Origin of the sequence: Sphingopyxis sp. UBA6723, from assembly GCF_002454115.1 — a bacterium.
Lineage (GTDB): Bacteria > Pseudomonadota > Alphaproteobacteria > Sphingomonadales > Sphingomonadaceae > Sphingopyxis.
In genome coordinates, this window is sequence record NZ_DKIH01000011.1 from 108,339 (window position 1) to 165,655 (window position 57,317).

Sequence of the window (57,317 nt, forward strand, 5' to 3'; positions counted from 1 at the left end):
AGCGCGCCTTATACGCCATGCGCGCCGACCCTTCGATCCAGTAACCCAGATAGACATAGGGCAGCCCGGCGCGCGCCGCGCGCTGGACATGATCGGCGATGATATAGGTGCCGAGCCCCTCGCGCAGCGGATGCGCGGCGTCGAAGAAGCTGTAGATCATCGACAATCCGTCGCCCTGCCGGTCGGTCAGGCAACAGCCGACCAAGCGCCCCTTGCTGCCGTCGGTCGTCGGCTCGCGATATTCGATCATGTAGCTGTCGACCGGGGTCTGTTCGACCATGTCGGCAAAATCCTGCTCGTCCATGTCGGCCATGCCGCCATTGGGATGGCGCGCGCCGAGGTAGGAGCGCAGCAGCGCATATTGTTCCTCGGTCGCCCACGGCTTGCACGCGGTGGCGACCAGATCGCTGTTGCGGCGGATGGTGCGTTTTTGTGAGCTGCTCGGGACAAATTCGCTGGCGCAGACACGCACCGACACGCAGGCCGAACAATCGGCGCAACTTGGGCGGTACGCCACCGACTGGCTACGCCGGAAGCCAATGCGGCCGAGCGCATCGTTCAGCTCGTTCGCTGTATTGCCGCTCAGCTCGGTGAACACCTTGCGCTCGGTCTTGCCCGCCAGATAGGGGCAAGGCGCCGGACTGGTGACGAAAAAGCGCGGAAAACGAAACGGTGCGGACACGCGGTTTGGACCTCCAGATTGGCGATGCGGAATCCCCCCGACGCGGGTCCGACGCTCACCACCCACCAACTATGCCGCGCGTCGTCAATGGTGCAAAGTCCGTTTACCATTTTTAATCGTGCCGTTCTGACTCAGGTCGAAAATTATCTGAATCGCGCGGTAAGGATTGTGCCGATCTGAATCACAATGCAGCTGAGCTTTCCGATCGTCATCCCGGCGAAGGCCGGGATCTCGCCGGTGCGTAATCCCTTGCGGGTGAGATCCCGGCCTGCGCCGGGATGACGGACGAAAGGGTGGCGGAAAACGGTGCTCAGCTATACCCGCGCAGTTCGTCGCCGGTCAGCGTCGCGACATGCAGCACGTTGGTCGATCCCGGCGTGCCGAACGGCACCCCCGCCATCATCACCAGTTTCGACCCGGCCTTGCCGATCCCGTGGCGCAGCGCCATGCGCTTGCCCTTGGCGATCATCTCTTCAAAGCTGCCGATGTCCTTGGTCGATACGGCATGGGCACCCCACAACAGGCCCATGCGCCGCGCGGCTTCCTTTTTCGGGGTCAGCACCAGCAACGGCGCCCCCGCCCGCTCCCGCGCGACGCGGCGTGCGGTCGAGCCCGAAAAGGTGAAGCAGATGATCGCATCGGCGTCGATCGTGCGCGTGATGTCGCCCGCTGCCTCGGCCAGCGCGTCGGCCGTGGTCGCGTCGGGTGTCGTTTCGGTAAAGTGCAGGCGGCGGAAATAATCAGGATCACTTTCGACCGATCGGGCGATCGAATCCATCATGGTCACCGCTTCCACCGGCCACGCGCCCGCTGCGGTCTCGGCCGACAGCATGATCGCGTCCGCCCCGTCGTACACCGCCGTGGCGACGTCGGACACTTCGGCGCGCGTCGGCGAGGGCGACACGATCATCGATTCGAGCATCTGGGTGGCGACGACGACGGGCTTGCCCATCCGCCGCGCGGTCGCGACGATCCGCTTTTGCAGCGGCGGCACCGCCTCGGGCGGCAATTCGACGCCCAGATCGCCGCGCGCGACCATCGCGGCGTCGGCAAGCTCCAGGATTTCTTCGATCCGCTGCACGCCCGACGGCTTCTCGAATTTCACCAGCAGCGCCGCCTTGCCGCCGATCAGCGTCCGCGCCTCGGCAACATCCTCGGGCCGCTGCACGAACGACAGCGCGATCCAGTCGACATGCTGTTCGAGCGCGAAGGTCAGGTCCTTGCGGTCTTTTTCGGTCAGCGCCGCCAGCGGCACGACGACATCGGGGACATTCACGCCCTTGCGATCCGAAATCTTGCCGCCGACCTCGACCACCGTGTCGATCCGGGTCGGCGACACCGCCTGGACGCGCAGCACCAGCTTCCCATCGTCGATCAGCAGCCTGGTGCCCGTTTCCAGCGCCGCGAACAATTCGGGGTGCGGCAGATGAACGCGCGTCAAATCGCCCGCTGCCTTGTCGGCATCGAGTGCAAAAGGCGCGCCCTTGACCAGTTCGACCGGCCCCGCGGCAAAGGTGCCGACGCGCAGTTTCGGGCCCTGCAAATCGACCAGGATCGTCGTCGGGCGCCCGGTTTCCTTTTCCAGCGCGCGGATCGCGGCGATCACCTTGGCATGGGTCGCATGGTCGCCATGGCTCATGTTCACACGAAACGCATCGGCACCGGCGCGGTGCAGCGCCGCGATCATCTCGGGATTGGCGCTGGCAGGACCAAGCGTCGCCAGGATGCGCACCTTGCGCTGGCGGGGGGTAAAACTCTGGACCACAAATGCTCCGGACCGATAAAAAGCTGGGGCCGCTTGCGTAGGCGCGTTGCCCCCGGCAAGGCAAGCCGCGTATAGCTATTCATGCCATCCGCAGAAGGAAATCCGCCATGTCCTGCAGCGACGATCAGGTCACGCCGAACGACGCCCTAGACGCACTCGACGACGCGGTTGCCGCCGCGGCGTTCCGCCGCCTCGTCCGCCTGCTCCAGCATCGCAGCGACGCCGCGAACATCGACCTGATGGGGCTCGCCGGTTTCTGCCGCAACTGCCTGGGCGACTGGATCGCCGAGGCGGGCGGCATGGACAAGGAAGCGGGCCGCGCGATCGTCCACGGGATGCCGACCGCCGAATGGAAAGCGCTGCATCACACCGCCGCAACCCCCGCACAGCTCGCACGGATGGAAGCGAGCATGGCGAAGAACCCGCATAGCTGAGCTTGCGGCGCTGGGGCTTTCGCGACATGGTCCCGCTACAAGGTGGACAGCCAACAGGGAGATAAACGGGATGCGCATGACATGGGCCGCAGCGACAATCGCGGCAGGACTGATCGCGAGCACGCCGCTCGCCGCTCAGCCATCCGCCACCACCTATATCCACGCCGGGCGCCTGCTCGACCAGCCGGGCCGCGAACCGCGCGGCCAATCGACGATCATCGTCCGCGACGGGAAGATCGCGGAAGTCCGCGACGGCTTTGCGACGCCCGAGGGCGGCGCGCGCGTCGTCGACCTGAAGAACGCCTTTGTCCTCCCCGGCCTGATCGACATGCACGTCCATATCTCGAGCGACGACAATCTGCTGCGCAGCCGCCTCGAAAGCTCGGGCCGCGATGTCGAGGATATATTCGTGATCGCGCAGGACAATGCGCGCAAGACGCTCGAGGCGGGCTTTACGACGGTACGCGATCTGGGGGGCGACGGGCGGACCACGACGACGTTGCGCGACGCGATCAACAATGGCGTGATCGTCGGCCCCACCGTCATTCCCGCCGGGACAATGATTTCGGTGACCGGCGGTCATGGCGGGGTCAACGGGCTCAACCGCACCTTGACCCACGCGGTCGCGGCCGAGCGGACCAATATCTGCGACGGCCCCGACGGCTGTGCCAGCGCCGTTCGCGCGCAGATCTCGATCGGGGCGGAGGTGATCAAATTCGCCGCAACCGGCGGCGTGCGCTCGAATGTCGCGGGCGGGCTGGGCAAGCAGATGTCGGATGCCGAGATGAAATCGGTCGTCGACACCGCACACAGCTTTGGCCGCAAGGTCACCGCCCATGCGCATGGCAAGGAAGGGATCGACGCCGCGCTGCGCGCCGGGGTCGATTCGATCGAACATGGCAGCTTCATCGACGATGAGACGGTCAAGCTGTTCAAGGCATCAAACGCGGCGTTGGTGCCGACCGCCGTCGCACCGATCGCCGCGCTGGCGCAGGCACGGCGCGGCGATGCCCCCGGGCCGCAACTCGCCAAGGCCGAGGAAGCCGCCGCCGCCCACGCCAACAGCATCGCGCGCGCGGTAAAGGGCAATGTCCGCATCCTGTTCGGCACCGACTCCGGCGTCGCGCCGCACGGCGACAACGCCAAGGAATTCGCGCTGATGGTCAAGGCGGGGATGACCCCGGCGCAGGCGATCAAGGCTGCGACCATCGACAATGCCGCCGAACTCGACCGGCCGATCGGGGCGATCCTGCCGGGGCGCGAGGCCGACATCATCGCCGTCGGCGGCGATCCCCTGGCCGACGTCACGGTGCTGGAAAAGGTCGATTTCGTGATGCGGCGCGGCGTCGTCCACAAACTGGACGGCAAGCGCCAGGCCTTCCCGCCCGAGTGACGCGGCCTCCCAAGAAAGCATGGCCAAAAATCCTCCGGGGCTTTAGGGACGCGCCAACCGCGATTCTCGCGCCGCATCATCCCAGTCACCGGAGCATAAAATGAGCGAAGCCACCGTATCCGACGAACAACTGCGCCTTTTCATCGAGCGCATCGAACGGATGGAAGAAGAGAAAAAAGGCGTCGCCGACGACATTCGCGACACCTATAACGAAGCGAAATCGCAGGGTTACGATCCAAAGATCATGCGCCAGATTGTTCGTCTGCGCAAATTGCCGGTCAACGACCGCAAGGAAATGGAAGCGATCCTCGACGTGTACAAATCGGCGCTCGGCATCGACTGAGCCTCAGCCATTATCAGCAAAGGAGAGTGACGATGTTCAGCACGACCACCAACACTGTCGAAGGCCGGCCCGCCCGCGAATATCTGGGCATCGTCACCGGCGAAGTGATCGTCGGCGCGAACCTGTTTCGCGACCTGTTTGCCAGCATCACCGACATCGTCGGCGGTCGCTCGGGCAAATATGAAGACGTCCTCTCCCGCGCCCGCAAGGAAGCGATCAGCGAAATGGAAGCCGAAGCCGCCCGCCTTGGCGCAAATGCGGTGGTCGGCGTCGACCTCGATTATGAAGTGCTCGGCCAGAACGGATCGATGCTGATGGTCAGCGCGTCGGGGACCGCCGTCGTCCTCTGACGCGGTTGTCTCTTGTCGGCCGCCACGGTAGGGCGGCGCCAGCTTATACATTGACCGATGGAGGGTGGCTTGGCCGGCCATAGTAAATTCAAGAACATCATGCACCGCAAGGGTGCGCAGGACAAAAAACGCAGCACGCTGTTTTCGAAGCTTGCGCGCGAAGTCACCGTCGCGGCGAAGATGGGCCTGCCCGATCCCGACGCGAACGCGCGCCTGCGCGCCGCGGTCAACGCCGCCAAGGCGCAGTCGATGCCCAAGGACAATATCCAGCGCGCGATCGACAAGGCGACCGGCGGCGACGGCGATAATTACGAAGAAATCCGCTACGAAGGCTATGGCCCCGGCGGCGTGTCCTTGATCGTCGAGGCGCTGACCGACAACCGCAACCGCACCGCCACCAACGTCCGCACCGCCTTTGCCAAGAACGGCGGCAACCTCGGCACGTCGGGCAGCGTCGCGCATGGCTTCGATCGCCTGGGCCTGATCAGCTATCCCGCCAAGGCGGGCGACGCCGATACGGTGTTCGAGGCCGCGCTCGACGCAGGCGCCAGCGACGTCGAATCGTCCGAGGACGGCCACGACATCTGGACCGAAATCGACGGCCTGCACGAAGTCGCCAAGGCGCTTGAAGCCAAGCTGGGCGAAGCCGAAGGCGTGAAGCTCGCATGGCGGCCAACGCTGAAAAGCGAAATCACCGACGAAGCGACCGCGCAGACTTTGTTCAAGCTGATCGACACGCTCGACGACGACGATGATGTCCAGACCGTGTGGGGCAATTACGAAATCCCCGACGCGGTGATGGAAAAGCTTGGATAAAGCTCAAAAGCCGTTCGCATCGAGCGAAGTCGAGATGCCCATCGGTCGCGCTTGCCTTCGGGGTGTCTCGACTTCGCTCGACACGAACGGAGCCACATGATCATCCTCGGCCTCGACCCTTCGCTCAGCTGCACCGGCTGGGGCATCATCCGCGTCGAGGGTAGCCGGATCAGCCACATCGCCAACGGCCAGATCAAGACCGACGCCAAAGCCTCCCTGCCCGACCGCCTCGCGCATCTCGACACCGTGCTCGCCGCGGTGATCGCCGACCATGCGCCGCAATGCGCCGCGGTCGAGGAAGTGTTCGTCAACGACAATCCGCAATCGACGCTGAAGCTCGCCCACGCCCGCGGCGTCGTCCTCCTCGGCTGCGCGCGCGCTGGACTGACGGTGGGCGAATATGCCCCGCGGCTCGTCAAGAAAGCGATCGTCGGCACCGGAACCGCGGCGAAGGAGCAGGTGCAGGCGATGCTGCGCGTGCTGCTGCCAGGAGCCAAAGTCGCGGGTCCGGATGCGGCCGACGCGCTGGCCGTCGCGATCTGCCATGCAAACCATCGGCCGCGATACTAACCCTTCGTCACCCCGGACTTGATCCGGGGTCCATGCGGCGAGGCGGCGAGGGATGCCGGATCAAGTCCGGCATGACGACGAAGGGAAACTGTTCCCTTTTCATTCCCCTCGCGCTACGCACTCAACATGATCGCAAAACTCACCGGACGGCTGGACTCCAGCGGCGCAGGCCATGCGGTGATCGACGTCGGCGGCGTCGGTTATCTGGTCGAGGCATCGGCACGCACCCTCGACGCGCTCGGTCCCACCGGCAGCACCGTCACCATCCACACCGAAATGCTCGTCGGCGAAGATTTCCTGCGCCTGCTCGGCTTTGCCAAGGCCGAGGAACGCGACTGGTTCCGCCTGCTTACCAGCGTCCAGGGCGTCGGCGCCAAGGTCGCGCTCGCGATCCTCTCGGCGCTCGAAATCGCCGACCTGCAACGCGCGCTCGCCAGCGGCGACAGCGCGATGATCGCGCGCGCCAATGGCGTCGGCCCGAAGCTCGCACAGCGGATCACGCATGAATTGAAAGACAAGGCCGGGGCGCTGGGCGGCATAGCGGGCAGCGGCACGTCCTACATATCCACCACCCCCGGCCCCCTCGCCGACGCCGTCACCGCCCTCACCGGCCTCGGCTTCAAACCCGGCGAAGCGAGCGTGGCGGTTGCTGCGGCAAGCGAGGAACTCGGTGCAGGTGCAAATCTCGACGCGCTGGTCCGCGTGGCGCTCAAGAAAGCGGCGAAGTGACTGACCTCACCACCCCCATCCGCACCCCCGAGGACGCCGACGCCGCGCTGCGCCCGAAAACGCTCGCCGAATTCGTCGGGCAGGCCGCCGCACGCGAAAATCTGCGCATCTTTATCGAGGCCGCCAAATCGCGCTCCGACGCGCTCGACCATGTGCTGTTCTATGGCCCGCCCGGCCTCGGCAAGACGACGCTGGCGCAGATCGTCGCGCGCGAACTCGGCGTCGGTTTCCGTTCGACCAGCGGGCCGGTGATCGCCAAGGCGGGCGACCTCGCGGCGCTGCTGACCAACCTCGAGGACGGCGACGTGCTGTTCATCGACGAAATCCACCGCCTGTCGCCCGCGGTCGAGGAAATCCTCTATCCCGCGATGGAGGACCGCGCGCTCGACATCATGATCGGCGAAGGCCCGTCGGCGCGGTCGGTGCGGATCGACCTGCCGAAGTTCACCCTCGTCGGCGCGACGACGCGGCAGGGGTTGCTGACGACGCCGCTGCGCGACCGTTTCGGCATCCCGGTGCGGCTCAATTTCTATACCCATGGCGAACTGGAGCAGGTCATCACCCGCGCCGCGCGCCTGCTGGCGCTGCCGATCGCATCCGACGGCGCGCTGGAGATCGCCAAACGCTCGCGCGGCACCCCGCGCATCGCCGGGCGGCTGCTGCGCCGGGTGCGCGATTTCGCGACCGTGGCGGGCCATGCCATTGTCGATGCCAAGGCCGCCGACGCCGCGCTCAACCGGCTCGAGGTCGACGCGCTCGGGCTCGACGCGATGGACCGGCGCTACCTGACGATGATCGCCGATATCTATCGCGGCGGCCCCGTCGGGGTCGAGACGATGGCGGCGGGCCTGTCCGAACCGCGCGACACGATCGAGGATGTGATCGAACCCTATCTGCTCCAGGTCGGCCTGATCGCGCGCACCGCACGCGGGCGGATGCTGAACGCCAGCGCGTGGAAGCATCTGGGGCTTAATCCACCCGCGGGATCGCAGGACGGTTTGTTCGACAACGGCAAGTGACCGTGCCCCTGCGCAGGCAGGGGCCCATCACCTGCCATTGCGGATTACTCAGCCGTTTTTGTAAGGGCGCTACATCCGGAGATGGGCCCCTGCCTTCGCAGGGGCGCGAGCCTCAGAAGAATGTAGCGGAAATCCGCCATCAACTCCCACCAAGCGGCCCCCATCTGCGACGAACCGTTGATCAGGGGTTTGCGACGAGTCGAAGGCCCGCTATCGATCAACCCCATGGTAAACGCCCCGCCCCCCTTCATCCCCGGCGCCTTCGTCGGGGCGGCGCATCACTACCGGGCGCGCGTCTATTTCGAGGACACCGACCTCAGCGGCATCGTTTATCACGCCAACTACCTGCGCTATATGGAGCGCGCGCGGTCGGACATGCTGCGGATCGCGGGCATCGACCAGCGCGCCGCGATGGACGCGGGCGACGGCAGCTGGGCGGTCACCGACCTGACGATCAAATATCGCCGCCCCGCCAAGCTCGACGACGACCTGCTGGTGGTCAGCACCGTCGAAGCGGTGCGCGGCGCCAGCGTGATCATCGCGCAGCGCATCCTTCGCGGAATTGACACGTTAACCGGCGAGACACTCACCGACGGGCACGTCACCGCCGCCTTTCTGTCGCCCGAGGGCCGGCCGCGCCGCCAGCCCGCGGGCTGGGCCGACCGCTTTACCGCCATCATGAATGGAGAGAATTTCCCTTGCTAGACAATATCTCGCTGGCCGCCGACGCGGCGACCCTGTCCCCGGTCGCGCTGTTCCTGCAGGCCGATATCATCGTGAAAGCGGTGATGATCGGGCTGCTGCTGGCGTCGATCTATGTCTGGGCGGTCATCTTCACCCATGGGCGTAGCGTCAGCAAATTGATGCGGGCATCCGAAAACTTCGAACGCGATTTCTGGCGCGCCGACAATATCGACAAATTCTTCGACAAGAACAGCGGCGAGGAATTGCCGAGCGCCAAGGTGCTGGCTGCGGGGATCAGCGAATGGCGCCGGTCGACCAAGAGCAAGATCATCGACCGCGACGGCACGCGCGAACGCCTCGGCATCGCGATGAACTCGGCGGTCGCGGGCGAGGTTGACCGGCTCGCCGAAAAGATCGGCACGCTGGCCACCATCGGCTCGGTCGCGCCCTTCGTCGGGCTGTTCGGTACCGTGTGGGGTATCATGCGCAGCTTCACCGCGATTGCGGCGAGCAACAACAGCAGTCTGGCGGTCGTCGCTCCGGGCATCGCCGAAGCCTTGTTCGCGACCGCGATCGGTCTGTTCGCCGCGATCCCCGCGGTGATCGCCTACAACGCCTTTTCACAGCGCCTGAACCGGCTCGAATCGCGTCTCGGCCGCTTTGCCGACGGGCTGCACGCGACCTTCAGCCGCGAGCTTGAGGTTGACGCCTGATGGGCATGACCGGCCCTTCCGGCGGCATCGGCGGGCGACGCGGCCGCGGCCATCGCCGCGCCCCGATCGCCGATATCAACGTCACCCCGCTCGTCGATGTCATGCTCGTGCTGCTGATCATCTTCATGATCACCGCGCCGCTGCTCGCCTCCGCCGTGCCGATCGATCTGCCCGAAAGCCGCGCCAAACCGATCGAGACCGAGGAGCAGGAACCGGTGCAGCTGTCGATCAACGCCGACGACACGCTCTATATTGGCGAGGAGGTGGTGCCAGAGGCCGAGCTTCCGGCGCGGCTCGACGCCATCGCGCGTGAGCGGGAGGGCGAGGAGAAGCCGCGCCAGATCATGCTGCGCGCCGACAAGGGGCTCGATTATGGCCGCGTCATGCGCGTCATGGGCGAACTCAACCGCGCCGGGCTGACGCGGATTTCGTTGGTCACCACGGGCGCCGAGGGCGCCGCCGATAGCGCGCCGACCACCGCAGCCGCGGTCACCGACGGTTCAGAAACGGAGCAATAGGGTCATATCATGGCCGCAACACGGGCAGTGAGGGGGAAGGAAGGACGCGGCTTTGCCATCGCGGTGGCGGCGCATGTCCTGATTATCGGCCTCCTCTCCGTTCAGTGGACTGCGGGCGAACGCCGTTTCGACAATCCCCCGATGGAGGTCGACCTGATCGCCGAAACCGCGGTGCAATCGACCGCCCCGGTAATCAGCAAAAACCCGCCGGCCGCACGGCTCGGCGAAGAGGATATGACCGACATCGCGGCGCCCGAACCGACGCCCGCGCCGCCGCTGCCCGAACCGATCGTCCGCCCGACGCCTGCGCCGACCCCGAAGCAGGTTGCACGGCCGAAGGCGCAGCCGAAACAGACCCCGCCCGCGGCGGCCAAGGCGCAGCCCAAGGCCGCGCCCAAAGCGCCCCCGGCCAAAAACCGCCCCGCCCGTCCCACCGGGCGCCTCGACGGCATCGCCGAGGGGCTGTCGAAGTCGCAGCCGAAGGCACCCGCCAGTAAGGGTGCGCCCGCTGCGGCGACGGCCGCAGAAGTCCGGCGTTCGATCGATGTCAGCATCAAATCGGCGGTCGCGCCGCGCTGGAACCGCTGCCAGGTCAGCGGCTTCGATGCCGATCAGCTGAAGACGGTGGTCAAGTTCCGACTGACCGAGGCCGGGGCGCTGGCGGGTTTCACCAGCATCACGACGACCGGCGAGAACGACAGCAACAAGAATCTGGTCCAGCGCCATCAGGAATGCGCCAAACGCGCCGTCGAACTCGCCGCACCCTTCGATCTGCCCGAAGAAAACTACAGCTTCTGGCAGAATTACACGCTCGATTTCATCAAGAGGTAAGCACCATGTCCCTCCGCCCGATTGGCCTCTCGCTCGCCCTGCTTCTGACCACCGCCCCGGTGTTCGCGCAGACCGCCCCCGTTCCGCCCACCGTCGTCCCGACCGAACCGCGTGAGACGATCGAAGGCACGCTGTCGAACGAGCGCACCGTCATCGCCATCCCGTCGCTCGCAACCTCGTCGGTGCAGACCGTCGCGGGCCTGCGGACCGACAGCCTGGGCCGCCAGATCGCCGAAGTTATCGCCGCCGACCTCGAACGCAGCGGCCTCTATGAACCCGTCGGTCCCGGCGGCGTCCGCGCGATCACCCGCGCCGAGGTACAGGCGCCGCGCTTTGCCGACTGGCAGGCGCGCAATGCCGAAAATGTCGTGCATGGCTTTGTCGACGCCAGCGGTACCGGCGGGCTCGTTGTCGGCTGCTACCTCTACGACACCGCACTGGGCAGCGAGCTGGTCCGCAAAGGGTTCGAAATCCAGCCGGGCGACTGGCGCCGCGCCGCGCACAAATGCGCCGACGCTATCTATTCGCGCCTGTCGGGCGAGGCGCCCTTCTTTGACAGCCGCGTTGCTTATATCGCCGAGAGCGGCCCCAAAGGGAACCGCATCAAACGCCTCGCGATCATGGACAGCGACGGCGGCAACCACCGCTTCATCACCAACGGCCAGTCGCTGGCCATTTCGCCGCGATTCTCGCCCGATTACAAAAAGATCGTGTACGTCAGCTATTTGAACAACCGCGTCCGCGTATTCATTTACGACATCGCGGCGGGCTCGCAAAAGCTCGTCACCGAAAGCGGCAACGCAACCTTTGCCCCGCGTTGGTCGCCCGACGGCACCCAGATCCTCTATTCGATGGCGGTCGGCGGCAACACCGACATCTATCGCATCTCGGCAAACGGCGGCACCCCGGTGCGGTTGACCAGCACCCCGGGCATCGACGTTGGCGGCAGCTTTTCGCCCGACGGGCGCAAGATCGTCTTCGAAAGCGATCGGTCGGGCAGCCAGCAGATCTATACGATGAACATCGACGGGTCGAACCAGCAACGGATCAGCTTTGGTGGCGGGCGCGCCGCGACCCCCGAATGGTCGCCGCGCGGCGACCTGATCGCCTTTACCCGCATGGGCGGCGGCGAGTTCCGCATCGGGGTGATGACCCCGACGGGCGGCAGCGTACGGATGCTGACCAACAGCTGGCAGGACGAGGCGCCAACCTGGTCGCCGAACGGCCGCGTCATCCAGTTTTTCCGCACCACCCCGGGGCGCGAGGGCAAGTCGAGCCTGTGGCAGGTCGATCTGACCGGCGTGAACCTGCGCCGCCTGCCGACCCCGCAGGATGGATCGGACCCCAGCTGGGGTCCGGTACTGCCGTGACCAACAGGAACCAAAATGCCTTGCTGGGGTTCCATCATCGGGTTCTGAACAGGCCAATTTTGGCCGCTAAACCGAAAAATCCAACAACAACAAGAGGACAGACGACATGACGATACGCAAAAGTACCGCGATGATTGCGGCGATCACCATGCTTGCTGTTGGCGCGTGTTCGAAAAAGGCGCCCGAAACGCTGCCTCCCGTCCCCGAAGGCACGGGCACCGACACCGGCGCTGGAACCGGCACCGGCGTGATTCCGGGATCGCAGGAAGATTTCCTCGCCAGCGTCGGCCTCGAAGGCGACCGCATCTTCTTCGACTTCGACCAATATAATGTCGACAGCGCCGACATGGCGACGCTTCAGGGCCAGGCACAATGGTTGCAGCGCAACCCCGCGGTTCGCGTCACGCTCGAAGGTCATGCCGACGAACGCGGCACCCGCGACTACAATATCGCGCTGGGCGAACGCCGCGCCAATGCCGCGAAAAACTATCTCGCCTCGCTCGGCGTCGATCCGTCGCGGATCAGCGTCATCAGCTATGGCAAGGAGCGCCCGGCCGAAATCGGATCGACCGAGGAAGCCTATGCCAAGAACCGCCGCGCGGTGACGGTCGTCATCGGCCGCTGATCAACGGCCACAGGGGCACCGTCGCGAACGCGGCGGTGCAGGCAAAGACACCGAAGGGGACCGACCGCTGACCGAGCGGTCGGTCCCCTTTTCGTTGGACCACGAGCGCCCACACGATCCCGCCCAGGCTGGCGAGCAGCAGCGTCAGCGGCAGCGCCTGCCAGCCAATCCAGCACCCGATCGCGGCAACCAGCTTGGGATCGCCGCCGCCCATGCCGTCCCCACCGCGCGCACGCCGATAGGCCCAAGCGATCAGGGCAAGCGCGGCCCCACCGGCGAGCGCGCCGATCCAGCGGTCGAGCAGCGGCGCGCCGAGCAACGGACCCGCGAGCAACAACCCGACGATGGCCAGCAAAGCGCTCAGCCGATCAGGCAGCCAGAAATGCCGCGCGTCGAGCAGCGCAAGCGGCAGCAACATCCAGCCGAATAATGCCCACATCCAGCCGACCGTCCCCGGCATGATCACCAGCGCCATTCCGCCGATCAGCATCGACCCCAACTCGACCCGCCAGTGAAACGGATCAATCGCTGCGCGGCACCTTCGACAACATCCACGCGCCACCATCGCCGACACCAGCGGCACAAGATCGACCGCGCCAAGTACCCGCCCACAGCCATCGCACTGCGACCGCCCGAACACCGAACGCCCCGCGGGCCAGCGCAGCACCAAAGTCGCGATAAAGCTGCCGACAACCAGTCCGATCAGTGCGGCAAAAGCGACGCCCATGCCAAAGGGCAAGGCATCGAGGACCGTCACGTCAGAAGCGGCCCGTGGTCGCCAGCACGAAACCGCCCGAACCGGCCTTGAACCCCAGCATCGCCAGCGCCGCCGCCATCGCCGGATCGCGGTCGACATTGATCGCGAACTGCGCGCGGTAAGCGCCGCTGCCGTCGAACGAAAGGGTCAGCCGTTCCATCCCCGACTGGCTCGCCAACGCCGCTTGGGCGCGGCCGTTCGCACAGGTCAGCGGTCCCGACAGCCCTCGCGACAGGTCGAGCCCCGCGATTGGGGCGCTGACCGCCAGCTGGATCCGACCGCTCGCCCGGGTGCATTTTCCGGCGCCGTCGAAGCGCAGCGTCGCACCCTCAAAGCGGATCGTATCGACCGGGATCATCCCCAGCCCGCCCGACATCGACGTCGTGCCATTGACGTCGGACACCCCGCGCGGGTTGCTGCCGTGCAGCCGCCCCGCCAGCGCGCCGAGCCGCTCGTCGGTGCGCGAAAAGGCAAGTTCGGTATTGCCGCCGAGCAGCGCCAGCGGCGACAGGCTGGCGCGCACCGTGCCCAGCGGCAGCGCGCCTAGCCGCGCCTCGACCAGCTCGCCCGACCACACCGACCCGCGCACTTCGCGCGCCGTCACCCCGGCATCGGTCGCGCCCGACCACGCCAGCGCCAGCCGCATCGGGAAGGTCGCGACGATCAGGATCAGCGCCAGCACCAGCGCCGCGAAACCCCAGCGTTGCCGCACGCTCATTGGCCGCCCTTTCTGAGTTCGGCGGTCAGCCCGACGGTACCGTCGGCGGCGGGGGTGATCGTCAATTGGTCGATGACAAAGCCCTGCCCCTCGAGCGACGCCAGCCAATCGGTGAGCACCGGCGCGCGCGCGGTGGCGATCGCGATTGTCGCCTGCCCCTGCCCGCGCGCCTCATTGCGGTCGAGCGTCAGCCCGATTTCGCTCGCCGACTGCGCCAGATATTGGTCAATGGCGACCGCATCGACCGCGGTCGCAACCGATTTCGCGGGCCGCGACGCCAGCAGCTGCACCTTCGCCGCCACCCGTCCCTCGCGCTCAATCGCCGCGCGATGCTGGTTTTCGAGATCGACAATTGCCGCATAGGCCGGACGGCCAAGCCCCCACAGGATGACGCCCAGCGCCAGAACCCCGGCGATGCCGACCAGCCAGCGTTCGCGCTGTGACAGCCCGAGCCACCAGTTTTTCAATCGCTCGGTCATGGCACCGCCCGGATCGTGATGTTCGCCATCTGCTGGCCGTCGCTACCCGCCATCGGCTGGGCGGTGACCCGGTAACCGCGGGCCTGGAGCGCGAGCAGCACCGCGTTGATGTCCTCGACCCGCGGCGCAGCCAGCGTGGTTGTCAGCGTGCCGTCGGTGCGATGCGACAGCGTCTTGAGCGCGACGCCGGGTGTGTCGCCCATCGCGTCGTACAGCGCCGAGGCCGGAACCGAAAATGCCAGCGGACCGCCGCCCGCCGCCGCGAGCCGGCGATCGAGTTCGGCCTCTGCCGCGGTGGCGTCGGGCGCGGTGACCCCCGCCTTTTTCGCCATCGCGACGACCGCATCATCGGCGCGGCTGGTGTCGGACGACAGATGCACGGCATGGATGATCGGGATCAGCAGGCTGACGATGAGCAGCGCGATCGCCAGCCGCTTGGCCAGCCGGAGCCGCGCCGGGTCGAGCGACCAGCTGCGCTTCGGCTTCCAACCACCGCTGAGCAAATCGAGCGGCGGCGAAGCCAGCGTCATCAGCAACGCCTCGCGCATCCGGTCGGGATCAAGCGGCGCAATTGGGTGACCGCCCGCGATCAGCGGGTCGAGTTCGGGATCGGACACATAGGCGTGATCCGCCGCCCGCACGATCTGCTCGCCGCCAACCTCGGCGGACCACAGGCTGTCAGGTTCGGGCGGCGGCACCGCGGCAGCCGCCGGGATGATCGCCGCGGGCGAAAGGTCGCGCGCCTTGAGCCAATCGGTCCACGCGGTCATCGCCGCGTGCGTCGTCACCGCCACCGGCACCGCCTGCCCCGCCTCAATCGGCTGACCCGCGACGATATGCAGCAAAGCGCCGTCGCCCAGACTGTCCTTTAACGTATCAACCCGTGCCGCCGATGCCGCCTGCGCCGGGGCCGCATCGGGATAATGCCGCCAGCGCAAAGGCACGTCGGCGGCGGGCGCCAGCGCGATCAGCCGGTCGTCTGGACTATCATCCTGCGGCTTTTCCCACGCGTCGACCCAGCCATCGTCCTGCCCGCTGTCCACAATGATACCATCGTCGACACGCAGCCAAGCAGGCGGAGGCGCATTCTCGTCACCCAGCGTCGCCACCGGCGGCAACCACAGAACCAAAGTGCGGCTCATATCAGTCGCTTTCGCCCCAGCTTCGTCGGACGATCACCGGGGGCGCCTGTCCAGCGGACGGCGCGCCGCCGTTGGCGTCGATGAGCGAAACTGCCGTCAAAAACCCGTCCCCCATCGTCACATTCGTCGTCAGCGTCAGCCAGCGGCTGGTCACCCCAGCCTGTTCGGCCACCTCGGTCGGCGGGTCGAACTGCGCGAGCGGGCCTGACTCCCAGAATCGCACGCTGCTGCCATAGCCGCCCGCGGGGCGCGCCACCAGCGCTGCACGGGAGTCGGCGAGCGTCATTTCACCGGGCAGCAGCATCGCCACCAGCGGCGCCTGTTCTGGCGCCAGCGTGTTGACGTTCAGCCGCACCGGGTCGGTCACGGGCAACACGCAGATCCAGGGTTTGAGCCGCGCGTAAATTTTGGGGCTAACGCCGCGGACGGCGCGCAATTCGCTGATATCGGCCATCTTGCGGTTCGCGGCCAGATAGGCGCCGGGCAGCGACCGATAGACATTGTCCTCGGCGCCGAGCGGGCCGTCGTTGCTGTCGCTGTCGATCCAGTCGGCGGTGGCGCCAGCAATTGCCTGCGCTTGCGCGGCGTCGATCCCGAGCAACACCATCAACTCGCCGAACTGGCGCATCGACCCCGATCGCTGGCTGAATCGTCCCGGTACTGTCTCAGCAACCAGGCTGTTGAGGTTGAAGCAATTGTTCGCGTCGGACAGCCGCGCGCTGCCGCTCCCGTTCGGCAACGGCAAGACGAACTCGCGCCCCAGCCACCCGCCCGCGAGCGTCAACTTCGCGGGGTCGCGCCCGACCAGATCGGCGACGCGGCGCAGCGCGATCTGCTCGGCGGCAAAGCTATAAGCCCGGCCTTGGTCGACCGTCGCCGCGCTGCCGGCGATCCGCGTCGCCAGCGTCAGCCGGTCGAGCGCGGTCGCCGCGATCACCGCCATCACTGCGACAAGCAGCAATACGGTGAGCAGCGCAGCACCGCGCTCATTGAGCGGACGGCGGATCATGGCGCCGGGTTCTCGGCCACCGTGGGCGGGGGCGGCAGCGTCGGCGCGGTCAGGAACAACATCGTCAGCGCCTCCCGCCCGCTGCGCGACACCCGCACCTCGACCGCGCGCGGAAGGCGGTCGCCGGGTTCGGAGCTCCAGCTGTCGCCCCAATTGCCGGTGTCGTCGCGATAGCGCACCGCGACCGTGGCGACATCGCGCAAGAGCCGGTCGCCTTCGCTCAGCGCGGTGCCGTCGAGCATCGGTTGCGTCGCGCGCCGCCATTCGCGGCCGACGAGGGCATAAGCGACCCGTTCGACTGCGGGACGCGGCGACCCGTCGAGCGCCGCTGCGCCGCCATGGACGAAGGCAAAGCCCGTCGATGACCCGACGAAGGCAGGCACCGCCTCGCCCGCCGGCCCTCGCGTCGATCGCTGGACCGCCTGCGCCAGATCATTCGCCATCACCGCGCGCAGGCGGTTGATCCCGCCCATCGCCTTTAGCCGCGTCTGGACCGCATCCTGCGTATCAACGCTGCTGCGCAGCAACCCGACACCGATCGCCGCGATTGCCGCGAACAGCGACAGCGCGACGAGCATTTCGATCAGGGTGAAACCGCTTTGGCCCCCGAAATCTCGGGTCTCCCCTTTTTCCGTTTGTGCTGAGCTTGTCGAAGGGCTGTTCTTTCTTTTCGACGTCGCAAAGAAAGAACAGCCCTTCGACAAGCTCAGGGCGAATGGGATCGGGGGGTGAGTACCAAACCTCATCGGCTTGGCCGGATAATCGTCAGCGCGGCCTGCCCGCGTCCGCTTTCGGGGCGGACGATCAGGTCGATGCGCAGCAGGCTGTCGTCGGCGGTCCGCGCCACCCGCTGTTCGACGCGCCAGTTGCGCCCGGCGTTGGCGACGCCGATCGCGCTGTTGCCGATCGTTGGGGGTGCCGGATCGGTCCACAGTTCCACCGCGCGGTTCTGCGCAACGATGCCAGCGATCGTGCTTTCGTCAAGGTCGCCCGCGGTGCGCACCGCAAAGGCGTCGAGGCGGACGAGCGTCAGCGCGGCGATGCTGATGACGCTGAGTGCGACGAGCATTTCGAGCAGGGTGAAGCCGCTTTGCGTTTCTTTGGCACGCTCATTCGCCACGGCTGACCTCCCCGGTCGCTGACACACGCACGATCTCGCGCGCATCACCGCCGCTCAGCACAATGACCTGGGGGGTCGGGCTGGTGCCGACGCGGTCGAACAGGATGCGCGCCGCGCCCTGTCCGTCGCCCGCGGCAAAACGGACGTCGTCTGGCCAGTTGCGCTGTGCAAAAGCGCGGCCGGGCAGCGGCTGCCATTCGCCCGCGATCCGCCGCTCGAATCCGTAACCCGAGGGAGCGAAGTTGACCGCAACGCTGCGCCCTTCGATCACCGCAATGTCGCGTGCGCCGGCCAACCGGGCGGCGAGCCGGTCGGCTTCGCTGCGCACGCTGCGATCTTCGCCGGGGATCGTCAGCACGACGGCGGTCGCGGCCAGCGCCATGATAGCCAGCACCACCATCAGTTCGACGAGTGTGAAACCATTGGCCTCGCGACGCGCGCGCGCCTTAGCCTTCGCTGCGAATATCCGCATTGTCGTCGGTCCCGCCGGGGGCACCGTCGGCACCGAGCGACCAGACGTCGAACGCCTTCCCGTTCGGCCCGGGCGCCTGATAATTATAGGGACGTCCCCACGGATCCGCGGGCAGCTTCTTAATATAGCCGCCGCGGCGGTACCGCTCGGGCTGCGCGAGCGACGGCGGCGGCGTGCTGAGCGCGTTCAGCCCGTCGGTCGACGCCGGATAGGTCAAATTGTCGAGACGATATTGTTCGAGCGCTGTCTCCAGCGTCGCGATATCGGCCTTGGCCTTGGTCACCATTGCGCGGTCCTGGCTGGGCAGGACGTTGATCATCACCACGGTGGCGAGCAGTCCGATGATGAAGATGACGACCATCAGCTCCGTCAGGGTAAAGCCGCGCTCGTCGCGTTTGCGGCGGCGGTGGACCGGCGCGCGACCCTCCCCCGAGAAGGAGGTGTCGAGCATCAGGCGAATGAAAAGCTGCATCAGCGACATTTATTATATTCCGGCAAGATTCTGCAACTGAAGGATCGGCAGCAGAATGGCGAGGATGATCAGGGCAACGCATGACCCCATAAGGACTATTATGACAGGTTCGAGTAACGCCATCGAAGCCGCCGTGAAGCGGTCGAATTCGCGCTCCAGATAATCGGCGGCGCGTTCGAGCATGACTTCCAGCCTTCCGGCGCTTTCGCCGCTGGCGGTCATGTAAACGAGCAGCGGCGGGAACACCCCGGCATCGCGGAGTGCGGCGGACAGGCTGCCCCCGGCGCGGACCTGATCAACGATCGCTGCGGTGGCGCTGGCGAGCGCGGCGTTGCGGATCGTCGGCAGGGTCAGGCGCAGGCCGTCGACGAGCGGCAGGCGGCTCGACACCATCGTCGCCAAGGTGCGCGCAAAGCGCGCCGCATAGAGATCGCGAAGCAGGCGCCCGAACAGCGGCAGCCGCAGCAGCCGCGCATCGACCCGCGCCTTGAACGCCGGTCGGCGCATTGCGGAGACCCAGCCAAAACTCGCCGCCGCAATCAGCAGTGCAATCAGCCACCACCAGTTGGCGGCAAAGCTGGAGATCGCGATCACCGCGCGGGTCAGGAACGGCAACTGCTGGCCAACGTCGGTAAATTGTTCGACGACGCGCGGGACGACAAAGATCATCAGCGCCGCCACGACGCCGATTGCGACGACCGCCAGCACGATTGGGTAAGCGAGCGCCGCGATCAGTTTGCCGCGCACCTCGGCCTGACGTTCGAGCAGATCGGCGAGGCGCGCGAGAATCGTTGTCAGGCTGCCCGTCGTTTCGCCCGCCGCAACCATGGCGCGATAGAGCGGCGGGAAGCTGGCGGGCTGGCGCGCCATTGCGTCAGCGAGGCGGCGGCCTTCGAGAAGCCCGGCATGGACGTCGCCGATGATGGTGCGGGCGCTCTCGGCCTCGCTCTGCCGGGTCAAGGTCCGCAGCGCCTCTTCGAGCGGCGCGACTTCGGCCAGCGTCGCCAGCTGGCGGGTGAACAGTGCAAGGTCTTTGCTGCTGAGCCGCACGCGGCGGAACGCGAGCAGCGACCGGCTGGCGGGCTTCGCGCCCGCCGCCTCGACCGCGACGATGTGGAATTTGCGCCGCACCAGATCGGCGCGGGCGGCATCGTCGTTGGCGGCGGTCAGCCGCCCCTTGCGCTCGCGGCCTTGTGGATCGATCGCCACATAGCGATAATCAGGCATCGATTTCCTCGCGCCGCGCGATGCGGATCGCCTCTTCGGCAGTTGTCAGCCCCTTGGCGACCATCGCGCGCGCTGCCGAGGCGAGCGTCGGCGATTTCAGGAAGGCGTGGCGCGTGATCATCGCCTCGTCGCCGCCATTGTAGATATAGCGGCGGACGGTGTCGTCGACCTTGATCGCCTCGAACACGCCGATCCGGCCTTTATAGCCGGTGCCGCCGCACTGCTCGCATCCTTTGGGGCGCCAGATGACGGTGCCGATGTCGAGCCCCAGCATCGCGGCGACGCTGTTGTCGGCCTGCACCGGTTCGCGGCAATGGTCGCAAAGTTTACGGACCAGCCGCTGCGCGATGACGGCGCGCAGGGTCGAGGCGAGCAGGAAGGGTTCGACTTTCAGATCCTTCAGGCGGGTTATCGCACCGACGGCATCATTGGTGTGGACGGTCGACAGCACCAAGTGGCCGGTCAGCGACGCCTGCACCGCAATGTCGGCGGTTTCGCGGTCGCGGATTTCGCCGACCATCACGACGTCGGGATCCTGGCGCAGGATCGCGCGCAGGCCGGCGGCGAAATCGAGCCCAACCTTGCTGTTCACCTGCGTCTGGCCGACCCCGTCTACGGCATATTCGACCGGATCCTCGACGGTCAGGATATTGCGCTGGCCGTCGTTGAGTTGCTTGAGCGCGGCATAGAGCGTCGTCGTCTTGCCCGAACCGGTTGGGCCGGTGACCAGGATGATGCCATTGGGCTCGGCGAGCGCCTCGCGCAAAATCTGGTCCGAGGTGCCCGACAGGCCGAGGACGTCGAAATCGATCCCCGCCGCATCCTTGTCGAGAATACGCATCACGACGCGTTCGCCCGCGCGGCTGGGCAGGGTCGAGACGCGGACGTCGACCGCCTTGCCCGCGAGCGTCAGCCCGATGCGGCCGTCCTGCGGCACGCGGCGCTCGGCGATGTCGAGGCGTGCCATCACCTTGATGCGGCTGACCACCACGGGCGCGACGTGCGGGGGCATGCGCAGATGTTCGCGCAGCACGCCGTCGGTGCGCATGCGGACGACCAGCCCGCTTTCATAGGGTTCGATATGGATATCGCTGACCCCCTGCCGCACCGCCTCGGCGATGATCGCGTTGATCAGCCGGATTGCGGGAGCATCGTCGGCGCTGTCGAGCAGGTCTTCGGCGCTGGGCAGGCTGAAGTCGATGTCGTTGTTGCCGACCGACCCCGCCATCGCCGCCGCCGAACTATCGACGGCATAATGGTCCGACAGCAGCCGGTCGAAGTCCGCGACGCTCGCGGTTGCAACGCGCAGCGGCTGCGCCAGATAGCGCTTTACCTCAATCAGCACCGCGGGATCGGCATCCTCACGCAAGGTCGCGAGCCACGCCCCGCCCTCGCCCGGCGCGATCACGACACCGTGCGCGCGAGCAAAGCCATAGGGAATATCGACCGGCGCTGCGGGCGCGACGATCGGTTCGGGATCGCTCACGGATAGTCTCCGGTCGGCGGCGCCGGTGCGTTTGAAATTGACGGCGGGACATCGGTTGAAATCACCCGGCCATCGGGACCGCGCAGTTCGGGCAGGTTGACCGGGCCGACGGTGATGTCGGCGGCGGTCGCCTCGCTCGGCACCGGCGGCACTGCGCCCAGATAATCGCGCACCAGCGTATCGATTGCGGGTTCCACGTCGGGATTACGCTGTAACTGGAAGTCGCGGATATAGCCGTAACGCCGTGCGGTCAGCGCCGCATTATCTTCGCGATTGCGCAGGATCGTCGGGCGGATGAACACCATCAGATTGGTTTTCGAGCGCGTCCGGCTGCGCGACTTGAACAGTTCGCCGAGCAAGGGAATGTCGCTGAGCAGAGGAATGCGCTCGATCGTCTTGCGCTCGTCATCATTGAGCAGCCCGCCGATCGCGAGGATTTCGCCATCGTCGACGGTCAGCACCGTTTCGAACGAGCGTTTGTTGAGGATCAGGTCGCTGTTGCGCGACGACACCGGCCCGGCGACGCTCGACACTTCCTGGCGCAGGAACATCTTCACTTCGCCCGCGCCATTGACCTGCGGCGTCACTTCCAGCTTGATCCCGACTTCTTCGCGCTGAACGGTGCGGAAGGCGTTTTCGAAATTGTCGCCAAGCTGTTCGCCGGTGGTGATCGGCACGTCCTGCCCGACGAGGAATTTCGCCGCCTGATTGTCGAGCGTCACGATATGCGGGGTGGCGAGCAGGTTCGACGTCGTGTCCGATTTCACCGCGTTGATGATCGCACCGAAAATCGTGTTCTTGCCAATGTCGCCCGCAAAACCTGCGAAACCGCCGGTGGCTTGCAGCAGCGACGCAGCGGCGGCCTCCTGCAGACTGTTGCCCAGCGAGCTGTTCGTCTGGGTCACCGTCGTGTTGCCGTTGACCGTGGTCGTTTCCTGCGACAGCCGGTTCGCCGCATAGGCGCCGCCGAGAGTCAGGATGTTGGGCGACGCATTGCTGTAGCTGGTCGCGATAAACGGGATATTCTTGCCGCCGAGGAGGAACTGGACCCCCAGCCGCTTGGCCGCGTCGTCGCCGATCTCCACCACGATCGCCTCGACCAGCACCTGTTGCCGTCGGCTATCGAGCTGGCGGATCAGCTCGCCAAGCATGCGCTGCACGTCGCTGTTGGCGGCGACGATGATCGCGTTCGCACCCTCGTAGCGGGTGACGATGGCAGGGCCGCGGGTTGCGATGCTGCCCCCCGAGCCGCCGGTCGATACGTTGGCGGTCGCCGCGGGCGCAGGCGTCGGGGTGCTGTTACCGCCCGACGACGACGACGACGAATCCGTTGCAGGCGGCAGACCCGCCTTCTGCGCCGGGTCGCTGCCGCCGCCGACCAGCTGTTGGAGTGTCGGCAACAGCGTTTCGGCATTGGCATGTTCGAGCCAATAGACGCGCAGCTCGGTCCCGCCTGCCGCTTTCTGATCGAGATCGGTGGCCATCGCGACAAAGCGCGCGACCATCGCCTGATCGCCGCGCAGCGCAATCGCGTTGCTGCTGTCGATCGGTACGATCGCGACCGGCGCCCGCGCCCCTTCGCCCGCCGCGGGGACCAAGGCGGTCAGCGCCGCGGCGATTTCGCGCGCCCCGGCGTTTTTCAGCGTGACGATCTGGCTGGTCGAGCTGTCGCGGTCGATGCTGGCCGCGAGCGAGCGGATGCGACGGATATTGTCGGCGAAGTCGGCAACGACCAGACTGTTGGCGTTGCGGTTCGCGGTGAGTGAACCCTGCGCGCTGACCAGCGGGCGCAGCGTTTCCACCGCGGCGACGGCGTCGATATGGCGCAGCCGGATGATTTCGGTGACGAACTGGTTCTGTGCCGCGCCGCGGCTGCCGATGCGGCCCGGCTGTGCGGCGGCGCCATCGATCGGCTGGACGCGGTAGCTGCCATTGGGGCCGGGCACCGCGACAAGGCCGTTCGAACGCAGGGTCGACAGGAAAATCTCGAAATACTCGCTGCGCGACAATGGCCGGTCGGTCACCACCGACACCTTGCCGTTGACGCGACCGTCGATCACGAAGGTGCGCCCTGTGATCCGCGCCGCATCCTGAATGAAGGCGCGGATGTCGGCGTCGCGGACGTTGAGCGTATATTGGGCGACCGCGGGTGCCGGCGTGGCGGAAACGAGCGCGGCGGCGAGCATCAGGGACAGTTTGAAACGCATATAACCTATTGCTTCGAGAGGAAGATGGCAACGGGAACGACGCTGGCGCCGCGTTCGACTTCGAGCGAGATTCGTGCGCCGGGTGCGATCTGGTTGGCGAGTGCGGCGGCATCGCCTGCCGACCCGATCGGACGGCCATTAACCGAGCGGATGACGTCGCCCGGACGCAGGCCCGCGGCGCGGAACACCGCGCCGTCGCCCTGCGGCTGGACGACCAGTCCGGTGACGCGGCCATTTTCAGCGCGCGGCGCAAAGCCGACTCCTGCCTTGAGCGTCGCGGGCGACATTTCGCCGCCGGCGCTGACGCCACTGGTCGCGGTCGATCCGACTTCGGGGGTCGGCGCGGGTAGCGGCGTCGCGGGCGCCGGGACCGCGGCATCGCCGCTCTGATCAAGGAACAGGCTTTCGCGCGCGCCGCCGCGGTCGAGCAGCACGTGGTCGAAGGCGACGCCCACAAGCTTCACCCCCGGCGCGATTTCTTCGCCGACGGCATAGCTGGTCTGCACCCCGTCCTCGCCCGCGATGATCGCCGAGCCGCCGCCGGTCGCTTCGTTGATGTTGATGCCGAACAAGGTCAGCCCCAGCGCCGTGACGGTGGCCGAAGCCGGACCCTGCGGCGCGCTGCGAAAGAAGGGGTCAAAGCTGGCGAACAGCGCGCGGCGTTCGGCGGGCGAGGCGATGACCGCGGCCTGCGGCTGCCAGGCGCCGAGCGGCGACAGCGGGGTGATGACGGTCCAGAGCAGGCGGACGAGTTGCCAGATCAGCAAGGCGCTGAGCAGCGCGGCGAGCAGGAGCGGCCCGATCTCGCGCGGCGAGCGCCGCCCGCCACGCAACCACACCGGCAAACCGCGCGGCAGCCTCAAGGCCGATCCGGACATCAGCGTCGCCATGAAATCCTTCTGTCCCCCTGAGGCTGAAGTTGCCGTCGCGAATCGCCTAGGGGCGATTGGTGACAATCAGTTGACGGGAAGATTACAGTTTTTTGACGGCCGAGCGAGTCTGGCGCGGCGGTTGGCCGTCGATGATCCTCCCTGTCGCGGAGCGATGGGGAGGTGGCAGCGCGAAGCGCTGACGGANNACGAACCGCCGTTGCCCCTCCACCACCCGCTAAGCGGGCGGTCCCCCTCCCCACCGCTTCGCGGCAGGGAGGATTACGCAATCAAAACTTCAGCGACGCGCTCAGCGAGAAGGTGCGGCCGAGCTTGTAACGGTTGAGGAAGATGCGGTTGTCGCCGCTTTCCTGCACTTCCTGATATTTGCGCCCAGTCAGGTTACGCGCCTCGAACTTCAGCTCGATTTCCTTGTTGAGCAGGTTAACCCCCTGCCGCGCGACGAAATCGACCGAGATGCCGGGTTTTTCGCGGATGTCGGGCTGGCCCGACGGACCGCGGCTGGTGACGCGCGGGCTGGCGTAGGTGACGAGAATCGTCTGCTGCGACAATTTGTCCTGATCTTCGAGTCCGATCTGGAAATTGATCAGATGGTCCGACTGGCCGGTCAGCGGCGCGCCGTCGAAGAAGAAGTTGCTCGCGTCCTGCGTTACGCCATTAATGACCGTGGTATCACCGGCGCTGACCTGGATTTCCGACTTGGTGAAGGTGTAGTTGCCAATCAGCACCAGACGACGGCTGGCCCAAAATGCACCGTCCGACATCGTGTCGAGCGGGACATATTTCTGCACCTCGAACTCGGCGCCGTAAAGTAGTGCCTTCGGCGCATTGGCGAAGCTGGTGTTGGCGACCGAGTCGGTACTGAGCGAGGTATAAGCCTCGATCGGATTCTCGATCTTTTTGAAGAAGCCCGCCGCGGTCAGTCGCTGATCCTTGGCGAAATACCATTCGTAGCGCAGCTCGGCGTTCCAAAGCTCGCTGTCGGTAAGCGACGGGTTGCCGCGGAACTGACGGTTCGATTCGGGATCCTGATAGATTTGCGCGATCAGCTCGCGGAACTGCGGACGGGCGATCGTGTTCGATGCGTTCATGCGGACCTGCATGTCGGGCGCGACTTCCCACGTCAGCGTGACAGCGGGCAGCCAATAATCGTTCTTGAGGTTGGTCGCGGCGATCGCACTGCCGCCCGATCCGAACAGGTCGATCGGAACCACGGTCTGCTTGCCGTCCTCGTACCGCACACCGACGTTGACGTTCATCCCCGACACGATCTCGGCCTGCAACTGGGCGTAGCCGGCGTGGGTGGTCAGCCCGGCGTCAAAGGCCGCAGTGCCGTCCTGCGCCGAGGTTTCCAGCAAGGTGATATCGTAAAGCTGGATCGTCGCGTCGGAGAGCAGATAGTCGGGGCGCAACTGCGTCACCGCGACGGGAAGGCCCGGCGCGCGGAACTGGAAGGCGCGGCGCACGGCGGTACGGCTGGTGTCGGTGTAAGCGTAGCCGACCGTCGCGGTAATCTGCGGCGCCAGCTCATAGGAGAGGTCGACACCGCCCGACCACAGATTCTCGTTCAGATCCGAAAAGGCGATCGTCGCGTCGCCGCGGTTGCCGCCCAGATCGTTGACGAACTTGTCGCCGGTCGGATCCTGCGTCGTCGGCAGGTTGGTGCGGACATAGGTGAAGCCGCGCTCATAGGGCGCCTCGCGCTGCGAATTGGCATAGGCACCGCGCAGGTCGAGCTTCAGCGCGTCGAACTGGAATTCGCCCACCAGCTGGGTGTTGATCAGCTGGCGTTCGTACCAGGCCGTGTCCTGCTTCAGTATGTCGCGGCCGACCTGGTTCGCGTCGGTGCCAAGGCCCAGGCGCGACTGTTTCAGCGTGTCGCGAATATAGAGACTGGTCCAGCGCAGCTTGTGTTCGCCCAGCTCCAGCCCAAAGCCGATCAGGCCGTTCACGACAATGCGGTTGTCCGTGATCACGCGATTGTAATTGGTCTGCGGATCGCCCGCCAGATCGAGGTTGAGCGAGGTCTGCTGCAGCGTGTCGCGGGTGCGCCATTTGTTGCTGATCCCCGCGGTCGCGATGATCCCCAGCTCGCCATTGGCAAACGGGATGGTGGTGCCGCCGGTGATCCCCGCCGACCAGTTGACCGGGATATGGTTGTTCTGTTGCAGCAGCGTCGTTTCGGCGTTGACCAGCTCCATCTGGATCGCTTCCAGATCGTCCTGGCTGTAATCGGCGCCCTGCAGGATCGGCTTGCCGCTGGCGAAAGCCGCTTTCAGCAGCGGCGGTATGTCGCGGGTGCCGTCGTCGAAACCGGTCCAGTCGGTGTCGCTGCCATAATAGGTATAGCCGAGCTCGTTCGTCGTCTCGCTGTCCCAGCCGATGCCGCCGCTGAAGGTCAGAAACGGTTCGCGCGGGGTCGATTTGGTCGTGAGGTTGATCACGCCGCCGCCGAATTCGCCGGGAAAGTTCGCCGAATAGCTTTTCTGGACCAGCGTCGAATCGATGACGTTCGAGGGGAAGATATCGAGCGGAACGACACGCTTCAGCGGTTCAGGGCTGGGCAGCGGCGAACCGTTGAGCAGCGCGAGCGAATAACGATCGCCGAGGCCGCGGACATAGACGAAGCCGCCGCCGACGACCGACAGGCCGGTGACGCGCTGCAGCGACCCCGAGATGTCGCCCTCGCCAGTGCGCGCGATGTCGGCCGAGGAAAGGACCGAAACCACCTCGGGGGTGGCGCGGACGATGTTAGGGGTGAAGCGGCCGGTAACGACGATTTCCTGGTCGGCGCCGCCGGGGATCGAAATATCGCCATCTTCGTCCTGCGCCGCGGCGTCGTCGGCGACCGGGTCTTCACCGGCGGGCGCTTCGGTCGTCACGGGCGGGGTGTCGGATGCGGGCGCGCCGCCGCTGACATCCTGGGCGAGCGCCGCGGGCGCTACCAGCGCCGAGCTGAGGAGGAGCAGGCTGGCAAAGATCGGCCGCTTGGTCATGTGGAAAGTCCCCAAATTATGCAGGACGGGAGCGGGCCAGCCCGTCAGGCGTGCCCGCTCCCCAATTGGATCGCGAGCGATCAGGTCGTCGGGATGGCGCTGCAGCTACCGCTGGCGGTGCCAAAGTTTGCCGTCGACGAATTGCACGTCCAACCCTGGTACCAGGTGTCGTTGGCGTCGCGGACGGCGCCGACATAGGCGGTGGTGTCGAAGAACGCGTTGAGCGTCTTGGCATCGAAGGCGGGACGCGCGGTTTCGGTGGCGCCGTTGACGAACAGGTTGGTCAGCGTCGGCGTGTAGGCGACGGTGTTGTTCGTGCCGCCGTTGAAAATCGCCTCGACCTGCGCGTCGGTGACACCGCTGGTGCCGCGGAAGGGCGTGCTGTTGCACTGCATCGAGACCGAGAAGAAGCGCGGCGGGCCGGCTTCGTCCGGGCCGGTCGTCTGCACCGTCGTTGCGCTGTTGAAACCGATACAACGGAAGCCAGGCGCCACGATCAGGCCGTTGGCAAAGGTATAGTCGGCACCGCCGCGAACCAGGATCGAAACGCCGTTGCCCGCCGCATTGTTGCGGTGGATATAGGTGAAGTTCGACAGGTTCACATTCTGACGCGGCGTGGTGTCTTCATTGCCGTTCGAGTCGATTTCCATCATCGAGTCGCCGACGGCACCGCCTTCGCGCTGCACGCCGATGACATATTGGATGTTGCCCTTGTATCCAACGTCGGTGTCGATGCCGTCATCTTCGGCGCCGGTGACGACCAGATGCTTCATGTTCACGCGGCCGCCGAACACTTCGATGCCATCGTCCGAGCTGTTGTGGATCTGGACATGGTCGATCTGCGTTCCGGTGCCCACGCCCGAGGGGGTCAGGCCCTGCAATTCGCTTGCCGCCGACAGGATGAAGCCCGAATAGCGGATCTGGACATAAGACAGGCGACCCGAATTGTCGGCGACCTGCGCGCCGCCGTAAAGCGCGTTCGACGTGCCTTCGGTGTCGCGTTCGCACGCTGCGGTGCCGGGCGTCGCGCCGGGCGCGAGACAGTCGGTGATCGGCGCGCGGCCGAGGAGGACGATACCGCCCCACAGCTGCGACGTCTGGTCATTCGCCGAGCCGACGACGTTGCCGCGGCCGGTAAAGATGATCGGCTGGGTCGGGGTGCCGACGGCATCGATGCGGTTGCCGCGGTTGACCGCCAGGAACGACACGCCCGTCGCGCCGAACACGGTGACACCCGGATCGATCGTGAGGGTGACGACATTGTTGGTGCTCGTCGCGCCCTGGTCGGTGCCGACATCGACGCGGCCGGGCAGCGAGTAGAGCACGCCGGGAACCTTCGGGATCGCGGTCGTCGCGGTGAAGCGGGTCGGGAAACCGCAGTTACGCCATTCGCCGCCGGGACCGCTGATCGTGCCGAGGTTCGACAGCTGGTCGGGACCGGCGATCGTCGGGCAGTTGGCGGCAGGGGTGACGGTCGCAGGCGGGGTCGGGGTCGGCGTGGGGGTCGGCGTCGGCGTCGGGGTCGGCGCAGGAATGACGATCACGCCTTCGCCCGGCGAAGCAACCCCGTCGGCACCGCAAGCGGCCAGAATAGAACAAGCCACGCCGCTGAGCATGACCATACGAACGCGTGCGAAAGCCGCCATGAAAATCTCCGTTCCCGGTGTGCGCCCCCAGATCGGTCGAGCGGCGCCCCTGATGAAAAATCACCGGTGAACGATGTTTCGCCCCCGGTGACGACGCCACTAGGGTGATTCGATGACGGTCTGACGCCAGAGCCGTGACAGATGCGTGACTCTTTTGAGTCCGATCAGTGACACGCCGGGCGAAGCGCAGATGGCAAGCGGCGCCGCGCCTTCGCACCTGCAAAAAATAATTGCGGCGAAGCTCGCTTGCATCGCCCGGGAACCTTTGCTAGGCGCCCGCTCCTACCCGGAGCCGGACCCGTTCGGCCCCATCATGATGTGCGGTCGTGGCGGAACTGGTAGACGCGCAACGTTGAGGTCGTTGTGGCCGAAAGGCCGTGGAAGTTCGAGTCTTCTCGACCGCACCATTCATCTAAATTGCTGGGTACCGAACAAGCGCCGCAAGGCCTTGGCGCGCTCAGTTGCTCCAATAGATATAATCCTGCCCGCCCTGCCACGGCGTATTGAGCGGCACGTCGATTCGCACCGGGCCTTCGATCAGGCCCGGCCAGATCGGTTTGGCCATGTTCTTGTTCTGCGCCTCGATCATCGCGCGTAGCACCGCGACGCGCTGCGGATCGCTGGCGGCGAGATCATTTTGTTCGGTCGGGTCGGTCGCGAGATTATAGAGCCGTGCCTTTTCAGGCCTTTTGGTCACCTGCAATTTCCAGTCGCCCGCACGCACCGCGCGGTAATCGCCCGAGCGCCAGAACATCGCCGATCGGTTGGCCGGACCAGCGAGGATATTCTCGCTGTCGATCACACGGTCCCGCGGCACCGCTGCCCCAGCAGCCGCCGCAATCGTCGAGAAGATGTCGAGATGGCCGGTGACGTCAGCGCGCTGCGTCCCGGGGGCGATGCCGCCCGGCCAGCGCATGAAAAGGGGCGTGCGGATGCCGCCTTCGAAGAAGGTCGCCTTCCAGCCGCGGAACGGCGCGTTCAGTCGCTCGATCCCGTTGTACCAGGCGCCGCCATTGTCGCTGGTGAAGATGACCAGCGTGTTGTCGTCGATCCCCTGCTTTTTCAGCTTGGCCATCACGTCGCCGATGCGGCGGTCCATCTGCGCGATCATCGCGCCATAGACGCGTGTCTTGTGATCCTTGATCTGCGGCAGCCGGTCATAGTCCGCCTTGGTCGCCTGCAACGGCGTGTGCGGCGCATTGAACGCGAGGTACAGGAAGAATGGCCGGTTGCGGTTCGCCTCGATCGCCTTGATCGCTTCCTCGGCGAAATAGTCGGTCATATGGCCGCGCGGATGGAATCGCTGGCTGCCGTTAAAGGTCACCGCATGGCGCAAATTGGCCCAGATGAAACGGTCGATCGGATCCCATGGCAACTTCGCATTGACGACCCCCGGATCGTCTTCGCGCATGAACATCGCGCCGCCCGCCAGGATGGCGAGGCTCTCGTCGAACCCCTGCGCATGCGGCCGCAACGCGGGCGCTTCGCCCAGATGCCATTTACCGATGTGCAGCGTGTGATAGCCCGCCGCCTTGACCGCCTCGGCAATCGTTACCTCGCTCGCGGGGACGCCCATGTCGGGATAATCGGGGATGTCGGGGGTGATCCTATCCTTGTGGAAGATCGCCCGCAGCGGCCCGACACCCTCGCCATGCGCCAGATTTTCGGCAAACTGGACCGGGACGGCGGTAAATTCAAAGCCGAAGCGGGTCGGATACCGCCCCGTCATCATCGCGGCGCGCGATGGCGAGCAGGTGGCGTTGGCGGCATAGGCGGTGGTGAAATTCACCCCCTCGCGCGCCAGCGCATCGATGTTTGGCGTCTTGACGATCCCGCCCCCAACGCCGCCGCCGTTCAGGCTGATGTCGTTATAGCCAAGGTCGTCGGCGACGATCAGGATGATGTTAGGCGGGCGTTGTCCTTCGGGCGCTGTCGCCGGTCCCTGCCGCCAAGCCACCGCACGGTTCGGCTGCACCGGATCGTTCCAGTCCTGAAGGATGCCGGGCAGGCGATATTTATTCGCCTCGAACGCCCAATAACCGCCCACTCCCAGCGCGGCGACGGCGCCCAATGCGATCCATCTCTTCTTCATGACCATCCCCACCCTTGCGGCCGATATTATGGCACTATATGTGTCACTATATTGCCGATTGTGCAAGATCGTACACAACGCAGCGATTGACCCCGGCGCCAAGCTAGGCCAGCGGAGAAGCCATGACCAAGGCGGCGAGCAAACCCGAAGCCGAACCAGCGCGCGTCGATGGCCGACGTGAACGCGGCCGGTCGAGCCACAAGCGCATCGTCGAGGCGATGATGGAGCTGATCGTCGGCGGCGACCTGGCGCCGAGCGCCGCCCGCGTCGCCGAGGAGGCCGGGATCGGCCTGCGCACCGTATTTCGCCATTTCGACGACATGGACGCGCTATACGCCGAAATCACCGCGACGATCACCGAGCGGGTCATGCCGATCGCGGTCGCGCCCTACCCCGATCAGGATTGGCGCGCCAATGTCCGCGATATGGTGCGGCGCCGTGTGCGCGTGTTCGAGATCATGCTGCCCTTTCGCCTCGCCGCCAACATCAAACGGTACCAGTCGCCGTTCCTGATGGGGCAATATAGCCAGGTGGTGATGCTGGAGCGCGAGTTGCTGCTGCGCCTGCTTCCCGGACCGGTGCTGACCGATCGGATCAATGTCGAGGCGCTGTGCGCGGCGCTGTCGTTCCAGAACTGGAGGGCGCTGCGTCACGATCAGGGGTTGCCGACCGAGGAAGCCGGGACGGTGACGATGCACATCGTCGATGCGTTGCTCGCGACGATAGGCGAGCCCGCTTGAGATACCGCGGCGCGGCGCTGGTCTCGCTCGCGTTGATCGGCGCACTGGTGGGGTGCGGCAAGGCGACCGAGGCGCCGATCGCCGAGGCCGCGGCACCGGCCTGCCCCGCGATGCCGGCGCAGGATTATGCATGGATCCCCGGCGCGACCTTCGCGATGGGCGGCGACGCGCAGCTGCCCGAGGAAGGTCCGGCGCGCGAGGTGCGCGTCGACGGTTTCTGGATCGCGACGCACGAGGTGACCAACGCCGAATTTGCTGCCTTCGTCAAAGCGACCGGGTACAAGACCCTCGCCGAGCGCGACCCGCCGCCCCTGCCGGGCGCCCCGCCAGACATGCTGATCCCCGGCTCGGCGGTGTTCACCGCGCCGACCGACGGCAATCCCAACTGGTGGCGCTGGGTCGTCGGGGCGCAGTGGCGCAATCCCGCGGGCCCCGCATCGAATATCGAGGGCCGCGCCCGCGAGCCGGTGGTCCAGATCGGCTATGATGACGCGCTCGCCTATGCGCGCTGGGCGGGCAAGGCGCTACCGAGCGAGGAGCAGTGGGAGCTGGCAGCGGCGACTGGCGGCGCCGACCGCCATGTCCCGGTCGATGCCGCGGGCAAGCCGCAGGCGAATTATTATCAGGGCGCCTTCCCCGCCCGCGACCTTGGCACCGACGGCTTCACCAGCCGCGCGCCGGTCGCCTGCTTTCCCGCCGACGACCACGGCGTCCACGACCTGATCGGCAATGTGTGGGAATGGACGACCAGCAAGGCGGGCGGCGAAAGCAATGTCATCAAGGGCGGCAGTTTCCTGTGCGCCGCCAATTATTGCGCGCGCTACCGCCCCGCGGCGCGCCAGTTTCAGGAACGCAGCCTAGGCACCGACCATATCGGTTTTCGCCTGATCGATCCGGCGCGCCCGGCGCCGACGGCGCCAGACCCAGACCAAAGCTGACAGCAGCAGCACGAAGCCGCCGACCCACAGGCCCAGCTGGATCAGCCGTTTGCGGCCCTGTTGTTCGAACGCATAACGGTTGATCTGTTCGTCGGCGGTGTAGCCCGCGGGCATGTCGAGCACGCCGTTCGCCTTGGCATAGGCGCGGTAATCGGCCAGCATCGCCGCGAAGCGGTCGGGCATCGCGGCGGCCAGGTCGCGCGTTTCGCCGGGATCAGCCTTGATGTCGTACAGGCGCCATTGGCCATCGCCGGTGGGCGCCAAGTTGCGGACCAGCTTGTAATCGCCGCGGAACAGCGCGGCATTGCCCGACAGTTCATATCCTAGCGGCGCGTCGCCGTGCACGCTACCGGCCTTGCCGGTCAGCACCGGCACCAGACTGCGCCCGGTCACCGGCTCGACCGCCTTGCCCTGCCACGCGCCGCCATGGCCGGGGACGCCCGCCAGATCGGTCAGCGTCGGCACGATGTCGGTCACATGCGCGAGGCCGTCACTGATGCCGCCCGCCTGCAGCTTCGCATTGCCCGGCCAGGCGATAATCAGCGGGACGCGCAACCCGCCCTCGGTCGCACTGAACTTATAGCCCGACAGCGGCGAGGCGGCGGCGCTCGCCCAGCCGGGGCCGATCGCGCTGAAACTGCCGCGGCGGCCGATATTGGCGGTGGACAGATCATATTGCATGCCAAGGAACAGCCGGTTGCGCAGGCTGCCGAACGGGTTGGTCGGCTCTGCGCCATTGTCCGACAGGAAGACGAAGATCGTGTTCTCATAGTCGCCGGCCGCTTTCAGATGCGCGACCAGCCGCCCGACCTCGCGGTCCATCGCGGTCGCCATCCCGGCATAAGCCTGCATCACGCGCACCGCGGCGGCACGTTCGTCGGCGTCGAGCTTGGTCCAGTCGGGGGTGGTCGGCATCGTGACGATCGGCACGCCCGCGGGGACGATCCCCAGCGCCGCGGCGCGCTTCGCCCGCGCGGCGCGCAGCGCGGTCCAGCCGTCCTTGTACAGCGCGGCATAGCGCGCGATGTCGCTATCGGGCGCCTGCACCGGGATATGGTTGGCGAGAAAGTTGATCGAGGCGAGGAAGGGTTTGCCGCTTTGACGGCCCTCCTCGATGTAATCGATCATCCGCTGAACGACGAAGGTCGACGAATAATATTCTTTGGGCAAGGTCGCGGGCTTGCCGTTTTCGGTCCACGCGGCGGTGTCGTACATGCCCTCGATCGGGCGCTGTTCGAAATTGTCGGCACCCGCATCGGCCAGGCTGAACGCCCGGTCATAGCCGCGCGCTTCGGGCAGCCGCGTCGGATCGCTGCCGAGATGCCATTTACCGGTCAGGTAGGTGCGATAGCCCGCGGCCTTCAGCAGCTGCGCGATCGTCACCACGCGGTGGTTCATCACCGTGTCGTACCCTGGCTTGCCGCGATGTTCGTCGGGGATCGTCTCGGGCATGTTGCCGAGGCCATTGCGGTGGTTCATCACCCCGGTCTGGAGCATCGCCCGCGTCGGCGAGCACGACCCCGCGACATGGAAATTGGAAAAGCGCGTCCCCGAATAAGCGAGCGCGTCGATGTTCGGGGTCGCAAACTCGGCGCCGAACGATCCGACGTCGCTGAACCCCCAATCGTCGGCGAGCAGGATGACGATGTTCGGCTGGCGCGGCGGGGCCGATTTCGGCTGCCCCAGCGCGGATGTCGCGGCGAACAGTGCGGCGCAGGCGATGATGGCAGTACGCCGGAACCGGCCCTTGCGACCCGGCACCCTGGTGGTCCTCATGCGCACTGCCATCGCCCCCTCTCCCACGGGATAGTGACACTTACTATGCCAATATATCGGGGAGTCAATATCGGGGACAGGCGACCTACCGTTCGCGATACTCGGGCGCGCGTTTTTCGAGGAAGGCGGTGAGCGCCTCGCGGTGATCTTCGGTGGCGGACAGGATGACCTGCTGGCGATCCTCGATCGCCATCGCGGCGTCGAGGCTCTGGGCGTCGATGTTGAGGTTCAGCGCCTGTTTCGACAGCCGCAGCCCGTGGGGGCTGGTCGCCAGCATCTCATCGGCGAGCGCGAGGCCGCGGTCGAGCAGCGCGTCTTCATCGACGATCTTGCTGACTAGCCCGGCGCGCAGCGCGCGCTCAGCGTCGATGAAACGCCCGGTCAGGATCATCTCAGACGCCAGACTGGCACCGACCAGCCGCGGCAGGAAATAGCTCGACGCCATGTCGCAGCCGCCAAGGCCGATGCGGATATAGGCGGCGTTGGCGCGGAAATCGGGCGTACCATAGCGCACGTCCGACGCGAGCAGCAGCGACAGCCCGCCCCCGCACGCGGCGCCATGGCCCAGAGCAATGATCGGCTGCGGACAGGCGCGCATCTTGCGATAGATATTGCCGATGCGCGTCTGGGTGCGGAGCGTCCGCAGCACCGGCGTCTCGTCGCTCGACCGATCTTCCTGAATGTCCAGCCCGGCGCAGAATCCGCGCCCCGCGCCGCGCAAGATGACGACGCGCACTTCGGGGCGGTCAGCAAGCCCGCCGAAATAGGTATTAAGGTCGTCGACCAGTCCTTCGTTCAGCGCATTGAGCCGGTCTGGCCGGTTGAGCGTCACAATCTCGACCTGCCCGCGCGCCTCGATCAGCAGCTCGCTCACAGCGTCTGACCGTCGTCGATCGTGAACACGCTGCCGGTGATCCCCGCCGCCGCATCGGAGCAGAGCAGCAGCAAGGGCGCGTGCAGGTCGCTTGGCGGACGCATGCGCTGGCGCGGAAAGCTTTTGACCATCGCCGCCCCGACGTCGCTGTCAAACAATTCAGCCGTCATTTCGGACTGGAAGTAGCCGGGCTGGATCACATTGACGCAGATCCCGCGCCGCGCCCATTCGCGCGCCAAGGCTTTGCCCAGATGGCGCACCGCGGCCTTTGTCGCGCCATAGACTGATGTCGCGGGGAAAATCTTTTCGGCGGTGATCGACCCGATCAGCACGATGCGGCCGTGCTGCTTCTCGCGAGCACCAGCCTTATCCAGACGTTTAGCGCCCTCGTTCGCAGTTAGGAAGACGCCGCGGACATTGGCGGCGAGCAGGAAATCCACCTCGTCGACCGACAGCCCCATCGCCATCTTTTCGGTCGCGACCCCGGCGTTGGCGACGATCGTATCGACGGTTCCGAACGCCGCCTCGGCGGCATCATAAGCGGCGATCGTCGAAGCTTCGTCGGTGACGTCCATGCTGACCGCGATCGCGGTGCCGCCCGCCGCCTCGATCACCGCCACCTGCTCGGCGAGCTTGTCGGCGCGGCGCGCTGCAAGCACCACCTTCGCACCCGCGCCCGCCAGCGCTTTCGCGAAACCAGCGCCCAGCCCGGACGACGCGCCGGTGACTAGCGCCACCCGCCCGGAAAGATCGAACTTCGGTTCTGCCGCCATCACGCTCCCTTTCGCTGCCCCTTCTGCCTTGGCGCTGATTGACGTTTACGTCAATCGACCGCCATTTGATCCGGGCGGTGCGAAATAGGTTGACAATGATCATTTGTTCACCTAATGTTCTCATGTCGACACCAAACCTCATCCCCCGTTGCAGTCACCAAGGGTGACGGACGGGGGATAAAGGTCTCTCCGCTTGCTCAGTCGGTTTTTGGCGACACTTTGCGATCGCCCACCGGCATGTTGCCGTGAATTGGATAGCGGATGGCGAGGCGCGTGGGTGAAGGTTAGGAATGTTGACGGTAGTGCGCTGCTTTATAGATCTGCGAAATTGACCTAGCGGCAATGCTCGTCAGCATTGCGACGTAAACTCCTCCTTCCCATCGTCGCCGAACTCAGCGCGTAGCATTTCCAGACCTGCCGAGGTCGACAGTTGTACATCGCAAGCGTCCGCAATGTTCCGTCGAGGCTCTGAGTGCGCAAGTAAGTGTCTGCGTTCGCTTGAGTTGCCGCGCTTTTCCTGACAAATGCCTACCTCCACGGATACGCAACTCCGCTCCATCAGCTTAACCCCAGCTCAGGAACGTCAATAGCGAACCGCATCGCCAACGAGTATTTCGCGAGCGAGTTTAGTAAAGTTCACGGCAACCGCTACAACTCAAATGATCCACCGTTTTCGGTCATCAAGACCTACGCCGACCACGTTAAGCTCGCACTCCAGTTTAAAGCCGTTGAGTTAGGTGAAGAGAAGACCGAGAAAAGTTAAAGATTGGCGCCCGTGACTGCTCACAGAGTCGGCTGCTGTTAGCGCTTCGGATAAAATAGAGGAGCACCGGCTGGCTGGGGCGGCAGGAACCTCACCTAAGGAAAAGCTGCACCTCAAAAAGCCCTGATTTCGGCCAGTCTCGCGTGGCACCAGTTGCGACTGGCTACACTCACTGGCTACAGTTAGTGGCATCACAGACCAACTGCAATAGAGCTTCGGTGCTGCGTACGAGTACGGGCCCCTGGGCTCTTCCGCAGCGCGTTGTTAAGCGATGTCACGGCGTTAATTTGTAACCGTGTCCTGAAGGCCACCTTGCGGGAAGCTGCTGCGGGGTGCTGATAGCCGCTCTTTGCGAGGAGCGGTGATGAGCGAGGATATCGGAGCGTCGGGAGCGAGTGTTCTCGTGAGTGGTCATATGAGTAATCGTATGAGCAGTCGGATCGCGGTCGTGGGCGGGCGTCGCCGTTGGTCGGTAGATCAGAAGCTGGCGATCCTGCGCGAAGCGTTCGGCCCCGACGGCTCGGTCTCGGCGACGTGCCAGCGACACGCGGTCGGCAGCGGGATGCTCTATACGTGGCGCCGACAGGCATTGGCGGGCGATCTGACGGGAGCGAAGCGCACGTCGGTGCCGTCGTTCGCCGAGGTCGAGGTGTCGGTGCCGACCGCGGCGACGGCAGGGAGTGGGCAGATCGGGATCGAGCTGCCGTCGGGCGTGCGGATCACCGTCGATGCGGCGGTCGATGCCGACGCGCTGGCCCGGGTGATGTCCGTTCTTGGCCGATGATCCCGCTGTCGCCGTCGACCCGCATCTATCTCGCTTGCGGCGCCACCGATATGCGCAAGGGGTTCGACGGCCTCGCCGTGCTGGTGCAGCAGGTTCTGGAGAAGAGTCCGCACTCGGGGGCGCTGTTCGCGTTCCGCGGCAAGCGCGGCGATCTGGTCAAGTTGCTCTGGTATGACGGCCAAGGCCTGTGCCTGTTTTCGAAGCGCATGGACCGGGGCCGGTTCGTCTGGCCCATCACCAAGGCCGGCAAGGTCAGCCTCACCGCGGCGCAGCTTTCGATGCTACTCGAAGGCATCGACTGGCGGCGTCCCGAACGCACCGCGGCGCCCTTGCTTGCAGGGTAAAAAGTGGCGGATTAGTGTGGGTTTTACTGGCTTCGCGGAGCCCGTTTTGCTAGGTGTTCCGGGTGTCGGAACCAGCCTCTTCCAGCATCGACAAAGACGCCCGGATCGCCGAGCTCGAAGCCGCTCTCGCGGCTCGCGATACGCTCATCGATACTCTCCGCCACCAGCTCGCTCAGCTTCGCCGCATGACCTTCGGCCAGTCGTCGGAGAAGCTCGCGCTGCAGATCGAGCAACTCGAGCTTGCCCTCGAGGAGCTCGAAGGCGAAGCCGAGGTCGCCGATAGCCGAACGACCGAACGGGCACCCGCCGAGCGACCCTCACCGGTGCGCGCACTGCCCCATCATCTGCCGCGCTCCGAACGGCGGATCGAGCCCGAGGCCGGCAGCTGCACCTGTCCCGATTGCGGCGGCGCGCTGCGCCCGCTTGGCGACGACAGCGACGAGCAACTCGACATTGCTCCGGTTCAGTGGCGCGTCATCCGCACCGTGCGGCCCAAGTATAGCTGCCGCGCCTGCGATAGGATCGTCCAGGCACCGGCGCCGGTGAAGGCCATAGCACGCGGCAAGGCCAGCTTCGCCACGCTCGCCCATGTCGTCGTCCACAAGTTCGATCACCATCTGCCCCTCTATCGCCAGGCAGAGATGATGGCGGCGCAGGGCATCGACATCGATCGTTCAACCCTCGCCGGCTGGGCGGGCCAGGCCGCGCATCTGCTCGATCCCATCGTCAGCCGCATCCGCGAGGAAGGACTGAAGGCCGCCAAGCTCCACACCGACGACACGCCGGTGCCGATGCTCGTGCCCGGCAAGGGCCGGACTGCGCAGGCGCGGCTCTGGGCCTATGTCGTCGATGATCGCGCATCGGGCGCCGCCACCCCGGCGCTCGCCTGGTATCGGTTCACGCCCGATCGCAGCGGCATCCATCCGCAGAGCGAGCTGGGGTCATTCACCGGCCTTCTCCAAGCCGACGGCTATGCCGGATATGACAAGCTCTACCAGGGCAACGGCATCCAGGAGGTCGCCTGCTGGGCGCACTTCCGCCGCAAGATCTTCGAGTGCCGCCAGACCAGCCCAACCCCGCTCACCACGGATCTTCTGACACGCATCTCCGGGCTTTACCGGATCGAAGAGGACGTCCGCGGCCAGCCGCCCGATGTCCGGCGCCGACACCGGCAAGAGCAAGCAAGGCCACAGATCGACGCGCTTCGCGGCGCGATCGACGACGCCCTACGCCGCCTGTCGCCCAAGTCGGCGATGGCGAAGGCGCTCGCCTATGGTCGCAAGCGCTGGGACGCGCTCACCCGCTACCTTGATGAGGGCATGGCGGAGATCGACAACAATATCGCCGAGCGCGCGATCCGATCCATCGCGATCGGGCGCAAGAACTGGCTGTTCGCCGGATCGAAGGCCGGCGGCGAACGCGCCGCCGCCATCTATTCGGTCATCGAGACGGCGAAGCTCAATGGCGTCGAGCCGCAGGCCTATATCGCCGACGTCATCGAGAAGATCGCCTCAGGCTGGCCCGCCTCCCGGTGGGACGAGCTCATGCCGTGGAACTGGACAGCGCAAAGCGCGCCCGTCAGCATGGCGGCATGACCGACCAGATCGCCCGGATTCGCATCACGCTCGAAGACATGAAGCCCGCCATCTGGCGCCGCGTCGAACTTCCCGTCACCAACAGCCTCAAGACCCTGCACCTCGCGATCCAGGCCTGCATGCTCTTCGAGAACTACCACCTGTTCCGGTTCGATATCGGCGATGCCGCCTATGGCATCCGCTTCGACGACGATGATTTCATGATCCGCACCCGCGATGCCGCCCATATGCGCATCAGCAAGCTCGTCGAGCGCGGCATAACCAGCTTCACCTACACCTATGATTTCGGGGACGACTGGCGCCATCGCATCGAGATCGAAGAGATCGCATCCGCAAATCCCGGCATCGATTACCCGCGGTTCGTCGATGGCGAACGTCGTGCTCCACCCGAAGACGTTGGTGGCACTCCGGGATTTGAGGAGTTCCTCAATGCCATGGCCAAGCCGCGCCATCCCGAACGTGCGTCCATGGTGCAATGGTATGGCGGCGTCTTCAATCCCACCGATATCAGCCCCGACGAGATCAACGCACGCATGGCGAAGCTCGCCAAGCGACGGGTGCAGGGAAAAGCCGCCTACGCCGACGCTAAATCTCGCGACAGCTAACCGATGGCGGTTTCCGGACCACGCTTACGTTAATTTGCACATCGCATGCCGCCCGCTCTCGCCCGAATGAAAAAGGTTCTCCATAGCAACCGCGCCTCGTAGGCGCCGTCCTATCTCGTCAGCAATCAGAAAAACCCCTCGTACCGCGTCTACCAAGTTAGTCCGCGAGAAAAAGGCTGCCCGCGCGGCAAATACACCTAAATCAGTGCTGCAATCTTGCCTGTCCACCGACTAAGCGCGTCAATTCAGGCAGCAGCGCTGCGATAATGCTTCCAGAAAATATGACTGGAGGCCACCCGCGGTGCGGGCGGGCACCCGTTACCTTGCGCCCAGATCTATTGAAATTCGAATAAATGAAAAAAACTTCTGAGTAGCTTGGGATGACATTGCGACGATCCTATAACTCAGGGTCGGCGAAATAATCACGTCCGACGAGATGGAATATTGTCTCCAAGGAGTGAAAAATGAAAATTTGGCCAAAGCCGCAGGATGTACTGCTCGATCAGTATTATACGTGTCAACAAGTCGCACGAAAACTGTATGGCGTATTTCAGGAGTATTTTGATCCGAACCAATATCAGCTAGTCGAGCCGAGCGCTGGCACCGGATCGTTTTTCAGACTGATGCCCCATGGGAGCCTCGCGTTTGATGTTGATCCAAAATATCCGGGTATCCGCACAGCTGATTTCCTATGCGTTGAAATCCGCAGCGAACGAGAGGTGGCTGTGATCGGCAATCCGCCGTTCGGCCGGAATGCCAGTATAGCAGTGCGCTTCTTCAACCATGCTGCGTGCCAGGCGAGTGTCATCGCACTCATACTGCCGAGATCATTTCGGAAGGCCTCCATAGAAAATCGCCTCGATCGTAACTTCCATCTAATCCACGAGGAGACTGTGCAGCGTGACGCGTTCCTATTCAGGTCCAAGCCGTACGATGTACCGGCTGTATTCCAGATCTGGGAGCGTCGCGATGACCTGCGAGAGTTGCAACATGTCGCATTTCACCATCGGGATTGGAGTTGGACGACGCCAGAACGAGCCGACTTCGCGATACAGCGCGTCGGTGCGCGAGCAGGTCGCGTGCACCGAGACCTCACGCGGAGTCCGTCTTCCCACTATTTCATTCGAGGTAATGTGGAGCCAATAATGAAACGGCTCAACTTCGCCAAGGTCGCGCTCAACGTGGCGGGCAATCCGAGCTTATCAAAGTCGGAGATCGTGTCGCTCTATCGCCAATTGACCGGGAGGTAAGCATTCACCCGAAAAGCCATCATCTGAGATCTCCGCTTCCTCGGAGACATTGGCTCCGCGACGTCACACGGTTCGAAATTAGAGAATGCCGTGTTTGGCGGGCGAGGCGAAGCTCTTGCAAATCATTCTGGTAAATTGTCGCAGTCAAAATGGGCCTAACAGCCGGTTTCAGCGGTTCAGAGGATAGAGCGAGCGAAACGTCGCCATACGCATTGTGGAGCGCATGGCGGCGCGCAACAACTTGCGATCTTCCGACGTTGCCGCCCAAGTCACTGGGACTTGGCGACCGCTAAGCGCTTCCACGATCTGAGTGTGCCTAGCTGCCGACAGCCCGTCGGCGATCCGGACGATGAGCAATGCAAACAGGCGCGGCATTTCTCGCATAACGAGGGCCGTGACATACGCGGCAATGACTACAGCAGTTGGTTCAACGATAAACATTCTATTTTCTCCTCCGATCTTCAGATCACCCTCTCCGCTCAATTTCTCTCTTCTTCTGGTCTAGAGGCCTCGCTATCCGATCCTTCTGAAGCCAGAACAGGCAATGCGATATTCATGGTGTTCGGCACCGGGCGTTACCGGTGCTCGGTGCCGACACGATCTCAGCGGGATTTTTGCGCTGTCGCTGCCATGACATATTCGGGCGGGACGATTCCGGTCCGTTCCCACCAACGCTCGGCGAGGCGCTTGCGAGAGTTGTCCGTTCTGAGCCAGTTCTGGCGAACCTTGCCGTAATCGCGGTGCTCCTGGTCATATCCTCGCAAGGTAATGAGGAAATGCACGTGCGGTGCGATTTCGGGCTGATCGTCGGTTTCCGCTTGGTGATGGATCGCCCAGTCGACGACCATGCCGCGGGCGACCAGATAATCCTCGGCAAAGCCTTCGATCAGATTCCGCCAGAAGGCGAGGTCCTCATGGCGCGGCAGACTGCCAACGCAATGCGCGATGGTCGGCTCGTCGGGCCGATACCGCGCCGCATTCTCGTCCGCTTGTGCCCACAGCGCGATTCCCCCCAGCTTGGGTCCGGCGGCGCGGGCAGGAGCACATCGGCCCGCCGCCGCAAGGTCGGAGCGCGACGCCCAGTTCGGCGTCGGACCCCATTCATCAACGCTATTCTGGCGGTTGATGTAGGCATAGCTCGCCTGCGCCGTGCGGTGCGTGCGCAAGAGTTCGGGCGTATAACGGCTTGACCGGTCCCGGATCACATAGCGGGTGTTGAACGGTCGGATGTTGTGGATGGTCGTCATTTGGTACGTCTTTCTATAAAGGAGAAAGGGACCGCATCGCTGCGGTCCCCTTGCTGAGTTTATGTGTGATGGAGGGATGGCAAGACGGCGCCGCAGTGGCTGCTGGACGTCGATTCACCGGATATTTAAAGCTGGTCGCTAGACCGTGCCCTGACGGGCATGACAGCGGCCCGTCGCATGCGAAGCGTTGTGCATATGCACGCTCGCAGGCCTCGCTGCTCGCGCGACCCGAGCAGCGAGGCCATTTTTTCATCGATAGTGAGTTTACGCGTTAGGCGCGCTCAGGCGTGGAACAGGCCGTCCTCGAAGCTGACCCATCTCGCGGTTTCGTCGCCCGCAGCAAGGCGTTGTCGATAGTCGCGATAATGATGCGCGCAAGAGTCTGCACGGCGGATTGGGCGTGAGTTCCCGATATCGGCGAGCGCGGCCTTGAGATACTCGCTGGCATCGATCCAGTCGCGCAGGGCCAGCATGATCTCGAAGAAGGGTTCCGGTCGCGCGATGCGGAACGCCTCGACATGCGCCCACAGCATCAAGCGTGCGGTCGCGACGCGCAGCGCATGGTCTTCGGCTGCCGCAGGCGCCGAGCGCGACCAGGCAAGCTCGATGTCCGCATCGCCGATCTCGGGCATCGGGATCGAGAAACGACGGCACGCTGTTCGCTCATCGAACCCATGGTCACCCATCGCGGCGGGATCGATAGCCGTCTCGCCAAAGCAGAGTTCTGCAAGAGCCGGCTCGACGAAGAAGCGCCGGCTCATCGCGTCCATCGCCAACGTCAGGCGATCGGCCGTGGACGCGATCTGGACAACCCCTGGCAACAGCGTCTTGTCGAGCAAGTGCGGCAATGGGATTTCCGACTTGCGCGCATCGGAGACGCAGATCGTGTTGATCCAGCGCTGACCATCATCTTGATCGACCATCGTCAGGACCGCCGCCGCAACCGGCCTGCGTGCCAACGCCGGATGCTCGTCTGGTATGTCGTTGACGGGAATGCACGCCAGACCGATCACCTGTAGGCATTTGGGAAGTTGATACTCGTTCACGATATTCTCCTTTCGGAGGATCAGGGATCCGAGACAGAACTCCTGCCTCTTTTCCTTTCACCCTGTTCCTCGCTTCCCGCGTCAGCGTCTCCACCGCTTGGCGGGCGCGCAGCCGCGTCCCGCTTTTCCATCCGGCGGACATCCGAGGTCGTTCTGCGGCTGGGACGCAGGGGTGATTGCCATTCTACAAGAAGCAGAGGTTCTTGACGGTCAGGCGATCAGCGTCGGCGACCGCGATCACCAGGTTCTCAACCGGCCTGTGGCTAACTGTTCGCGACCCAGTCCCGAATGCCGCGATCGCCGCAACGGCAGTCATGTCGCGCGGGACCGTCTCATCGCCCACCGGCTACACCGCACTCATTGCTCTGCCGACTAGTCTTAGCGTGGGCTATCCCACCTCCGCCCGTCAGTGGCCACGACGGTTCTTTGTTTGATGCAGCGCGCTTTGATGAAACAAAAGTCGAACCTATAATGAACATTAGGGCATCGAGATGCGCCACCCCGGCGTAGCGAGCGAACAAGGGTCTTGAGAATGCGAGCAAAAAATGACGCAGAGTCGGCAGCGATTGGCGGCTACATAATCCAACGATCAATGTGTTGGTCAGAAGATCATGAGGCCAATCTTCGGCAGGTTGAGATTGAAGCAAATAGACAGATCCGAGGCGAACTTGCAGAGGTGTTCGGCGCATTGTCCATCGCTCCCAAGCGCTATCGGGACAACACGTTCATTGGCCTCTGCCTCAGATCAAAGTCACTGCCATCATTCGGCGGTGCAGAGTTTCGGCTCGACATCGGATCGGGCGTCCCGGGCATGCCGGCTACCGCTCTGGTGAGTGATATTCGATCAACCGTCCAGCGGTTCCGCGATAACCGCGAGCAAATCAGTGGGTTTGCCAAGGAAGCCCAAGCGATTGCGGATAAGATCATGGGGTCGATATCAGATGTGCACCCTGCCCCCAGATTGATCGCGATCAGTGTTTTTCCGCGTGTAAGCCTCAAGAAGTTTGAAATGGGCATAACTTTGGAGGTCCTCGGCGACGGCCTCGGGCTTGGCCCTGAAACCATCCGCGCGCATGTGTCGAACGGTGCAAAGTTGCGACGTGGGCTCGCAGACATGCTCGCCACGCACGCGAGGCGCGCTGACCTGCTTGCGCAACATCGCGCCAATCACACGCGCGGCCTGATAGACCAGACCGCACAGAATCTGTTGTCGGTTTCCGGAATGAAATTGACTTACGCGCTGGATCAGCTGGAGCGTGCCGGCAAACTCCAGTTCCTCTTAAACGGCGGGCGCACAACCGGCAGGCTGGAGTGGAAAGAAGATATTCTCACCGGTGAAGTGTTCGAGCGCAATAACGAAGTCGATTTGCGGCAGGGTACATTCACGTTCTGGCAGCAAATGCCACAAACCATTCTTGCCGCGCTTGTCGGACGTCCACTATCTGTTATGATCGCGAAGCCCTATTTCCCACTCGATGCGATCATTATGGATTTCTCGGCATTTGGAACCGACGGGACTAGGCTCGATCTGGAAATCCCGACCACGCCCCTACCGGACCATTGCACTCATGTCTGACTGGTGAGCGCTGCGAATTTAGCTTCACGGCCAGTGAGGCCCAGTCATGCGGGGCGTTCTGCAGCGGCACCGCATGGGTAATTGTCACCTAGTCGGAAGAACGCTTACTCACGGTCAGGAGGTCAGCGTCCTCTACCGCCGGGCTCTCGGCCGGGCAGCCCGCGAGCGGACGAATGAAGGCGCTTCGACGACTTCGACCGCTTCGTCTTTTGCTTCGCTGCTCGCGGCTTGACCCCGAACGCCATGATTGCGGCAGCGGCAGCATTGTCCGCATTTGATCGCGCCGATGCCAGCGCGCGCTTCAACCGATCCGCCTCTTTCGGCGGATCAAACCGCACCGAACCGCGCTCCACCAGAAGCCACTCGTCGTCGAGGAGCGGATCGCCCATGTGCCGAAAGCGATCCGCTGCGCTCGCTCGGACGTTCGCGAGTGGCCAACGGTCTGCTTCGACCAGCCGGTCATGCAGGATATCATTGCGGGTCTCTTGCTGAACGAACCATGCAGCCTGCGTGCGGGCGCGGATGTCAGGCCGTGTCAGCCACTCTCCGCGAGGTCCGAGGGCGTCTCGAAGTGCCTTCACTGTTTCAGGCGCCTCTGCATCCGCAAGCCGCGAGAATAGAAACGGAACAGGCGCATCGCGCCACAGCGCGGCGGGGTCGGTAACCTGACGGGCGTCCATTAATTCGGCAGGCACCGGCGCGAGGTGTGTAGCAGGTCGATCAAGCAGGGATGCCCGCCGCTTCTGCTCTACCTCCCACGCCGTGGGCCGGCGTGCCGGGTCGATATCGGGCAGCTTACTGAACACCTGCGCACGCTTATCGACAATCGTCGAAAGCAGGTCCTGCCCCGCCGCGCTCCGGATGTAAGGGGTATCGAACCAGCGGCGAGGGTCGTCGCGCAGATCGATCCGTCGCGCGCCGCGCCAGTGCACGATCCGAACAGGATAGGTTTCGATCACCGATCGAAGCGCCTGAAGCTGGTCATTGGTCGGTCTGTCGGGAAATGGCCCATTGATTGAGGTGTCGGCAAGCCGCTCATACAGATCAGCAAACTGTTCCCGCCCGTTGTGATGGATGGGACGATAGTCATCACGGCGAACATCGCGCAAAGTCGTCGCCTGATTCGGCGCGACGGGAGCAGTTTCGTCGGCGGAAATATCATATTCCCGCGGCAGGTCTGCACGCGGCGAACGCCATGCGGGCACCGGCTGTGGTTCGCGGCCCGGTGTGATCTCGCCCAGCCCCACCATATCGAGTCCGCGTGCGCCCAACGATGCGACGGTCGGCAAGTGCTGGTCGAGCGCGCGAGGCGGCGACAGTGCAAATTCTTGGTCGGCCTCCCGCTGGCGGCCTGACGCGATTTCGCGGGTCGCCTGAATGCGCAGATCGCGCAATCTGATCCGCCGTCCAATCTCGGGAGTATCGCGCCAACGTCTGACCGTCGTCTGCAGCCACGCGCTTTTGTCGACGAGATTATCATCATCCAAACCTGCCGGCCCGCGCTTGATCAGCAGCGCGCTGACTTGGGCGAGTTCTTTCTGCTGGGCATCGCGGATCGCCGGGAGGCGCTTTCGATAGGGTGCGGCATTCAAATCGACGCCGTGGATCAAATCCTGAGGATCGTCGGCAGGAAGCACGACCAAGCGTCCGTCGACTTCGCTGAGAAGGAGCGGCGTCTCGGCGATGCGCTTCATCACCGCATTGGGGTCGACCAACGTTCGGGAGCTGGGCTCGCGGGACAATATTGCGTCGACAACGCGGGTCGGTTCAGGGTCCTGGACCGCAAGTCCCAGGTCTCGCTCGAGCCGTTCGCGAAGATCGGCGGCGGTGCGTTCGAGAAACTTCGCCTGCTCGCGGCGCTCGGCTATCGCGGCCTGTTCAACGACCAACTCCCGTTCGAGTTCATCGAGATAGGCTTCGGCCTCGTTACCCCGCCGGGTCCACGCGTGCGACATATAGGTATCGTGTCCGTCCTTACGCGCCTTGTCGGCATAGCCCGGAGCAAATCTCGCAACGATACGCGGATGGCTGCGCGCCATAGCGCACAGCGTTTCGATCTCGGCGGCCTCGGCGCGCAGCCGGATCGCGGTACGCTCGCGATCGCGAAGCTCGCGCGCGAGCCGCTCCAGCCGGTCGCGGTCGTCCGAAGTGCGGACTTCGCGCACGCGCGCTTCGCGTAATTCGAAAGCCGCATCGGCATCCGCGAAATCCGCATCGCGCTTCGCCACCTGCTGCGCGAGCACGCGCCCCCAGCCGATTGCTGCATTGTCGAGCGACACATCAGGCGTATCTCCGGCACGTTCGAGTACGGTGGCTTTGCCACCGACCTTACGCATGGTTTGCGCATCCAGCCCCATCTTCGCATAGGTTTCTGGCGAGAGACGATAGCCAGCATCAATCACCTCAAGTTCGATGTTGACGAGACGCGCGATCTCGCAGCGGAACGGCTTCATGAAGCTGGTCGCGATTTGCGGCACGACGTGAACGTCGAACGCCAGTGCACCGTCGTCATCGATGGTTACCGCGCGCTTGCCGACCTGGAAATGCAGGTGCCAGTTCGTCAGATTATTGAATGCGTCGGGTTCATGCCGCACGAACAGGGCGGGCACGACCCGATTTGCGTCAGCATCGCCGCTTTCGGATTTGGCGAACGATTGCACCCAGGCGTTCGCACCGACGAGAATGCGTTCGTGCGCCGCGCCGTCGAGATCGGCGGGCAGCTCCGCCTCGCCCGCGATAACCGCATAGCTGCCGCGACCTTCGCTGAGCTTCACTGGAGGATCCGCATCCGGCCAGCCGGGCAGTGCCTCCAGCCACTTCAGCGCAGCAGGCGCCTCCGGATCGATCCACGGCACACCAACCAACTGGCGCTTTTTGCCGAGCGCCTTGCCGCCATCCACCCGCCTCTGCTCGGCGGTGAGGATGCCACGCAAACCTTCCGGACAATCGTTGCGACGCGCAGCGCCCGACAGAAACTCAGGCGCGCGTTCGTATCTGATGTTGAGACGCGGCGGTCCGGCGGATTTGTTCTGGCGCCGACCGAACTCATGCGCTTCGACCGCGTCCCACTGCCTGGCTCGCTTGACCGGATCCGGATCGAGCGTCGTGATGAGGATCTGGCGATCGTCATAGCCATGGTCCTGCGTGTAGCGGTCGAACGTCGCAGCGGGCCGCTCCTCTGCCGCTATTTCCGGCTCCGCCTTCGCATCGCCTATCTTACCCGTCGCATAATCATCGAAGGCCGCCGCCGATCGCTCGCGAGTTACGTTGCGCGCCAGGTGGAAGCTGCGCTCCCCCGCCCCGCTCGTCAGCCGCGATACGTCCGGCACGCTCGGAATGCCGAACCAGGCGCGCCGGGCGGGAGCTGCTTTCCCGCGCTCCCAGCGCTGCGCGGAATCGAGGCTCGCTCGGACCTTGCCGCGCAGGAGCCCCAGGGGATCGTCGAGTTCCGTCTCCGCAAGGTCGAGCGGCAAGTCGCGGATGATCCGCTTTGTTGCGCGCCTGCGAAAAGTTCCGATCGGATCCATGATCTCCAGTCCACGTTTCCAAGGCGAGCCGTGCCCGTTCCACCAGCCCGCGGCAGGCGCCCGCTCGGGAAGTCCCGAGCGAAACCGACCTTCCTAATCCGAAGGATATCATGTTGATGTTAGCTTCCACAATCGAAGAATGGGCAGCTAACCTATTTCGCAAAAAATATTCAGTTACTCCCGATATATTCTCGATATCTTATTGAGATATTCTGGATAAATTACCGATATTCCGCAAGATATTTAGTTAAGAGATTTTGAACTCGAACCGGATATCTCTCAGCATGAGAGAATATCGGCTTCAGATACTATCTGACTTGCAACGATACCCGATCTCGGTGGCGGCGAAGTCGTCCCAATATCCGGTCTTTGGATATTTAAATGCTCGTTGTAATATCCATGCACCAATTTGCAGTGGAACAACGAGCTTGAATGTCAGGTTTTGGCGACGAGCCGTGCCTTATCAGCGACAGAATGGCTCGTCGTTCACCGGGGCTCCAACCTACCGACCAAGCAAGGAGATAATCATGAAAAACTTGCTTGCAGAGGCCATAGCGCGCGTAATCGCTGAAGGTTTGACGGCGCACTGTACACAGATCGAAAAATTAGAGCGCGAGCTTGAAGCCGCTATCACCCAAGCCGCCCGAGCGAGTGATGAAACCGTCACGATCGAAACCTTGTTCGCGGGCCAGCACCTGAATGGACCGGCGTTTGCCGAGCTCCGCAAGATCTTGCGCAACCCCGGTCTGAAGCCTGAGGCGACGATCAGTGAATTGCGCAGGGCTGAAGGCTACTTCATACGAGCGCACGACGAATATATCGCCAAATATTCCGACGATCGGGCGAACGCCCTGCGTTGGGCGGAGCTCCGGCTTGCGATCGCACGACTCTTCTATGATGAGATGATCCGATCTTTACCCACTGCTTCACGTCCCCAAGCGCGGCCGAAGACGGAGCGCTCAACAAGCGTCATCGGGTTCGAAATGGATGCATTCTCTGCCGATGAGCAGAAAGCGCTTCGTCAAGCGATCCGTAATCGCGAAGAAGCAATCAGGCAGTTGGAGACCATCATCCGCCGAGGCGGCGCGACGTCGGACACTACGCATCTCATCTGTAGCTATTTGCGCGATCCGAACAAGATCGAGCAGGTAAACCGCTGGCTCACCGCCGAGCAGAGAAAGGCGCATCATAACAACCCGGAACCTGAAGATGACGTCCAGCCGATGGCTGCCGTTGCCGAGCCGCTGCAGATGGACACTCCGCCGAGCCGCAATGGTCAAGACAATGAAAAGCTGTGGCCGCCACGTCGGGAAGCACCTCGAACAGATCCGGTCGTTGCCCAGAGACTTGTCGAGTGGCTCCGGGCCGGCCCCAATAAGATTCGGAAACTGTACGCGCGGTCGTCTAAAGGGGATATTCGGCTTAACGCCCGACCGGACGCACCACCGGTCGCCGACATGTTCGAGACCGCAGTTGATCACCCGTTGGTTCAAAATGAACTATCAGCAATATGCGCGCGTCTCGAGCTATAACACACTTCGTTCGGCGCGGGTTGGCTCCTTTCACTTACTTGCCTCGTTGGAGCTGGGGCCGAGGCTGCCTAAGCTAGCGGTCGCGCACAGTAATAGCGGCGCCGCCTCGTCGTGATCACGCCAGCACAGCACTAATTGCGCCACCGAATAGGATTCACCGAGCCAGACCGCCCGCACCGACGATGACCGACAACAAATGGCTTGTCAGCGCAGACGCGCCCTTTCGGTGGGCAATTCCCCCCCAATCATCCCAACGGTGCACCCGCTCGGCGAGCCAAGCGAAGAGATCATCGCGCGAATTTGCGTCGGTGAAGGACTGCGACCACGCGATATTGCGCGTCGGCATCCGCGCGCCAACGTTAAGTCCGGTCAACGTCACCAGATATCGCCTTCCCAGATTTTCGCGCGCGAACAGATAGCGACGAAATCCAACCTTCTGTTCAAAGGTGATCAGCGCCCGCTCCCGTGCCTCGGCGTCGGGCCCCGCACTCGCACTTACCGCGGCAACAACCGCCGCTATTGGCAAGCGCTCGAATTCCGGCTCGCGCGTGGCCTGCAGCATCATGAGGACGGACCTGCCCAATGAGCTCAGCCCCCCACCGAAGAGGTCCCTCCCCGCCGATGTCTCGACCATTCCGATGCTGGCGAGCCAGCACAGATAGAATCGCCAGAACATCATGTCCCCGCCGAAAACATCGTGGTTGCTCTCCGTGCCAAACCAGCGCGCATCGATCGCGGTCATGACCCTCAACATCAGTTCATGCTGTTCGGGTGCGAAGTGGACCGGCGGGAATCCAAGTTCTCCCTCCCAGAAGGCGTCCCTGACGCTTGCCCAATTTTGCCCAGAGGCATCCTCGTAGCCGCACGGACTGGCTCGAAGCCACCAGCCCCACGGGAGTTCGCCGACGTGATGCTCAAAGTCAGCCACGGCCACCCCCGCGACGAGGGTCGAGGCCGAGCGGCGGCGGCGCGCCATCGCGCGCGGGCGCAGCGCCTCCTTCAGCGATTGCTCGCAGCTGAGCTGCGAGGGCGACCGTTTCCCTGACAACATATGCGTCGTCGCGATATATCCGTCCAAGCTCCGAGGACTTCGATCCGGAGGAATTCGGCCTGGCGTTCGGAATAAGATCGTAGGCATGATCGCAACTGAAGCCGAACCACCACGCATGCGAATCTTCGACCCGGTGGTCGGTTGCGTGTTCTACCGGATGGTAGACCGCCGGCCGTAATGTCACGTGGCAGATGCGGCGCGCCTCGACGGCTAACCGACGCGTCGGACTCGGCCCTTCTTCGCACAGTCTTGAATAAGTCAAACCGCCATGCACATCGATCCCTATGTCCGGTGGAACTGCGTTTGCATCCCAGCCCCAGAGAGGGTGATCCTTGGGAATGCCGACATATCCGCAGAGGAAGCCATTGTCCGTGTTACGCAACATGATGCAATCGTATCCACTCGCCGCATCGCGCCAGCTGACCTTGTCCGCCTCTCCGAGCCACGCGCCCGTGCCACCGGGTCGAGCAGCCTGATCGTAGAAAATTTCTTCTGCGGGAACGACGCATTCGCGAGTTGCATAGGCGCGGCCGCTGACGAGAACGACGCCACCCTCTCGGGTGACATCGCCTCCGTCGCCGATCAGCTTCTCGGCGGCGAATTCGGAGCCGAGGATCGGCAGCAGCGTGTCGACCGTTGCGGGCACGACGACTGGCGTCGCCGTTTTCCTGCGTACGGCCGTCTGGCGCCGCTCAGCCGGAACAAGCGCCTGCGATTTGGTGGTATTCTTAGCCATGCCTATGCTCCCGCTTATTTTGAAACATCAATGCCACTCGTCCCCGACAAGGCCTCATGGTGTTGTACCGGATGGTCTCTGCGCGCGTATCGCGTTCGCTCATCAGCCGCCGGATGGTTGATCCAAGAGCATTGAGTTCCGCCGAGTGGACGGCCCAGCCGCGAGGATCTGCCATGATATGCTGGTTACCGTCCACGCGGCGCTCCGTCCGACATATAATAACAATATCGTTCGATAAGTCATACGATAGGCGGAGTCAATCGGCCGAACGAACTCGTTCACTTGACCGAACGATCGTTGATTTCTATGTCGCTGATCTCATGGTAAGTTGGGTCTAAGGAGTCATGGGCATGTCGTTGGCGATGAGGCTGCAGAACCTTCGCACGGCAAAGCAGCAATCGCTTCGGGAAGTGGCTGACGCCATTGGTGCGTCGAAGGCCCATATCTGGGAGCTTGAGAAAGGCACCGCTAAGAATCCGTCGATCGAACTCGTCCGAAAGCTCGCCGATTATTTTGAGGTGTCCATCGCTCGCCTTGTCGGTGAGAAGCCGGACGAAGATGGCGATGACGAGCATTTGCTCGTCATGTACCGTGATCTGAAATCTCTCGATCCTCAAGACCGCCTGGTCCTTGGGGATATCATCAAAGGCATGCAGAAGCGCCGCTCTGGGGGGTAGTGGAGCGGGCGCTCTCAGCACTGGTCTGAAGGCCCGACCCATACCCTCGTGGTCGCCACCAGCGCCACGTCCGCGGCAAAGGAGTTCGGCGCGGTCGGCGCTTTGGTCGATTCGGCTATTGCCGGTTCTGTCAGTCGGTCTTTGGGGCGAATATTCGCATTGCGGACCTTCGGCTCAATCGATCAAGGCTGTTCAAGAAATTGGCAAGCTAACCGCGCTAGATTCCTTCCCATGAAATGGCTTTTTGTAATCGCACTGGCGCTGACCCCGCTTTCCGCATCCGCGCAGGACATTAGTGGCTCGGGCCGGGCGATGGACGGCGACTCCCTCGACATGGCAGGAATTGCCGTCCGCTTACACGGCGTCGATGCCCCCGAGCTTTACCAGACATGTTCGCGGCAGGGTCAAAGCTGGGCATGCGGGAAAGAAGCGTCGGCGAAACTGGCGCAACTGGTCAATGGTGCCGAATTGCGGTGTGAGCAGCGCGATGTCGATGACTATGACCGGATCGTCGCCAGCTGCACCGCGCGGCAGGTAGATCTGGGCCAAGCCATGGTCGAAGCGGGCCTTGCAGTTGCGTTGCCTCAGTTTAGCGATCGCTATCTCGGCGCCGAGGCGCGCGGATGGGGCACGGGCGAAACCCATCTCGGCGCCTTCGCTGAAAAGAGCCGGGTCAAGGGCGACTGGCTGGTGCCGTTACCTGCTGACCTGACGCCGTCCGAAGCGATGGCGATCGGTACCGCAGGCTATACCGCGATGCTCAGCATTCTCGCGTTGGAGAAGCATGGACTGCAGCCAGCCGATGGGCCGGTCATCGTCACCGGTGCGGCCGGCGGCGTCGGTTCGTTCGCGATCACGCTGTTGGCGAAGGCAGGCTGGCACGTCATCGCGTCGACCGGTCGGGCCGAGGAAGCGGACTATCTCGAGGGCCTTGGCGCCGCCGAAATCATCGACCGCAACGAACTGTCCAGTCCCGGGCGGCCGATCGGTAAGGAACGCTGGATCGCCGGTGTCGATAGCGTGGGATCGCATACTTTGGCCAACGTCCTGTCGATGACCCGATATGGCAGCGCGGTCACGGCCTGCGGTTTGGCGCAAGGGATGGACCTTCCGGGCTCGGTGGTGCCCTTCATCCTGCGCGGCGTCTCTCTACTCGGCATCGATTCCGTCATGTGCCCGAAGCCGCGCCGTCTCGAAGCCTGGGCGCGTCTTGCGACCGATCTGGATCGCGAGCGGCTGGGACGGATCACTTCGACCATCCGCCTGGAAGACGTCATCGCGGCCGGGACCGACATCCTGGCAGGAAAGGTACGCGGGCGCCTCGTCGTCGAGATCGAACAGGAATGAGCGGATCGATCTGAGCGGCCGCGCGGGCCGCCGCTCAGATCAGGTCTTCCAACTGCTTCAGGAACGCCGCGATATTCTTCTCGTCGCGCTTGTAATAGGTCCAGGGCCCGATGCGCTGAGAGGTCACGAGCTTGGCGCGCTGCAAAGCAGTCAGGTAGAGAGAGACAGTCGACTGGGAGAGGCCCGCGCGCTCCTGGATGATGCTCACGCAGACACCTACGTCTTCGGGATCGACCTCCTGCTCGGGATAGTTCCTGCGCGGGTCCTTGAGCTTCGCCAGGATTGCCAGCCGGGCGGGATTGTCGAGAGCCTTCAGGGCTTCATTGAGGTCGATGCTCATGCTCCTCCATGTAGCGATGTTTTTCAATATTACAATATATCGCTGCGCTGTGGGATGCCGCGCGACGTCCAGAAGTCACCGGCCCTTTGCGAAGATGCCATCGATCGCGAAGAGATCTGACACCACAGTAATGGCAACGCCTCGACGAACCCGGCATCTACTCCCGCAAGGACAGCGAGATAGACAATCCACGACCGCAGGTTCCTCAGTGCTGCGACGGCTTGTCCATCTCGATCCCAAGTTTGTCGATGCCAGCCGGGTCCTGCATGTCGGGTGGCGGATCCTATATCAGGAAAGCGCCGCAGACCATTTCGTGCGCCCCTGTGTTGCTCCGGCCATTTCATGGCGCATGCGCCCTGAAACGCGGCACGATGTGCGAGCCCAACTCTTCGACCACCTCAGGGGCCGGGCGGCGGCCATATTTGAGGTTGAGGATGACGTGATCGACGCCGATCGCTTCCAGGGTTTCCAGAAGCGTCAGCAGATGATCCCGCCCCAGCCTGAAGCCCAGATGGATCGGCGACGGCGGCGTGGCCGGATGCGCGTCGAGATCGATATAGAGCGACTGGAGGAACGGCTTGTAGGTCTCACCCGCCTGTTCCCTGACCGCCGCCCGCCAGCTTTCCACGAACAGCTGCTGCGCCTGGGGCGGCCGGGGATAGGTCATCCATCCGCTGCTCTCCCGCGCGATCCATTCCATCGACTGACGGCTGTTGCCCGTCACGAAGAACGGGAGCTCATTCGTGGTGGGTTTGGGGATCAGGTCGGCGCCCGCCAGCAGCCCGCGGCTCCATTGCAGCGGCTCGAAGCTGGTGCGCTGGGCGCGGCGGATGATGTCCAGATTTTCGCGGAAAACATCGCCTCGCTGGTCGGGGTCCACGCCGAATGCCGGGAACTCGACCGGACGGTCGCCGGTGGCGACACCCAGGAGCAAGCGGCCATCGCTCAACTGGTCCACGCTGGCCGCAGCCTTGGCCGTATGGAGCGGATGGCGCAGCGGGATCGCGATCGACGCGGTGCCGAGAGCGATTGTCGATGTCCGGGCGGCGATGAAGCCCAGATAGACCCACGGGTCGAAGACCTGCCCCGTGTCGCCGAAACTCGAATCGCGCAGCGGCACGTCGCGGAACCAGAGCGTCGAGAAGCCAAGCTCCTCGGCGCGATGGGCTAGTTCCGCCTGGTGTAGCATGGTCGGCAAATCGCCCTGGAAGGCCTCGATGGGGAAGAACAGCCCCAGGGTCAGATGGCCCGCCTTGAAGGTATGATGAAAACTTCGATGCTGCTGATAAGGGATCGTGCTGGGCTGATACATCGTGAGGTTTCCTTGCTTTCGGTTGCCCAGTGGGCACTTCGTCTAATCATGGATTGGAGGCTCGCCAGATATGTCGAGATATTTTCCTCGTTCCGCTTGTAGTAAGTCCAAGGCCCCACACGTCGGGACGTGACCAGTTGAGCGCGCTGCAAGGCGGTCAAATACAAAGACACTGTCGACTGGGAGAGGCCGGATCGCTCCTGGATGGCGCTTACGCAGACACCAACCTGTTAGGGATTCACTTCCTGCCCAGGGAAGTTTTTGCGCGGGTCTTTCAGCCACCCGAGAATTGCGAGGCGCGTCGGGTTGTCGAGAGCTTTCAGCGCGTCTTTGACATCGATGCCCATTGGAGTTGTACGCACCTGTTACCGGCGTCGCACCGGAGCACAGGCCGCGCCCGGATGTCCGGACGCAGCCCGAAAACCCCTAGTCCTGATAGGCCGGATAGTCGGTGTAGCCCTTGTCGGTGCCGCCATACATGGTCGCCGGATCCACCGGATTGAACGGCCAGCTATGGGCGATACGCTCCGGCAGATCGGGGTTCGCGATAAAGGGACGGCCGAAGGCGATCAGGTCGCCCCAGCCAGCCTCGACCACGCGGACGCCGCGCTCCGGGGTGTATTTGCCAGCGTAGAGGATCTTGCCGCTGAAAGCTTTGCGTACATCTGCGCGGAAATCTTCGGGCAACTCCGGCGCATTCTCCCAATCGGCCTCGGCCAGCGAGAGATAGACGATCCCGACCTCCTCAAGCACCTCCACGGCCTCGATATAGGTCTTGTGGGGATCCTCCTCGACGAGACCCAGATAGACGCGATCCTCCTCGGTCGTGGCGAACAGCGGGGCAAATCGCACGCCCATCCGGTCCTTGCCAACGACATCCGCGACAGCCTGCGTCACCTCGCGCAGGAAGCGCAGCCTGTTCTGCAGCG

The 57,317-nt window shown here is 64.2% G+C and carries 55 protein-coding genes and 1 tRNA gene (2 of these 56 cut by a window edge); 26 read left to right on the forward strand and 30 right to left on the reverse strand.

The window, feature by feature from the left end; genetic code table 11:
* Positions 1-682 carry the 5' portion of an arginyltransferase gene (locus B4F07_RS11505; RefSeq protein ID WP_293703939.1) on the reverse strand. Its footprint begins 92 nt before the window's first position, so only the first 682 of its 774 coding nucleotides appear in the window; the start codon lies at positions 680-682; its stop codon lies off the left edge, out of view.
* A 310-nt stretch (positions 683-992) separates the two neighbouring features.
* Positions 993-2,447, reverse strand: a complete 1,455-nt coding sequence (pyk, locus tag B4F07_RS11510) for a pyruvate kinase (RefSeq protein WP_293703941.1) — start codon at positions 2,445-2,447, stop codon at positions 993-995.
* Between the two features lie 107 nt (positions 2,448-2,554).
* On the opposite strand from pyk, the gene B4F07_RS11515 reads away from it, so the two are divergent.
* From B4F07_RS11515 to pal, 14 genes are all read left to right on the forward strand, one after another.
* Entirely contained in the window at positions 2,555-2,881 is a 327-nt protein-coding gene (locus tag B4F07_RS11515) for a DUF1244 domain-containing protein (protein ID WP_293703942.1), read from the forward strand.
* A 76-nt stretch (positions 2,882-2,957) separates the two neighbouring features.
* Entirely contained in the window at positions 2,958-4,274 is a 1,317-nt protein-coding gene (locus B4F07_RS11520; protein WP_293704797.1) for a metal-dependent hydrolase family protein, read from the forward strand.
* A 100-nt stretch (positions 4,275-4,374) separates the two neighbouring features.
* Positions 4,375-4,617, forward strand: a complete 243-nt coding sequence (locus B4F07_RS11525) for a DUF2312 domain-containing protein (RefSeq protein WP_088441254.1) — start codon at positions 4,375-4,377, stop codon at positions 4,615-4,617.
* Between the two features lie 32 nt (positions 4,618-4,649).
* Positions 4,650-4,967, forward strand: coding sequence for a YbjQ family protein (locus tag B4F07_RS11530; protein WP_293703945.1), 318 nt, complete (start codon positions 4,650-4,652; stop codon positions 4,965-4,967).
* Between the two features lie 69 nt (positions 4,968-5,036).
* Positions 5,037-5,783 carry a YebC/PmpR family DNA-binding transcriptional regulator gene (locus B4F07_RS11535; protein ID WP_293703947.1) on the forward strand — a complete coding sequence of 249 codons (747 nt, stop codon included), beginning with the start codon at positions 5,037-5,039 and terminating at the stop codon, positions 5,781-5,783.
* A gap of 96 nt (positions 5,784-5,879) precedes the next feature.
* Positions 5,880-6,353, forward strand: coding sequence for a crossover junction endodeoxyribonuclease RuvC (gene ruvC / locus B4F07_RS11540; RefSeq protein WP_293703948.1), 474 nt, complete (start codon positions 5,880-5,882; stop codon positions 6,351-6,353).
* Between the two features lie 126 nt (positions 6,354-6,479).
* Complete coding sequence (ruvA, locus tag B4F07_RS11545; protein WP_293703950.1) at positions 6,480-7,082, forward strand: Holliday junction branch migration protein RuvA; 603 nt, start codon at positions 6,480-6,482, stop codon at positions 7,080-7,082.
* The gene (ruvB, locus tag B4F07_RS11550) at positions 7,079-8,101 is read left to right on the forward strand and encodes a Holliday junction branch migration DNA helicase RuvB (RefSeq protein WP_293703952.1); all 1,023 of its coding nucleotides are present in this window, start codon (positions 7,079-7,081) and stop codon (positions 8,099-8,101) included. The genes ruvA and ruvB overlap by 4 nt, the downstream gene beginning before the upstream one ends.
* 225 nt (positions 8,102-8,326) lie before the next feature.
* The gene (locus B4F07_RS11555) at positions 8,327-8,806 is read left to right on the forward strand and encodes a YbgC/FadM family acyl-CoA thioesterase (protein ID WP_293703954.1); all 480 of its coding nucleotides are present in this window, start codon (positions 8,327-8,329) and stop codon (positions 8,804-8,806) included.
* The gene (tolQ, locus tag B4F07_RS11560) at positions 8,800-9,498 is read left to right on the forward strand and encodes a protein TolQ (RefSeq protein ID WP_293703955.1); all 699 of its coding nucleotides are present in this window, start codon (positions 8,800-8,802) and stop codon (positions 9,496-9,498) included. The genes B4F07_RS11555 and tolQ overlap by 7 nt, the downstream gene beginning before the upstream one ends.
* Positions 9,498-10,016: a protein TolR gene (gene tolR / locus B4F07_RS11565; protein WP_293703957.1), complete on the forward strand. Its 519-nt coding sequence runs from the start codon at positions 9,498-9,500 to the stop codon at positions 10,014-10,016. The genes tolQ and tolR overlap by 1 nt, the downstream gene beginning before the upstream one ends.
* Before the next feature lie 9 nt (positions 10,017-10,025).
* Complete coding sequence (locus tag B4F07_RS11570; RefSeq protein ID WP_293703959.1) at positions 10,026-10,847, forward strand: hypothetical protein; 822 nt, start codon at positions 10,026-10,028, stop codon at positions 10,845-10,847.
* Between the two features lie 5 nt (positions 10,848-10,852).
* Positions 10,853-12,217 carry a Tol-Pal system beta propeller repeat protein TolB gene (gene tolB / locus B4F07_RS11575; RefSeq protein WP_293703961.1) on the forward strand — a complete coding sequence of 455 codons (1,365 nt, stop codon included), beginning with the start codon at positions 10,853-10,855 and terminating at the stop codon, positions 12,215-12,217.
* 106 nt (positions 12,218-12,323) lie between these two features.
* The gene (gene pal, locus B4F07_RS11580) at positions 12,324-12,842 is read left to right on the forward strand and encodes a peptidoglycan-associated lipoprotein Pal (RefSeq protein ID WP_293703962.1); all 519 of its coding nucleotides are present in this window, start codon (positions 12,324-12,326) and stop codon (positions 12,840-12,842) included.
* On the opposite strand, the gene B4F07_RS11585 is transcribed toward pal, so the two are convergent.
* The 15 genes from B4F07_RS11585 to B4F07_RS11655 all read right to left on the reverse strand — a co-directional run bounded on the left by B4F07_RS11585 (position 12,829) and on the right by B4F07_RS11655 (position 29,463).
* Positions 12,829-13,569 (reverse strand): prepilin peptidase, encoded by a 741-nt coding sequence (locus B4F07_RS11585; protein WP_414711737.1) that lies wholly within the window; start codon positions 13,567-13,569, stop codon positions 12,829-12,831. The genes pal and B4F07_RS11585 overlap by 14 nt on opposite strands.
* 31 nt (positions 13,570-13,600) lie before the next feature.
* A complete protein-coding gene (gene gspN / locus B4F07_RS11590) occupies positions 13,601-14,317 on the reverse strand; it encodes a type II secretion system protein N (RefSeq protein ID WP_293703964.1) in 717 nt (238 codons plus the stop codon).
* Positions 14,314-14,796, reverse strand: a complete 483-nt coding sequence (gspM, locus tag B4F07_RS11595) for a type II secretion system protein GspM (RefSeq protein ID WP_293703965.1) — start codon at positions 14,794-14,796, stop codon at positions 14,314-14,316. The genes gspN and gspM overlap by 4 nt, the downstream gene beginning before the upstream one ends.
* Positions 14,793-15,938: a type II secretion system protein GspL gene (gene gspL / locus B4F07_RS11600; RefSeq protein WP_293703966.1), complete on the reverse strand. Its 1,146-nt coding sequence runs from the start codon at positions 15,936-15,938 to the stop codon at positions 14,793-14,795. The genes gspM and gspL overlap by 4 nt, the downstream gene beginning before the upstream one ends.
* 1 nt (position 15,939) lies before the next feature.
* Positions 15,940-16,947 carry a type II secretion system minor pseudopilin GspK gene (gspK, locus tag B4F07_RS11605; protein WP_293703967.1) on the reverse strand — a complete coding sequence of 336 codons (1,008 nt, stop codon included), beginning with the start codon at positions 16,945-16,947 and terminating at the stop codon, positions 15,940-15,942.
* Positions 16,944-17,693 (reverse strand): type II secretion system minor pseudopilin GspJ, encoded by a 750-nt coding sequence (gspJ, locus tag B4F07_RS11610; RefSeq protein WP_293703969.1) that lies wholly within the window; start codon positions 17,691-17,693, stop codon positions 16,944-16,946. The genes gspK and gspJ overlap by 4 nt, the downstream gene beginning before the upstream one ends.
* Complete coding sequence (gene gspI, locus B4F07_RS11615) at positions 17,690-18,067, reverse strand: type II secretion system minor pseudopilin GspI (protein ID WP_293703970.1); 378 nt, start codon at positions 18,065-18,067, stop codon at positions 17,690-17,692. The genes gspJ and gspI overlap by 4 nt, the downstream gene beginning before the upstream one ends.
* On the reverse strand, positions 18,057-18,539 hold the full coding sequence (locus B4F07_RS11620; RefSeq protein ID WP_293703972.1) for a GspH/FimT family pseudopilin: 483 nt from the start codon (positions 18,537-18,539) through the stop codon (positions 18,057-18,059). The genes gspI and B4F07_RS11620 overlap by 11 nt, the downstream gene beginning before the upstream one ends.
* On the reverse strand, positions 18,514-18,990 hold the full coding sequence (gspG, locus tag B4F07_RS11625) for a type II secretion system major pseudopilin GspG (protein ID WP_414711738.1): 477 nt from the start codon (positions 18,988-18,990) through the stop codon (positions 18,514-18,516). Before gspG ends, B4F07_RS11620 begins: the two co-directional genes overlap by 26 nt.
* Positions 18,991-19,023: 33 nt before the next feature.
* Positions 19,024-20,238 (reverse strand): type II secretion system inner membrane protein GspF, encoded by a 1,215-nt coding sequence (gene gspF / locus B4F07_RS11630; protein ID WP_293703976.1) that lies wholly within the window; start codon positions 20,236-20,238, stop codon positions 19,024-19,026.
* Positions 20,231-21,724 carry a type II secretion system ATPase GspE gene (gene gspE / locus B4F07_RS11635; protein ID WP_293703978.1) on the reverse strand — a complete coding sequence of 498 codons (1,494 nt, stop codon included), beginning with the start codon at positions 21,722-21,724 and terminating at the stop codon, positions 20,231-20,233. The genes gspF and gspE overlap by 8 nt, the downstream gene beginning before the upstream one ends.
* The gene (gspD, locus tag B4F07_RS11640) at positions 21,721-23,931 is read right to left on the reverse strand and encodes a type II secretion system secretin GspD (protein WP_293703980.1); all 2,211 of its coding nucleotides are present in this window, start codon (positions 23,929-23,931) and stop codon (positions 21,721-21,723) included. The genes gspE and gspD overlap by 4 nt, the downstream gene beginning before the upstream one ends.
* Positions 23,932-23,936: 5 nt before the next feature.
* On the reverse strand, positions 23,937-24,821 hold the full coding sequence (locus tag B4F07_RS11645) for a type II secretion system protein N (protein WP_293703981.1): 885 nt from the start codon (positions 24,819-24,821) through the stop codon (positions 23,937-23,939).
* A gap of 269 nt (positions 24,822-25,090) precedes the next feature.
* The gene (locus B4F07_RS11650) at positions 25,091-27,817 is read right to left on the reverse strand and encodes a TonB-dependent receptor domain-containing protein (RefSeq protein WP_293703983.1); all 2,727 of its coding nucleotides are present in this window, start codon (positions 27,815-27,817) and stop codon (positions 25,091-25,093) included.
* A gap of 80 nt (positions 27,818-27,897) precedes the next feature.
* Positions 27,898-29,463, reverse strand: a complete 1,566-nt coding sequence (locus tag B4F07_RS11655) for a hypothetical protein (RefSeq protein WP_293703985.1) — start codon at positions 29,461-29,463, stop codon at positions 27,898-27,900.
* 320 nt (positions 29,464-29,783) lie between these two features.
* On the opposite strand from B4F07_RS11655, the gene B4F07_RS11660 reads away from it, so the two are divergent.
* Positions 29,784-29,870: transfer RNA gene (locus B4F07_RS11660), tRNA-Leu, on the forward strand.
* Between the two features lie 50 nt (positions 29,871-29,920).
* On the opposite strand, the gene B4F07_RS11665 is transcribed toward B4F07_RS11660, so the two are convergent.
* The gene (locus tag B4F07_RS11665; RefSeq protein WP_293703987.1) at positions 29,921-31,555 is read right to left on the reverse strand and encodes a sulfatase-like hydrolase/transferase; all 1,635 of its coding nucleotides are present in this window, start codon (positions 31,553-31,555) and stop codon (positions 29,921-29,923) included.
* 122 nt (positions 31,556-31,677) lie between these two features.
* On the opposite strand from B4F07_RS11665, the gene B4F07_RS11670 reads away from it, so the two are divergent.
* Positions 31,678-32,295, forward strand: a complete 618-nt coding sequence (locus tag B4F07_RS11670) for a TetR/AcrR family transcriptional regulator (protein WP_293703989.1) — start codon at positions 31,678-31,680, stop codon at positions 32,293-32,295.
* A complete protein-coding gene (locus B4F07_RS11675) occupies positions 32,292-33,233 on the forward strand; it encodes a formylglycine-generating enzyme family protein (RefSeq protein ID WP_293703991.1) in 942 nt (313 codons plus the stop codon). Before B4F07_RS11670 ends, B4F07_RS11675 begins: the two co-directional genes overlap by 4 nt.
* Here B4F07_RS11675 and B4F07_RS11680 read toward each other — a convergent pair.
* From B4F07_RS11680 to B4F07_RS11690, 3 genes are all read right to left on the reverse strand, one after another.
* The gene (locus tag B4F07_RS11680) at positions 33,153-35,009 is read right to left on the reverse strand and encodes an arylsulfatase (RefSeq protein WP_293703993.1); all 1,857 of its coding nucleotides are present in this window, start codon (positions 35,007-35,009) and stop codon (positions 33,153-33,155) included. The two genes, B4F07_RS11675 and B4F07_RS11680, sit on opposite strands and share 81 nt — an antisense overlap.
* 85 nt (positions 35,010-35,094) lie before the next feature.
* Complete coding sequence (locus tag B4F07_RS11685) at positions 35,095-35,883, reverse strand: enoyl-CoA hydratase/isomerase family protein (RefSeq protein WP_293703995.1); 789 nt, start codon at positions 35,881-35,883, stop codon at positions 35,095-35,097.
* Positions 35,880-36,656 carry an SDR family NAD(P)-dependent oxidoreductase gene (locus B4F07_RS11690; RefSeq protein ID WP_293703997.1) on the reverse strand — a complete coding sequence of 259 codons (777 nt, stop codon included), beginning with the start codon at positions 36,654-36,656 and terminating at the stop codon, positions 35,880-35,882. The genes B4F07_RS11685 and B4F07_RS11690 overlap by 4 nt, the downstream gene beginning before the upstream one ends.
* Before the next feature lie 1,190 nt (positions 36,657-37,846).
* Between B4F07_RS11690 and tnpA the strand changes: the two genes are divergently transcribed.
* From tnpA to B4F07_RS11715, 5 genes are all read left to right on the forward strand, one after another.
* Complete coding sequence (gene tnpA / locus B4F07_RS11695) at positions 37,847-38,203, forward strand: IS66-like element accessory protein TnpA (protein WP_241940518.1); 357 nt, start codon at positions 37,847-37,849, stop codon at positions 38,201-38,203.
* Entirely contained in the window at positions 38,200-38,547 is a 348-nt protein-coding gene (tnpB, locus tag B4F07_RS11700; RefSeq protein ID WP_241940517.1) for an IS66 family insertion sequence element accessory protein TnpB, read from the forward strand. Before tnpA ends, tnpB begins: the two co-directional genes overlap by 4 nt.
* 53 nt (positions 38,548-38,600) lie before the next feature.
* Positions 38,601-40,142, forward strand: coding sequence for an IS66 family transposase (gene tnpC / locus B4F07_RS11705; RefSeq protein WP_293704006.1), 1,542 nt, complete (start codon positions 38,601-38,603; stop codon positions 40,140-40,142).
* Positions 40,139-40,747, forward strand: a complete 609-nt coding sequence (locus B4F07_RS11710) for a plasmid pRiA4b ORF-3 family protein (RefSeq protein WP_241940515.1) — start codon at positions 40,139-40,141, stop codon at positions 40,745-40,747. Before tnpC ends, B4F07_RS11710 begins: the two co-directional genes overlap by 4 nt.
* A 464-nt stretch (positions 40,748-41,211) precedes the next feature.
* Positions 41,212-41,997, forward strand: a complete 786-nt coding sequence (locus B4F07_RS11715; protein ID WP_293704008.1) for an SAM-dependent methyltransferase — start codon at positions 41,212-41,214, stop codon at positions 41,995-41,997.
* A gap of 168 nt (positions 41,998-42,165) precedes the next feature.
* On the opposite strand, the gene B4F07_RS11720 is transcribed toward B4F07_RS11715, so the two are convergent.
* The 3 genes from B4F07_RS11720 to B4F07_RS11730 all read right to left on the reverse strand — a co-directional run bounded on the left by B4F07_RS11720 (position 42,166) and on the right by B4F07_RS11730 (position 44,290).
* Positions 42,166-42,438: a hypothetical protein gene (locus tag B4F07_RS11720; RefSeq protein ID WP_293704010.1), complete on the reverse strand. Its 273-nt coding sequence runs from the start codon at positions 42,436-42,438 to the stop codon at positions 42,166-42,168.
* A 161-nt stretch (positions 42,439-42,599) separates the two neighbouring features.
* Positions 42,600-43,244 (reverse strand): MobA/MobL family protein, encoded by a 645-nt coding sequence (locus B4F07_RS11725; protein WP_293704012.1) that lies wholly within the window; start codon positions 43,242-43,244, stop codon positions 42,600-42,602.
* Between the two features lie 281 nt (positions 43,245-43,525).
* Positions 43,526-44,290 (reverse strand): hypothetical protein, encoded by a 765-nt coding sequence (locus B4F07_RS11730; protein WP_293704014.1) that lies wholly within the window; start codon positions 44,288-44,290, stop codon positions 43,526-43,528.
* Between the two features lie 532 nt (positions 44,291-44,822).
* Between B4F07_RS11730 and B4F07_RS11735 the strand changes: the two genes are divergently transcribed.
* Complete coding sequence (locus B4F07_RS11735; protein WP_293704015.1) at positions 44,823-45,866, forward strand: hypothetical protein; 1,044 nt, start codon at positions 44,823-44,825, stop codon at positions 45,864-45,866.
* 122 nt (positions 45,867-45,988) lie between these two features.
* Here the strand turns inward: B4F07_RS11735 and B4F07_RS11740 are convergent, their stop codons facing one another.
* Entirely contained in the window at positions 45,989-49,393 is a 3,405-nt protein-coding gene (locus tag B4F07_RS11740) for a hypothetical protein (protein WP_293704017.1), read from the reverse strand.
* Between the two features lie 527 nt (positions 49,394-49,920).
* Between B4F07_RS11740 and B4F07_RS11745 the strand changes: the two genes are divergently transcribed.
* Positions 49,921-50,925 (forward strand): hypothetical protein, encoded by a 1,005-nt coding sequence (locus B4F07_RS11745; RefSeq protein WP_293704019.1) that lies wholly within the window; start codon positions 49,921-49,923, stop codon positions 50,923-50,925.
* Between the two features lie 154 nt (positions 50,926-51,079).
* On the opposite strand, the gene B4F07_RS11750 is transcribed toward B4F07_RS11745, so the two are convergent.
* Complete coding sequence (locus B4F07_RS11750; protein WP_293704021.1) at positions 51,080-51,667, reverse strand: hypothetical protein; 588 nt, start codon at positions 51,665-51,667, stop codon at positions 51,080-51,082.
* Positions 51,668-51,845: 178 nt separating this feature from the next.
* Positions 51,846-52,712, reverse strand: coding sequence for a hypothetical protein (locus B4F07_RS11755; protein WP_293704023.1), 867 nt, complete (start codon positions 52,710-52,712; stop codon positions 51,846-51,848).
* 350 nt (positions 52,713-53,062) lie between these two features.
* Here B4F07_RS11755 and B4F07_RS11760 point away from each other — a divergent pair, with 350 nt between their 5' ends.
* On the forward strand, positions 53,063-53,389 hold the full coding sequence (locus B4F07_RS11760) for a helix-turn-helix domain-containing protein (RefSeq protein WP_293704025.1): 327 nt from the start codon (positions 53,063-53,065) through the stop codon (positions 53,387-53,389).
* Positions 53,390-53,437: 48 nt separating this feature from the next.
* Positions 53,438-54,736: an acryloyl-CoA reductase gene (locus tag B4F07_RS11765; RefSeq protein ID WP_293704027.1), complete on the forward strand. Its 1,299-nt coding sequence runs from the start codon at positions 53,438-53,440 to the stop codon at positions 54,734-54,736.
* Between the two features lie 34 nt (positions 54,737-54,770).
* Here B4F07_RS11765 and B4F07_RS11770 read toward each other — a convergent pair whose 3' ends face one another.
* The 3 genes from B4F07_RS11770 to B4F07_RS11780 all read right to left on the reverse strand — a co-directional run.
* Positions 54,771-55,076 carry an ArsR/SmtB family transcription factor gene (locus tag B4F07_RS11770; protein ID WP_254686121.1) on the reverse strand — a complete coding sequence of 102 codons (306 nt, stop codon included), beginning with the start codon at positions 55,074-55,076 and terminating at the stop codon, positions 54,771-54,773.
* A 340-nt stretch (positions 55,077-55,416) separates the two neighbouring features.
* Positions 55,417-56,388, reverse strand: a complete 972-nt coding sequence (locus B4F07_RS11775; protein WP_293704031.1) for an LLM class oxidoreductase — start codon at positions 56,386-56,388, stop codon at positions 55,417-55,419.
* A 426-nt stretch (positions 56,389-56,814) separates the two neighbouring features.
* Positions 56,815-57,317, reverse strand: partial view of an alkene reductase gene (locus tag B4F07_RS11780; RefSeq protein WP_293704033.1) — the 3' end only. Its footprint extends 622 nt past the window's final position; only the last 503 of its 1,125 coding nucleotides appear in the window; the start codon falls outside the window, past its right edge; the stop codon is at positions 56,815-56,817.

Coding starts and splice junctions, on each gene's coding strand:
- B4F07_RS11515 (WP_293703942.1), top strand. CDS start 2,555: ATGTCCTGCAGCGACGATCAGGTCACGCCGAACGACGCCCTAGACGCA.
- B4F07_RS11520 (WP_293704797.1), top strand. CDS start 2,958: ATGACATGGGCCGCAGCGACAATCGCGGCAGGACTGATCGCGAGCACG.
- B4F07_RS11525 (WP_088441254.1), top strand. CDS start 4,375: ATGAGCGAAGCCACCGTATCCGACGAACAACTGCGCCTTTTCATCGAG.
- B4F07_RS11530 (WP_293703945.1), top strand. CDS start 4,650: ATGTTCAGCACGACCACCAACACTGTCGAAGGCCGGCCCGCCCGCGAA.
- ruvC (WP_293703948.1), top strand. CDS start 5,880: ATGATCATCCTCGGCCTCGACCCTTCGCTCAGCTGCACCGGCTGGGGC.
- ruvA (WP_293703950.1), top strand. CDS start 6,480: ATGATCGCAAAACTCACCGGACGGCTGGACTCCAGCGGCGCAGGCCAT.
- B4F07_RS11555 (WP_293703954.1), top strand. CDS start 8,327: ATGGTAAACGCCCCGCCCCCCTTCATCCCCGGCGCCTTCGTCGGGGCG.
- tolR (WP_293703957.1), top strand. CDS start 9,498: ATGGGCATGACCGGCCCTTCCGGCGGCATCGGCGGGCGACGCGGCCGC.
- B4F07_RS11570 (WP_293703959.1), top strand. CDS start 10,026: ATGGCCGCAACACGGGCAGTGAGGGGGAAGGAAGGACGCGGCTTTGCC.
- tolB (WP_293703961.1), top strand. CDS start 10,853: ATGTCCCTCCGCCCGATTGGCCTCTCGCTCGCCCTGCTTCTGACCACC.
- pal (WP_293703962.1), top strand. CDS start 12,324: ATGACGATACGCAAAAGTACCGCGATGATTGCGGCGATCACCATGCTT.
- B4F07_RS11585 (WP_414711737.1), bottom strand. CDS start 13,569: ATGGGCGTCGCTTTTGCCGCACTGATCGGACTGGTTGTCGGCAGCTTT.
- gspN (WP_293703964.1), bottom strand. CDS start 14,317: ATGAGCGTGCGGCAACGCTGGGGTTTCGCGGCGCTGGTGCTGGCGCTG.
- gspM (WP_293703965.1), bottom strand. CDS start 14,796: ATGACCGAGCGATTGAAAAACTGGTGGCTCGGGCTGTCACAGCGCGAA.
- gspL (WP_293703966.1), bottom strand. CDS start 15,938: ATGAGCCGCACTTTGGTTCTGTGGTTGCCGCCGGTGGCGACGCTGGGT.
- gspK (WP_293703967.1), bottom strand. CDS start 16,947: ATGATCCGCCGTCCGCTCAATGAGCGCGGTGCTGCGCTGCTCACCGTA.
- gspJ (WP_293703969.1), bottom strand. CDS start 17,693: ATGAGGTTTGGTACTCACCCCCCGATCCCATTCGCCCTGAGCTTGTCG.
- B4F07_RS11620 (WP_293703972.1), bottom strand. CDS start 18,539: ATGCGGATATTCGCAGCGAAGGCTAAGGCGCGCGCGCGTCGCGAGGCC.
- gspG (WP_414711738.1), bottom strand. CDS start 18,990: ATGCTCGACACCTCCTTCTCGGGGGAGGGTCGCGCGCCGGTCCACCGC.
- gspF (WP_293703976.1), bottom strand. CDS start 20,238: ATGCCTGATTATCGCTATGTGGCGATCGATCCACAAGGCCGCGAGCGC.
- gspD (WP_293703980.1), bottom strand. CDS start 23,931: ATGCGTTTCAAACTGTCCCTGATGCTCGCCGCCGCGCTCGTTTCCGCC.
- B4F07_RS11645 (WP_293703981.1), bottom strand. CDS start 24,821: ATGGCGACGCTGATGTCCGGATCGGCCTTGAGGCTGCCGCGCGGTTTG.
- B4F07_RS11650 (WP_293703983.1), bottom strand. CDS start 27,817: ATGACCAAGCGGCCGATCTTTGCCAGCCTGCTCCTCCTCAGCTCGGCG.
- B4F07_RS11655 (WP_293703985.1), bottom strand. CDS start 29,463: ATGGCGGCTTTCGCACGCGTTCGTATGGTCATGCTCAGCGGCGTGGCT.
- B4F07_RS11665 (WP_293703987.1), bottom strand. CDS start 31,555: ATGAAGAAGAGATGGATCGCATTGGGCGCCGTCGCCGCGCTGGGAGTG.
- B4F07_RS11670 (WP_293703989.1), top strand. CDS start 31,678: ATGACCAAGGCGGCGAGCAAACCCGAAGCCGAACCAGCGCGCGTCGAT.
- B4F07_RS11680 (WP_293703993.1), bottom strand. CDS start 35,009: ATGAGGACCACCAGGGTGCCGGGTCGCAAGGGCCGGTTCCGGCGTACT.
- B4F07_RS11690 (WP_293703997.1), bottom strand. CDS start 36,656: ATGGCGGCAGAACCGAAGTTCGATCTTTCCGGGCGGGTGGCGCTAGTC.
- tnpA (WP_241940518.1), top strand. CDS start 37,847: ATGAGCAGTCGGATCGCGGTCGTGGGCGGGCGTCGCCGTTGGTCGGTA.
- tnpB (WP_241940517.1), top strand. CDS start 38,200: ATGATCCCGCTGTCGCCGTCGACCCGCATCTATCTCGCTTGCGGCGCC.
- B4F07_RS11710 (WP_241940515.1), top strand. CDS start 40,139: ATGACCGACCAGATCGCCCGGATTCGCATCACGCTCGAAGACATGAAG.
- B4F07_RS11715 (WP_293704008.1), top strand. CDS start 41,212: ATGAAAATTTGGCCAAAGCCGCAGGATGTACTGCTCGATCAGTATTAT.
- B4F07_RS11720 (WP_293704010.1), bottom strand. CDS start 42,438: ATGTTTATCGTTGAACCAACTGCTGTAGTCATTGCCGCGTATGTCACG.
- B4F07_RS11725 (WP_293704012.1), bottom strand. CDS start 43,244: ATGACGACCATCCACAACATCCGACCGTTCAACACCCGCTATGTGATC.
- B4F07_RS11735 (WP_293704015.1), top strand. CDS start 44,823: ATGCGAGCAAAAAATGACGCAGAGTCGGCAGCGATTGGCGGCTACATA.
- B4F07_RS11740 (WP_293704017.1), bottom strand. CDS start 49,393: ATGGATCCGATCGGAACTTTTCGCAGGCGCGCAACAAAGCGGATCATC.
- B4F07_RS11745 (WP_293704019.1), top strand. CDS start 49,921: ATGAAAAACTTGCTTGCAGAGGCCATAGCGCGCGTAATCGCTGAAGGT.
- B4F07_RS11750 (WP_293704021.1), bottom strand. CDS start 51,667: ATGACCGCGATCGATGCGCGCTGGTTTGGCACGGAGAGCAACCACGAT.
- B4F07_RS11755 (WP_293704023.1), bottom strand. CDS start 52,712: ATGGCTAAGAATACCACCAAATCGCAGGCGCTTGTTCCGGCTGAGCGG.
- B4F07_RS11760 (WP_293704025.1), top strand. CDS start 53,063: ATGTCGTTGGCGATGAGGCTGCAGAACCTTCGCACGGCAAAGCAGCAA.
- B4F07_RS11770 (WP_254686121.1), bottom strand. CDS start 55,076: ATGAGCATCGACCTCAATGAAGCCCTGAAGGCTCTCGACAATCCCGCC.
- B4F07_RS11775 (WP_293704031.1), bottom strand. CDS start 56,388: ATGTATCAGCCCAGCACGATCCCTTATCAGCAGCATCGAAGTTTTCAT.